Source organism: Bradyrhizobium sp. UFLA05-89 (assembly GCF_059803475.1).
Map to the genome: position 1 here is coordinate 1 of NZ_JBANBA010000029.1, position 56,742 is coordinate 56,742.

Sequence of the window (56,742 nt, forward strand, 5' to 3'; positions counted from 1 at the left end):
AGTGTACGGAGGCGAACAGATCGGTGACCCTGCGTTGGTCTATGATCATTCGCTTGGCCTGCAGCCAAGCACCTCCAACGGCCCCGGCCTCACGCAACCCCTAAGCCCCCCGGCCGGGGCCGTCTTTGACTAAGGTCAAAGCCCCGTATGCGGCGCGTCTGCCTTCAAGAGTCGCACATAGGCCCCGCTCTCGTGCAGCTCGAGCCAACCCCGCTCGACCGCCATCTTAATGCCGGCGCCGAAGGCTGCTGCCCTTAAGCGTGTAGAGGAACGGCGCGTTTATCTTCTCGATATGGACGCGGCCGACTTGCACGGGCTCGATGCCGGCAGCGAGTTCGACGAGCTTTCGGGCAGCGGCTTCCGGATCGGCGAAGGGACGTTCGGCGGTGAGCTTCATGCGGCGGTCGGTCGGTGTACGGCGAGGGTGTGGGAATCGATGGTGTGGCTGGTGACTACCTCGCCACAGAAGCACCGAGCAATCCCTTCCGGCCGTTGTGAAGGCAAGGGGAGCGCCAGAGCATGCATCCGGTCCTTCCAGGCGATCCAGTCGCGCTGACGGCGCCAGGCCTCATAACCGGCCTCTGTGCGCGCGCTGCGCGAAGTGATGGACCGGAATCCCGTTGCAGGTGAGCGTGAGCCAGCCGGGCGGATCTATGGCCGGCGCGGCAACGACTGGCAAATATTCGATTGCGGTAACTGAAAAACAGGAAGAGACTTTCACGGTCGGACCCAACAAGCCCCCCACGGCTATCACCGAAGGAGGAGGGAATGACCGCTCATAAAAATTACGGATGGAAGCCGGCCACTGCCGCCCAACGTGAGGCGCACAGGGTCTTCAAGGAAACCGACGCCAAAGTAGCGATGTCCGAGTATGAACGCATCCAAGCGGCGTTTCATGCAAACCGCGAGAGGTTAAAGTCTGAACGACTTGCTCGCGAGGCCGAAGCGGCGGCTCGGAGGCACCAAAACCTGATCACGGCCCACTCTCCGAATGTGCATGGCGGTCTGCGGCACCGCTAATACGGGCATTCAAATTATCAATCTCTTGAGAGACTTGAACGCGCGATAGCTACGGCGCGCGCCCATTCCGGCCGGTCGTGCTCTTTCTTCGGCAGCGCGGCGATGTACTCGCCGGCATCGCGCAGCGCGGGGCCTGTAAGGCGCGCAAGGCAACGCCGTCCGCACGGAGGAGAGTTTTTATTAACGGCGCAGGCATCGGCAGATTATCAGGGAGGCTGCCGCCGGGCTTAGAGCGGGAGTTGAGCTGATGGGAGATCCGGGCCTATTGTACTGCGTTGCTGGGGACCGTGGCCCGATGGAGGGTGGTTCAGATGAAGATGCTTTTCACATCTCTGGTCGGCGTTTCGCTCTTCGGATTCGCGGTGACCGCTCAGGCGGACACGATTTACCCGAGGAAGCGATGTCGTGTGTACGATGACACCTCATTCATTCAAATTCCCGGCCAGTGCGGAACCATTCTGCCATACTACCCCCGCAAACTATTTGTCCATTCCTGGTGGAGGCAGCCTCGTGTTTGAGCGCTGGTATTGAGCACGACAACCCGGAAGGACCGCGAATACCGGCGATGATCAGCTAATGAGGAAGTTGAAAGCTGCATCACCTGGTCGAGCATTCTAGGATCTCTTCGACTTCAACCCGATCTTGGATGAGCCGCTATTGTTTTGGTGCCTCGGAAGGTGCTTCTGGCGCCGGGGGCTCGGCGGCCGGTGTGGTGCCTCTGAGTTCTGACGGAGCCGCACAATCGCCGGCCCAAATCTTGGTGCCCTTTACCGTGCCAACTAATTTGCAACCCATCGGTGCTCGCGGCTTTACCTGGGCTGCCGGTCTTTTGGCCACTCTCGGTGGAGCAGTCTGAGCTAACGCGCTAGTCGCAAAGAGCAGCAACGCGATGAGTCCGATTAGCGGCTTCATGGTCTTCCCCAATCAGTTCCTGTTCGCCTTCAGCCCGAGCGTGACCAGCCCATCGCGCCTATGTCCACACAGATCGCATAAACAATCACAAATGTATCGCGCACGCGACATGATTGAGTTGGCCCACAGGCTTGCACCGCGGTCTGTTTCGAGGGGGGCGGAGGCATGGGACCGCATCTCATTGCTATGGGAGTTTCATTCGACGTGGGCATGGCAACTCGCGATTGCGCAGTCGATCTTTGGCAGGGGAATCGAATGATCGCGAAATATTCAGCCCGACAGTGAGGCAGAGGAGGCATCAACGGTAACCCATCGCAGACGACACCGGCTTGTTCCAGTTGAAGTCCGGCCGGACATCAGCACCGCTCCTGCCGCAGGCAGAACAGGTGAACCTCGGCTCGATGTCGGACAGGTGCACCTCGTTCGGCCAGCGATCGGCATTCATGGCCACGTTGTGGCTGCAACGATAGTCCGAGCAATAACCAGGAGGTCCTCGTACACCCATATCGCGCATGTCGCCGAAAGTGATCTTGACTGGGCGGTGACCAGACGGTGTGCCGGCTCAATCACTGTGTGCGGCCCCTGCGTCGCCATCTAAAACGTGATTGCGAACAGCACAAAGGCCGAGATCCCGTTCGTCGACCTCGAATGCTGCGTTTCCGCTCTTATCTGAACGTCACGACGTTGTGGCGATCTGGTCAAGCGCCATCAGCTCGGCAGGATGTGTCGGGATACCACCTGTTATTGAGTTTCGCCCGCAGCGCGTCGCTGGCGTCACGCATGAACAAGACGAAATCAGCCTGCATGACGTCTTCGAAACTGATGCCGGCGATTTTAGCCCGCTCCTTTAGCAGGTCAGCATGCAGAGACGTCCGATTGAGTGAAAGTCGCCGCTTTCGAACTTCCAAGCTAGTGAGGGAGCAACAAAACATCGAAATGCCTTGTACAGGCTGATGTGAGTGCTCTTGGATTGCACCTACATAGACTCCGCCGGTGATCAAGTGATCTAATGACGCGAACCTCTCATACTTGAGAAGGACCGCAGCCGTATAAATGAAGAGTTCGTGGATAATGAATTTGAAGTTGTCGAACCAATCCTTCGAATAAGAGTTCAAGTTCTTGGGAGGGTAGCTGTAGGGCAGTACGGACTCGAAGAACCTCTTGATCAACGTGATTGCGTCCTCGGTCGGATTGTTCCTCGCAAGCGCAGTGAGGACGCGGACAAACTCGTCACGATAGGGGAGGAAAGACTCGATCGATGCGATTATTGCGTCATCGAACGGGTCAGATTTCGTGTCTACTCGCAGCGCCTCGAAGTTCTCAGCCAGCACTTCGAGATAGCCACGTAACGACGCGTCGCTCTGCGGCGAGCCTCGTTGAAGGAGATCTATTGTACGTGCGGCTCTTGACCTCGTCGGCAACGACACCGAGGTTTCTTCGATATATACTGGTGGTTTGCCAACTTGAGGCTTAGGAAAAAGAGGCTTGCCAAAAATCCAGCGAACCAATTGCTCGAAGTTCTCCGGATAGATCTCCTCGTTACTTAGATCGATGAAGATGCGCGAACCATAGTAGGTAGGTAGATAGGCTTTTCCTTCCGCGTCAACCTCGGAGATCACGGCCACAAATTTGTCCTGATCAGCCTTGGCGTAGATCTTGGGTGAGATGATTTGCGTCTCGGTGCCGACGCCACCACGCCGGTCGTCGGCGCGTTCCGCATAGAGACGATCCGAAACGATAACGACCTTCTGCACCTCCGGATCGGGGACCATCCTTTCCATGAAGGCGATCGAGTCGTGCCCCTCTTTGAGATCCCACTTGTCCAAAATGGCATCGACGCCGCTTTCACGTAGCTGCGTGGCTAGATCAACCACCCACTGCTGATGTTCGGGCGAAGTCCAGCTATATGAAACGAACACTTTGGGGGCTGACATAAGGGGGCTCCACGAATCAACGCCTGATCGTGGCATGATCGGAACGCACGCAGCATTCTACTGCGGGCATTTTCCGCCTTATTCACGCGACCAGTCGGGCGGAAGCTTCGACTAAATCTGGACCGCAAGCCGGCTAAGGCTTTTCACGGGCCGTGGGTCCAGTGGTCGGGAAGCCCTCGACAGCTGGCGCGGCGCTGGCCGCATGTCTTGAGCAACGTTGTCGATCCCGGTTGGGTGTGCTCAAGGATCGGCGGCCCCGGGGCGCCGGTAGATCTCGCGACGAGACAACGAACCCAGACTTGCCGGGTCGTAAGCGACGAACCGGCCGCCTTGGTCAGCGGTCGTTATTGGCATCATCTTCAGCAGGAGCAGCCGGCCGATGAGCTCCGGCATCGAGGCGGGGATATTCTCCCGTAGCGAACTCAGCCGTTGGCATTCGTGATCGGCAGTATCCGATCCGTGCGTTCCATGGCCGGCAACTTTGTCAGCCATGGTCGGTAGATTCGTTGTGCGGGCCGACATTCCATTATTTCATTTAGGGACTTGAAGGTGTCCGCGAGCTGCTTGCTTCCCATGTGCTTCCCAGCGCCTTCTTATCGGGAAGCTCCTCACTGTAAGTTACTATAGTTTAATGAGAATTTACGCACATCAGCCGGCGTCAGCGCGTGTCCGGCTATCACATGGCGGTCGTCGCCGGCGTCGTGTTCTTTGCGGTACGCGCGCTGCTGGCGCTGATCCCGGGATTTGCAGTGGGCTATCCGATCAAAAAATGGTCCGCTGCGGCAGCACTGGTGGCTGCCGCGTTCTACCTGCTGCTGTCCGGCGCGGAGGTCGCAACACAAAGATCGTTCTTCATGACGGCGGTGGTGCTGATCGCGGTGATGGTCGATCGTCGCGCCATCACTTTCCGCACGCTCGCGGTGGCCGCGATGATCGTGCTCGCTGTCGCGCCGGAGGCGTTGGTGCATCCGAGCTTCCAGATGTCGTTCGCGGCGACGCTTGGTCTCGTCGGGCTGGTGCAGATCGGCATGCCGAACCTGTTGGCCTCGCCCGATCACTCCGTCACTGCGCGCATCGCGCTGTGGGGCGGCCGCGAGCTCGTCATGCTGCTGATGGCCTCGCTGATCGCGGGGCTCGCGACGACGCCCTATGCCGCCTTCCATTTTCATCGCGTCACGCCCTACGGCGTGCTCGCCAATCTCGCGGCGATGCCGGTGGTCTCGGCGCTGGTGATGCCGGCCGGACTTTTGGGGCTGATCGCAGCGCCGTTCGGGCTTGATGGCGTATTCTGGTGGCTGATGGGGATCGGCATCGACTGGATGGTCGTTGTGACGCGCTGGGTCGCGGCGTTGCCTGGCGCCGTCGGCCGCATCACCGCCTTCGGGACCGGCCCGTTGACTGCCGCCAGCATTGGTCTCGTTCTGATGGGCCTGTTGCGCACGCCGCTGCGCTGGGTGGGCGCCGTCGTGCTGACGCTCGCAATCGGTTGGGCGCTGCACGTGCGCCAGCCCGACATCCTGATCGCAGGCGACGGCCACAGCATCGCGGTGCGCGGCAAGGGCGGCCAACTGCACCTGATCCGAACCGGCAAGGACAATTTTCTTCTCAAGGAGTGGCTTGCATCTGATGCTGATCCGCGCGGCGCGACTGATGCGTCGCTCGCCGATGGCGTCTCATGCGACGAAGGCGGTTGCGTGACGCCGCTCGCCGATGGTCGCCTGGTCGCGCTCTCGTTGCGTATCGACGCGCTGGCGGACGATTGCAGCCGCGCCGCGCTGGTGGTGACGGCGAAGCCTGCAGCAGCCGGTTGCGCGGCGATGGTCGTGGATCGCGAGCGTCTGAAGACGCAGGGCGCACTCGCGCTATCGCGCGATGGCGACGGTTTCACGCTGCAAACGGTGAAAGCAAGGAGCGCAAACCGCCCCTGGTCGCCGGCCGGGGCCGGCGATAGCGATTTCGAGCTCAGCCTCGCACCGCGGCCGGCTACTCCACGCAGCAAGGATGCTACGCCATCGGAGGCCGACCTGCAGGCCGAGGATTGAAAGACGCGTCAGCCGATCGGCAGGCGTGTCGTGGGCGTCGTGGTCGTGTGCTGCTCGACGGCGGGCTGCTCTGTCTTCTCGCCGAGCGGCTGCGTCACCGGCAATTGCAGAACCGTGGCACGCTGTCCCTCGACGAGCTGCGTTACCAGCACGTAGTTGCCGTCGGGGAATTCGATCGCATCATGATGACGATCGGGAATGTGCGGATCGACCTTACCGAACTTGCCGACGCGGGAATTGACGGTGCGCGTCCAGATCCAGCGATTGTCGTAGCGGACGTTGTCGGCGAAGGCGAGCTCGGTGCCTGGCAGGAGGCAGACGGCAACCGAGAGATCACGCTCCGACGCAAATCCACGCGTCGAGGTGCCGCGGAAGGTTGTCGTGACGATCGTCTCGCCGACTTGAGCGGGGCGGGTCGCAACGGCATGTAGGCTGTAGTCACACATCGGAGTGCTCCTCATGCGAGATAGCAGGTCCGCGCCCCCCCGGAGGCGCAGGCCTCTACCAGAGTTGGAAGCCTACGAGTGTATCGCGTTTGTGGGCAAATCTGCGGCCCGTCTGCGCATCGCCCGATCACATTATCTTTCCCGGCAAACGAGGAACAAAGCCTCTCGCCGAGACTCTATCTTGGTTCACATCATTCACTCACGCGAGCTTCCATCAGCGCCGGCAGCGGAGTACCCTGAAGAGGGCCAGCTCGCCTGCGGCGCAGGTGCGATCGCATTGTTGGAATTGCGGAATGGCGCGCTGGTTGCCGCCGCGTGCTCTGCCTTTCGGGCGGCGTGGCCTTTCGGGCGGCGTGGTGTTGCGCTGCATCGCTCGCAGGTGCCGATCCCGCGATCAAGGCTGCCGAGATCACGCCTAAAATCACCTGCCGCATGGGTTTTGTCCTCTGCAGCCCGCACAGCGCATTCGCGCCTGCCATGCTTGAGGATTAGCTCTGTGCAGGTGTAGGGATAATCACAGTGGAAGCGACAACGCTATTTTGCTGGAGCGGACGATCCGTCCGCCCGTATCGCCGTGCGATGGCTGGCAATCTGCCGGGCAATCGGTACTTTCTGCTGGGCAATCAGTACTTCCGATACAGCCCGATCAGCTTGCCCTGAATCTTCACCCGGTTCGGCGGCAGGATGCGCACCTCATAGGCGGTGTTGGCGGGCTCCAGCGCGATCGACGCGCCGCGCCGGCGGAAACGCTTGAGCGTCGCTTCCTCGTCGTCGATCAGCGCCACCACGATGTCGCCGGTGTCAGCGGTCTCGTTGCGCTGGATCAGCGCCATGTCGCCATCCAGGATGCCGGCATCGACCATCGAATCGCCGCGCACTTCGAGCGCATAGTGCTCGCCCGAGCCGAGCATGTCCGGAGGCACGCTGATGGTGTGGCTGCGGGTCTGCAACGCCTCGATCGGCGTGCCGGCCGCGATCCGTCCCATCACGGGCACGGCGACCGGACGCTCGCCGTCGTCGACAGACGCGCTGGCGCTCCGCACCTTGCCGAGATTGCCTTCGATGACGCTCGGCGTGAAGCCGCGGCGGCCGGCGCCTGCGGCTTGAAGCTCGGGCAGCTTGATGACCTCGATGGCGCGCGCGCGGTTAGGCAGGCGACGGATGAAGCCGCGCTCTTCCAGCGCGGTGATCAGGCGGTGAATGCCGGACTTCGAGCGCAGATCGAGCGCGTCCTTCATCTCATCGAAGGAGGGCGGCACACCGCTTTCCTTGAGGCGCTCACTGATGAACCGCAGAAGCTCGTATTGTTTGCGCGTTAACATCTCGACCAAATCCCCCGGTTGATGTCGTTCGATTCCGAGACGCCAGATTCAGCAGAAGCCGCTAGATGCTCGAAACAAATCATGAACGGACACTATATGTTCGATATGTGTTCCGCAACCACTTAATTTTGTGTGAACGCGGCGAAGTTCGCATCACGCGCGAATCAGATTGCACTCACAAGGGCAGCCGCAACACCTCGCAAGGCGTGCCTGCTTCGGCCTTTGGCGCGAACGGCGCGCGCACGAGAAGTGCTTGTGCGGTAGCAAGATTCGCAAGCAGCGAGGAGTCCTGGTGGTTGACGGGAACGGCCACCAGCGTGCCGTCCTCGCGCTCCTCGAGCCGTGCGCGCAAATAGTCCTCGCGGACGTCGTTGGGCCCGACGTCGCGCCCGAGCACGGCGCGCTCGCGGCGGTGATGAACGCGCGAGCGGCCAGCAAGCGCGCGAATCAACGGCACCATGAACAGGAAGCCGCAGACATAGGACGAGACCGGATTGCCGGGCAGGCCGATCACCCGCATCGCGCCGAGATGGCCGTGCATCATCGGCTTGCCCGGCCGCATCGCGATCTTCCAGAACGCCATCTCGAAGCCTTCGGCCTGGAGCGCTGGCCTGACCAGATCGTGGTCGCCGACCGACGCACCGCCGGTCGTGATGAGGATGTCGGCGCCGCTCTCGCGGGCCCGGCGGATCCCGGCGGTGGTCGCCGCAACCGTATCGGCGGCAATGCCGAGATCGACCGTTTCGGCGCCCTCGGCCCGCGCCAGCGCGTGCAGGGCGTAGCCGTTGGAGAAGACGATCTGGCCCGCGCCGGGCGTTGCGCCCGGCATCACCAACTCGTCGCCGGTCGCGAGAATCGCGACCCTCGGCCGGCGACGCACGGCAAGCTCCGGATGGTTCATGCCGGCGGCCAGTGAGAGGTCGCGTTCGGTGAGTCTGGCTCCCTGTCGCAGGAGCACGTCGCCCTCGAAGAAATCGACGCCAGCAGGACGGATGTGCCGTCCAGCGATCGCGGCCTCCTTGATCGTGACGCGCCTGCCGTTTGCGACCGTGTCCTCCTGGATTACCACCGCGTCCGCGCCATCGGGCACCACGCCGCCAGTGAAGATCCGCACGGCCTGGCCCGCGCCAACCGCTCCCGCAAATGGCCGGCCGGCCGCGACCTCGCCGATCACGGTGAGCTCTGCGTCCACCGTCGCCGCGTCGGCGGCGCGCACCGCATAGCCATCCATCGCCGACATCGCCTGCGGCGGCTGCGTACGCCGCGCGGCGACATCGCGCGCCAGCACGCGATGGTAGGCCGCATCCAGCGCAACCATCTCCTCGGCCACCGGCTCTACGCCGGCAAGCACTGCGGCAAGCGCGTCGGACACCGGCATCAGGGCCACGGGCAAACTCCTGCTGAGCAAATCGAAGGACAGGTCGCGTTGCGTTCTAGCCGAGTGCAGGCTTCGAGGCAAAAGGGGGCGATCACGAAGGCGGAGATGAATTGTCCCTCCAGCACCGGAACGGCAGGGATGCCCTTTAGGACAATATCGCGCCTTTCCGCTTCCAGCTCAGAATTGCCGCGCGCCATCGCACGCAGGTGCGTCAGGAGACATCCGGGAGAACCCTGATGGCAGAGACTTCAAAGCTATCGGTTGAGAAAGCTCTCGAGAAGCTGCGCGGCGATGAGCCGCCGAAATCGAAGAGCGCAAAGCTGGACGAGGAGATCGAGGCGCTCAAGGAGAAGACGAGCCGCATGCGCGCGCAACGGCAGCGTCTCGATCGGCCTCAACCCAAGCGCAGTTGAATGCGCCTAGCGTGGACGCCGCGCGATCGTCTCGATGACGAGAAGGACCGGGATGACGGTGGCCAAGCATGCCACGGCGACAACCAGGCTCACGGCTAGCATCAGGTGGCTCCCGTTTCATTGTCCGGATCGACGTCGGGCGCCTTCAGGCTGTGATCCATCTCGGGCAGGGGGTCGCCCTGCGATTTGAGATCCGCCGCCTTGCTGACCAGCTTCGCGGACAGCTGCGAATTCGACGTTGACTTGGCGAACTTGAGAAGGATCGAGGCTTGCTTGTTGAAGTAAGACTTGCCCAACACGATCACACATCCGTTGTAGAAAATCCCAACGGACATACGACTCCCGACGCGTTGATCCGTTCCGGGAACTCTGTCTAAAAATGCACAGAGTGAGTTGGTTCCACAATTTGCTAAAAAAGTTCCCGGTGATGGCCGGAACCGAACGCTGAGCGACCGCAGCAATGGGGCGCTTAGAATCCCAGCGCCTTCAGCGCCTCGCCGACGTCGTGAGGCGACGTGACGTGAACCGCGGTCAGCCCTCGTGCCCGCGCGCCTTCGATGTTTTCGGCGAGATCGTCGAAGAACACGATTCGCCTCGCCGGCACGCCGATCGCGGCGACGACATGGTCGAAAGCTTCCGCATCGGGTTTGCGCAGGCCGATGCTGGAGGACAGGTACATCTCGCGGAAATGGCCGAGCACGTCGGCATACTCCTTCGAGAAATAGTCCACATGCGGCCGGTTGGTGTTGGAGAAGGCGTAGAGCGGCACGTGTTGTGCCGCGCGCGGCAACAGGTTGGCGATGTCGGGCATCTCGCCCGCGAAGATCGCATTCCACCCCTCCAGGAATTGCGCGTCGGAGATTTCGATCCCGAGCGAGCGGCGCAGCGAGTCGAAATAGACCTCGTCGCTGATCTTGCCCATCTCGTGCAGCCGATAGGCCTCATCGCGGACATAGCGCGTCACGATCGATTGCGGTTCGCAGCCGGCATGTCCCGCCCAGCAGGCGATCGCCTTGGAGAAATCGATGTCGAGCACGACGCGACCGAGGTCGAACAGGAGCGCATCCGCGCTGCCGGGAGAGAGGAGGGAGGTCATTGCATCCTTTCAGTAACGATAAGGCTCGATATCCAGCAGCGGAAACGCGCTGAACACGCTTGGTACGTTGGTGGCGGTCGCCGGATGCAGGCAGGATGCGTTCACCTCGGCAAACGAGGTGGCCCCCAGCAGCCCGAGACACCGCAACACTTCGTCTTCGAGTAGCTCCAACATCCGTGTGATGCCGGATTCGCCGGCCGCGGCCAACGCCCAGCACTGCAGGCGCCCGATGCCGACGAGGTCCGCGCCCATGGCGAGCGCCTTGACGATGTCGGTGCCGCGGCAGAATCCGCCGTCGACCATGATCTTCGCGCGTCCCTTCACGGCATCGACGATCTCCGGCAATACGTGCATGGCGCCGCGGCCATGATCAAGCTGGCGGCCGCCATGGTTGGAGACGTAGATCCACTCGACGCCGTGATCGAGCGCGATGTGCGCGTCCTCGGCAGTCGCGATACCCTTGATGATGAGCGGGATCTTGAACTTGTCCTTGATCAGCTTCACGGTCCGCCACTCCAGGCCCTTCTGGTAGTCGCCGCCGGTGGCGCGCAGCCGGCTCTCGCGAACATAGCGCTTGGCGATGTCGCGTTCGCGACGGCTGTAATGGGCGGTGTCGACCGTCAGGCAGAACGCGGCGTAGGTGCTTTTCACCGCGCGGGCGACGACATCCTCGACGAAGGCGTCATCGCCGCGGACATAGAGCTGGTAGAAGCGCAGCGCATCGGGAGCTGCTTCTGCGGTCTTCTCGAGGCCCGGATCCGACACCGAGCTCAGCATATGCGCTGCACCGAAGGCGCCGGCCCCGCGTGCAACGGAGGCTGCGCCGTGCGGATCGAAGATTTCGAGCGCGCCGACCGGCGCCAGTACGACCGGCAGGCGCATCTTGCGGCCGAACTGCTCGACGGAACCATCGACATTGCGCATGTCGCGCAGCACGCGCGGGCGGAAGGCGATCTCGTCCAGCGCCATGCGGTTGCGGCGCATCGTGGTCTCCGTCTCGGCGGCGCCGACGATATAGTCCCAGGCGTTCTGGTTGAGGTTGGAGCGCGCCTTGCGAATGAATTCGTGCAGGTTCTGGAACGGCTCGTCGCTGGCACCCAGTTCGACGTTTCGTTGGGGCCGGATACGGGGCGCGTCGTTCATTGTTATCCTCCCGAGAATTTGAAGCCTTATTCCATCGCCTAACCGGTTCGGCGCGCCAAAACCATCCCAAAATCGCATAGCTTGAGCGCGTTGGCCGGACGGGTCGATTCCGCCCCCGGCGCGAACCGGCCGAGGAACGTTGCCAAAAGTTTAGGCTGGGACGAAGGGTTTTTTGCCGGATGCAAGCCAACGTGGCGGACCGGCCTTGAAGAAACCAGAATGGTATTGTGAGACACCGGCTGGATCGCCATTTGCATGGCGGCTCCCAACCGCCAGCGAAAAGGCCAATCGATCCATGCGGAAAACCCTGCTGTTCCCCCTCGGCGCGCTGACCGGCGCGTGTTTGACTCTGCTGGCAACCTCTCCGCAAGGCGGGCAATGGGTGGCGAGAGCGGCGGCGGGCGCGGACGATGCCTATTCGCAACTGAACCTGTTCGGCGAAGTTTTCGAGCGGGTCAAGGCGAGCTACGTCGAGAAGCCCGACAATTCCAAGCTGATCGAAGGTGCCATCAACGGCATGGTCACCTCGCTCGATCCGCATTCGCGCTACATGAACGACAAGGCCTGGACCGAGATGCAGGAGACCACCTCCGGCGAGTTCGGCGGGCTCGGCATCGAGGTCACGATGGAGGAGGGCCTGGTCAAGGTCGTGGCGCCCATCGACGACACGCCGGCCTCCAAGGCCGGCCTCCTGTCCGGCGATCTCATCAGCAAGATCGATGGCGAGGCGGTGATGGGCATGACGCTCGAGCAGGCCGTCAACAAGATGAAGGGCCCGGTCGACACCAAGACCAAGCTCACCATCGTGCGCAAGGGCGCCGACGCGCCGCTCGACGTCGCGATCACGCGTGAGATCATCCATGTGCGCCCGGTCCGGTTCCACACCGAGGGCGGCGATATCGGCTATATCCGCCTCACCTCGTTCAACGAGCAGACCACCGACGGACTGCGCAAGGCGATTACGTCGATCTCCAAGGAGATTCCGCAGGAGAAGCTTGCAGGCTACGTCGTCGATCTCCGCAACAATCCGGGCGGGTTGCTCGACCAGGCGGTCTCGGTGTCGAGCGCCTTCCTCGCCCGCGGCGAGGTGGTGTCGACCCGCGGCCGGAACCCGGAAGAGACGCAGCGCTTCACCGCGCATGGCGGCGACCTCACCAAGGGCAAGCCGCTGGTGGTGCTGATCAATGGCGGCTCGGCTTCCGCGTCCGAGATCGTGGCCGGCGCGCTGCATGACCACAAACGCGCCACGCTGATCGGCACGCGATCGTTCGGCAAGGGCTCGGTGCAGACGATCATCCCGCTCGGCTCCGGCAGCGGCGCGTTGGCGCTGACCACCGCGCGCTACTACACGCCGTCGGGCCGCTCGATCCAGGCGCAGGGCATCGCGCCCGACATCGAGATCCTTCAGGACGTCCCGGCGGAGCTGAAGGGGCGTGTCGACACGATGGCCGAATCCCAAATGCGCGGCCATCTCTCCGCAGCCGACGGCAGCGAGCAGACCGGCTCGCAATCCTACGTGCCGCCGGAAGAGAGGGACGACAAGGCCTTGCATGCCGCCTTCGACTTCCTGCACGGCGTGACCGTGAATGCCGCGGCCGCGAAGCCGACACAAAAGACGGCGGTGCCGAACTGAGGCCTTAGGCCGAGATGCGGTAGGGTGGGCAAAGGAGCGTCAGCGACGTGCCCACCGCTTCTGTATCCGCGGCGAGGCACGAGGTGGGCACGCTTCCGCCTTCGCTCTTCGAGCTACGGCGGACAAGTCGCTTTGCCCACCCTACGAATTACGATGCGAAGGCCTGGCGCCTAGCCCGCTTCGCGGCGGCGGCTTTCGTGGCCGGGCCTCTGGGCAAGCCGGCTGCGGTGGAGCGTAAACAGCTCCTGCACCTTGTCGACTGGCTTCGCGGCGCTGAACAGATAGCCCTGCATTTCACTGCAACCGAGCGAGCGGAGCAGGCGCTGCTGCTCCTCCGTCTCCACACCTTCCGCGGTCGTCGTCATGCGCCGCGCGGCGGCGAGATTGACCACGGCCTGCACGATGCTGGAGGAGCCGTCGGGGCCGGCGATGTCCTCGACGAAGCAGCGATCGATCTTGATCTTGTCGAACGGGAAGCGGTGCAGGTAGCTCAGTGACGAGTAGCCCGTGCCGAAATCGTCGAGCGCGATGCGTACGCCGATGGCGCGGAGCTGATGCAGGATGGCGAGCGCGGTGTCGTCGTCGCGGATCAGCACGGCCTCGGTGATCTCGAGCTCGAGCCGGCTCGCCGGCAGGTTGGAGGCGGCCAGCGCTGCCATGATCTTCAGCGCCAGCGTGCCGCTCTTGAACTGCACCGGCGAGACGTTGACCGCAAGGCGGATGTCCTCCGGCCAGGTCGCAGCATCCCGGCACGCCGTCGTGAGCACCCACTCGCCGATCTCGTTGATGAGGCCGGTGTCCTCCGCGATCGGGATGAACTCGGCGGGCGAGACCATGCCGCGCTCGGGATGGCGCCAGCGCACCAGGGCCTCGCAGCCCGTGATGGTCTCGTCCTTCAGGCTGAGGCAGGGCTGGTAGAACACCTCGAGCCCGCCATGGGCAATCGCATGCCTGAGATCCGTCTCGAGCTGTCGCCGCTCGCGGACTTTGGCATCCATCTCCGGCTCGAAGAAGCGATAGGTGCGGCGGCCGGCCGCCTTGGCAGCGTACATCGCCAGATCCGCATTCTTCAGGATCTGATCGAGCTCGGTGCCATGGTCAGGCGCCAGCGCAATGCCGATCGAAGCGTCGGTGGTGATATGGTGGCCCATGCAGTCGAACGGCTCGCGGATGGCGGCGAACACCCGCGCCACGAGATCGGTGACGTGATCAGGCGAGGTCACGGCGCTCTGCACGATCGCGAATTCGTCGCCGCCGAGACGGGCGACGAATTCGGTCTCGCCGGCGCAGCGGTTCAGATGCGCGGCGATCGATTTCAGCAACTCGTCGCCGACGAGATGGCCGAGCGCGTCATTGACGCCCTTGAATTCGTCGATGTCGATGTAATGCACGGCGATCAGCTCGCCGTCGGCCATAGCACCCAGGACGTCCCGCAGATGCTCGTGGAACATGGCGCGGTTGGGCAGGTCGGTCAGCGCGTCATAATGCGCAAGATGCGTGATGCGCTCCTCGGTGCGGCGGCGCTCGGTGATGTCCTCATGCGTCGCAACCCACCCGCCGTCGGCGAGAGGCTCGTTGACGATCTGGATCGAGCGGCCGTCGGATGTGTCGATGACCATGGAATTGCGGATGTGGATGTCGCGCAGTACGCGCGCGACATAGCGGTCGACGTCGCCGGCGAACGAGCCGGTCGCCTTGCGGTGCGCGATGATGTCGTGGAAGCTGCAACCGGGCTTCACGACGTCGGCCGAGAGGCCGTACATCTCGAGATAGCGCTGGTTGCAGACGATCAGCCGTCGCGAGTCGTCGAATAGCAGGAGCCCCTGCGTCATATTGTTGACGGCGCGGTCGAGCCGCTGCTTCTCCAGCGTCAGCCGTTCCCGTGAAAGACGGTGCTGTGCCGACAGTTTGCGAACCACGGCAATCAGCAAGCCGGAGATGGCGAGCGCCGATGCAAAGGCGATCGAGACCAGGAGTCCGATCTGCTCGCGCCAGTCCGCGAGCGCCGCCGTTCTCGTGTTGGTCGCGACCATCACGATCGGGAAATGGGGCAGGGCGTGCGACGAGATCAGGCGGTCGTCACCGTCGACCGTGCTTGTGAAGCGGCCGGTGAAGTGGTCGAGGTCGAACATCTTCCGCTGCGCTTCGGAACCGATCTTGAAGTTCTGGCCCATGGCTTCGTCGACATGGGGGTAGCGGGCGAGCAGCGTGCCGTCGCGGTGAAGCATCGAGATCGTCGCGCCTTCGCCGAGTGCGACGGAGGCGAAGAATTTCTCGAAGCCGGCAGGCTCGATGCCGCGCCCGACCACGCCCAGGAACTCGCCGTTCGGGCCAGGGACCTTGCGGAGGATCAGGATCGTCCACATGCCGGAGACCAGGCTATGGACGGGTTGGACCAGCATGTCCGGCGAGCGCGGATCGGATTTGAGAGTTCGGAAATAGGCGCGGTCGGCGACATTGACCTTCGGCGGAGGCCAGACGAGCGAGGAGTTGATCAGCTCGCCGTCGGCGTCGAAGATATTGACGCCGCCGACATAGGACAGCGCCTCCATCTTGGAGCGGAGCGTCCGATGGATGTCCTGCGTGGACAGGCGCCTGCGGTAGTCTTCGACGCTCGCAATCCCGCTGGCGCGCATATTCGTGATCAGGTCTTTCTGGATGACCTCGAAATCCTGGAGCTGCTGGTCGAAATGATGAGCGAGGAGCAGCGCCGTGTTATCCAGCTCGCGCGCACTGTTGCGCAGCGCCCGTTCGCGGAAGTTCTGGGCCATCAGCGTCGCGCCGATCACGATCGCCGCAATCAGCAGCATGCCGCCGACCACCAGCCAGCGGATCGGTCCGCTACGGATCAATGCCGTTTGATCAAGGAGGCGACTGCCGAAACCCGTCATGATCTGAAACGCTGCCGTGCACACGCCAGGATCAGTTCTTGAGCCCGGAAACACCCGTTGGTTTACGGGAACGATGTGGAGGCGACGTTAGGAAGCGCGGTTAACGGAGGGTAAATCGGCGCGAGAGTCCCGGAGCGCAGCGCCGTGAGCAAAGCCAGCAGATATTGCCGATGCCGTGCATATGAGCGGTCAATTCTTGCCGGCCGCGCTCGCGTCAACCGAAACTTAACCATCTAACATGCTGGCGGCGCTCGCGCGCGCTCTGGCACGCTGCTTGCGAGTGGTTTCGTCATCCCATGGAGAGGACAGGATAACAGAATCATGAAGTCGAAGTTGCAGAAGTTCATTGCCGACGAATCCGGCGCCACCGCGATCGAATACGGCCTGATCGCCGCCGGCATCGCGCTTGCCATCATCACCGTCGTCAACGGCCTCGGCAGCAAGCTCAACAGCAAGTTCGGATCGATCAGCGCTTCGCTGCGCTGATCGTCCGCGTTGCGCTCCGCAACAGGGGCGCCGCCACGATCAGCGCCGCGACGACGTTCGCGGCGGCGCTGATCAGGATCGACAGCGTGTAGCTGTGGGTGGCGTCGTAGGCGAAGCCCGCGGCGCTCGGCCCGATCAGCGTGCCGAACGCGACGCTGGTGTAGAGAATGCCGATGATCCCGCTGACGTTGCGCCCGCCGAAATGGTCCATCACGACGGCGGGGAGCACTGCGACCCAACCGCCGTAGAACACACCATACACGAAGGCGAAGCCGGCGAGCGCGAAGGCGCTCGCCGAGACCGCCCAGATCGCCATGGCGAGCGCCATGCCGAGCAGGACCATGATCAGCGACCGGTCACGGCCGATCCGGTCGGCGAGCCCGCCGAGCAGGAAGCGCCCGGCGGTGCTGCCGACGCCGATCGTGCCAAGCAGCAGCACGGCGGACGAGGTCGCAACGCCGTGATCGCGTGCGTAGGGCACGAGATGGACGAAGGGGACGAAAGCGCCGAACGAGCAGACCAGACACGACAGGTACAGGCCGGCGAACCGCGCGGAGCGCACGGCCTCCAGCACCGAGGCGCCTCCGGTTCCGATCGTGCGTGCTGCCTCAGGTGGGGCGCCGTCCGGGCCGAGGCCACGGTCGTGTGGATCGTTCTCGAGCAGCAATGAAATCCCGCCACCCAGCACGATGGCGACAGCAGCGAGCACCAGATAGGCCCCGCGCCAGCCGAATGTCGCGATCAGCAGCGACGCGATCGGCGGCATCGCCAGCGTGCCGAGCCCGATGCCGCTGACTGCCAGTCCGGAAGCAAATCCGCGGCGTTTGACGAACCAGCGCTGTACCGCGCCGATCGCGGGGACGTAGGCGCAGCCGACGCCGAGGCCTATTCCGAGACCGTAGGCGAGATAGACCTCGGTGAGCGATCGCGCCGCGCTTGCGGCCGCGAGGCCTGCGGCGACCACAATCATGCCCGTCACGGCCAGGGAACGCGCGCCAAAGCGGTCGGCGAGCGGACCGCTGACGACCCCGAGGGCGAAATACAGAAAGCCCGCAATCGAGAACACCAGCGAAACCGAGCCGCGCGAGGCGCCGAAGTCTCGTTGGAGCGGTTCCAGGAACGCGCTGAACGTGTAGGCGGAGCCGAAACCGACGAACGTCACCGCGAAGGCCGCGGCGACGACGAGCCAGCCGTAGAAAATGCGGGGGCGGGTGAATGTCGTCGTGTCTGCCATCTCGGCCTCCATGGTGTGATGCGACAATTGACACCGGTAAACGATTTATACAGGTGTTTGTTGCCGTCAACCGGTAAAAATGATTTACTGGTGTCCATGTCGAAGCAGTCCCGGAAATTCAAGGTTCCCGACGAGTTGGCCGCCCTCTACGACTTCGCCAATTCGCTCGACGTCCGCCACTTCGTGCATTTCGGCGTGCAGCATCCGCAGAGCGATGCGCTCTCGGGCCCGAAGGAGCTCGCGGCGTGGTTGGCGGAGCACGGCATGGGCGAGGGCGGCGCGAAGATCACGCCTGTGATGTTCCAGGCCGCGCTGCGGCTGCGTGGGGCGCTACGCGCCTATTTGCAATGCGAGCCGGCCGAGCGGCGCAGGAATAAGGATGTCCTTGCCGCGCTCGATGGCGCGCTCGAGCCATTTCCGTTGCGGGTCGAGGCGCGTGCGGGCCGCGGCGCAACGCTCGCAGCGGTGCGTCAGGATGCCCTTGCGGGCCTGTCGGCCATCGCCATCGAGCTTCACGACGGCACGCTTGCAGGGACGCTGGACCGGCTGAAGATGTGCGCGTCGGAGGAATGTCGCCGCGTGTTCTACGACCGGTCGAAACCGTCCACGCGGCGCTGGTGCATGTCGACGCTATGCGGCAACCGGATGAAGACGCGCGCCTATCGCGAGCGCCAGCGCGAGGCCCGGTAGTGCGGGCGAGATAGCGTGTGGCTCGTCGTTCGGGGTTCACCTCTCCCCAGCGGGGAGAGGTCGGATTGCGAAGCAATCCGGGTGAGGGGCCGCAGCATTCAGTGAGGCCGTAACCCCTCACCCGGATCGCATCTTTCGATGCGATCCGACCTCTCCCTACGGGAGAGGTGGACCTGCTACCGATTCAACCAAAACTCATTTCCGCTTTGGTACAGGCCGCGTGCTCAGACCCGGTAGTGGCCGGACTTGCCGCCCTTCTTCTCGACGAGATGGATGCCCTCGATGCGCACGCCGCGCTCCACTGCCTTGATCATATCGTAGATCGTGAGACAGGCGACCGAGACGGCGGTCAGCGCCTCCATCTCGACGCCGGTCGGACCTGTGACCTTGACGGCGGCGCGGACGAGGCAACCGGGCAGCTTGTCATCGGGCTCGATGTCGACGGTGACCTTCGAGAGCGCGAGGGGATGGCAGAGCGGGATCAGCTCCGAGGTGCGCTTGGCCGCCATGATGCCGGCGATGCGCGCGGTGCCGAGCACGTCGCCCTTCTTGGCGTTGCCGGAGCGGATCAGATTGAGCGTCGCCCTGGTCATGACGACGCGCCCCTCCGCGACGGCGATCCGCTCGGTCGCGGGCTTCTCCGACACGTCCACCATCCGCGCCTCGCCGGAGGCGCCGATATGGGTGAGGGCGGGAGTTGCCTTGGCTTTGATCCTGGACGGTGAACGCGCCATCTCAGCGCGTGCCCGGGGCGTGCGTGGCCTCGCGCGACAGGAGCGCGCGGGTGGCAGCCGTCACGTCGGCTTGCCGCATCAGGCTTTCGCCGACGAGGAAGGTCGACATCCCCACGCGCTCGAGGCGGGCAAGGTCCGCGGGTGTGAAGATGCCGCTTTCGCCGACCATCAGCCGTTCCCGCGGGATCAGCGGAGCCAGCGTCTCGCTGGTCGCAAGCGTGGTTTCGAAGGTCCGCAAGTTGCGATTGTTGACCCCGATCATCGGTGAGCGCAGTTTCAGCGCGCGGTCGAGCTCGCTCGCGTCGTGGATCTCGATCAGGACGTCCATGCCGAGGCACAGCGCGGCGTCCTCGATATCCTTTGCCACCGTATCGTCGAGCGCCGCCATGATGATCAGGATGCAATCGGCGCCATGGGCGCGGGCCTCGACCACCTGATAGGTGTCGAACAGAAAATCCTTGCGCAGCACCGGCAGCGACGTCGCGGCGCGCGCCGCGACCATGAAGTCGATATGACCCTGGAAGGAGGGCGTATCCGTCAGTACTGAGAGGCAAGCAGCGCCGCCGGCCTCGTAGGCCTTGGCGAGCAGGGGCGGATCGAAATCGGGACGGATCAGCCCCTTGGAGGGGGACGCCTTCTTGACCTCGGCGATCAGCGCATAGTCGCCATTGGCGAGCCTGTTACGGATCGCGCGCAGAAAACCGCGCGGTGCAGGTGCGATCTTGGCCTTGGCTTCCAGGGCGGCCAGCGGCTGTGCGCGCTTGGCTGCCGCGATCTCCTCGCGCTTATACGCCTCGATCTTGGTCAGGATGTCCGACATGCGAGGCTCAGCTATTGGAGACCGCGATCAGGTGTTTTAGCCGCGCCGCCGCCGCGCCGCTGTCGATCGACTTGGCGCCGAGCGCAACACCTTCCTTGATGTCCTTGGCGCGGCCGGCCACCACCAGCGCGGCAGCCGCGTTGACCAGAGCGACATCGCGATAGGCGCTGGGCTTGCCGTCGAGCACGCTTTGCAGCGCGACCGCGTTGGCGTCGGCGTCGCCGCCCTTCAAGCCAACGGCTTCGCAGCGCGGAAGGCCCGCGTCCTCCGGGGTGATCTCAAAGGTCTTGATCTCGCCCTTGTGCAGCGAGCTGACGAAGGTCGGGCCGGTGAGGGTGATCTCGTCGAGCCCGTCAGAGCCGTGCACCACCCAGACCGAGTCGGAGCCGAGATTCTTCAGCACCTGCACCAGCGGCTGCACCCATTGCCGGGAGAACACGCCGACCATCTGCCGCTTCACGCCGGCCGGATTGGACAGCGGGCCGAGCAGGTTGAAGATGGTGCGGGTGGCGAGCTCGACGCGGGTCGGGCCGACGTTCTTCATCGCGGGATGGTGCGCGGGCGCGAACATGAAGCCGATGCCGCACTCCCGCACGCAGCGGCCGACGTCCTCGGGCTTGAGATCGATCTTCACGCCGAGCGAGGCCAGCACGTCGGCTGCGCCCGAGCGCGACGACAGCGCGCGGTTGCCATGCTTTGCGACCGGCACACCGGCGCCCGAGACGATGAATGACGCGCAGGTCGAGACATTGACCGAGCCCGAGCCGTCGCCGCCGGTGCCGACGATGTCGACGGCATCCGCGGGAGCGTCCACGCGCAGCATCTTGGAGCGCATCGCCGAGACTGCGCCGGTGATCTCGTCCACGGTTTCGCCGCGCACACGCAGCGCCATCAGAAGCCCGCCCATCTGCGAGGGCGTGGCCTCGCCGGACATCATGGCATCGAAGGCTGAGGCGGCTTCGTCACGCGACAGGCTGGCGCCGGTCGCCACTTTTCCAATGATCGATTTCAGGTCGTCCATCGCGTGCTTTCAACTGATTACTGGTTCGCGCCCGTCACCTGCGCGAAGGCGGCCTGATTAATGGTGGTTCCGATGTCGGTTTCAAGCTTGTTGACGTAGGATGCCACTTGCTCGTCGGTGAGCGAACGGTCGAGGCTCTCCTTCAACTTGGCAATACCCTCGGATGCGAGATCGACCGGCGGATCGACGATGTCGGTCACGCGGAAGATGATGACCTCGCCGCCTGCACCTGGGGTCTGGCCGACGCCATCCTTGGCGGTGCGGAATGCGGCCGCGACCAGGCTCGACGGCACACCGGTGGGCGTGTCCTCGCGCTTGACGCCCGAGGCGGTCTCGACCTTGGCGTTGATGGCTGCGGCTTCGTCCGCGAGCTTGGCTCCCTGTTCGACCTTCTGCACGATCTCGGTGGCCTTGGCCCGCAGCTTGGCCGTGATCTGGTCTTGACGCCAGCGCGCCTCGACCTGGTCGCGGACCTCGTCGAGGCTGCGCTCGCGCGACGGCGTGATGCCGAGCACGTCGTACCAGACGTAGCCGCCGCGGAAGGAGATCGGATCGTTGTCGACGCCGACATCGCTGTTGAAGGCTTGCGACACCACGTCGAGCCCTTGCGGGATGTTGGCGGCCGGCTGGCCGCTGGGCGTCCGGCCGGAGCGGTCGACAGCCTCGATGGTCACCGCAGCAAGCCCGAGCTTCTGCGCCGCCTCGATGACGCTGGAGCCGCCGCCGCGCTCGTCTTCCATCTTGTCGCGCAATTCCCCGACCTTGGCGCGGGCGCGCTCGGCCGCGATTTCCCGTTTGATGTCGCCGGCGAGGTTGGCGTAGTTGGCCTCAGCGCCCGGTTCGATCTTGTCGACCTTGACCAGCGCCACGCCAAAACGGCCCTGCACTGGCTGGCTGATCTCACCCGCGGGCAGCGCAAAGGCGGCGTCAGCCACGGCCGGATCGAGGATCGCGGATTTGGTGACGAGGCCGAGATCGGCGTCCGCCGCGCTGAGCCCGCGCTCCTTGGCGAGATCCTCGAACGACGTTCCGCCCGCGAGCCGGGTGCGCGCGGCTTGCGCCTCCTCGACCGTCGGGAACACGAGCTGGTGCACTTGGCGCTTCTCCGGCGTGCCGAGCCGGTCCTTGCGCTGCTCGAACACCTTCTTGGCGTCGTCGTCGGAGACGTCGGTCCACTTGCCGATTTCCTCCGGCGAGATCACGACGAAGGAGATCTTGCGGTATTCGGGCGCGCGGAACTGGACCTTGTGATCCTCGAAATAGGCGGCGAGCGCCTCGGGCGAGGGCGGGTCGATCGTGCCGGCTTGCGCCGCGTCGAGCTTGACGAATTCGATGGAGCGCTGCTCGTTCTGATAGCGGCTCAGCGCATCGATCATGGTCTTGGGCGGCTCGAGGCCCGCGCCAATCGTGCCGGTGATCTGTCGGCGCAGCGACACCTTGCGCTGCTCGGCGGTGTAGCGCTGCTCGGTGTAGCCGAAATTGCGGATCATGGCCTGGAAGCGTTGCGCATCGAAATTGCCGGCGGCGCCCTTGAAGTTCGGGTCGTTCATGATCATGCGGCGGATCTCGTCGTCCGACACGCCGAGCCCGAGCCGGCGGGCCTCTTCATCGAGGGCGGCTTCCGCGATCGCCTGCTGGAGCACCTGGCGGTCAAGGCCGAAGGCGCGCGCCTGCTCAGGCGTCAGCGGGCGGCCGAATTGACGGCCGATCTGCTGCATGCGGTCGGTATAGATCTGCCGGAATTCGTTCAGCGAAATCTCGGTGTGGCCGACCTTGGCCACCGTCGACTGCCCAAAGCCGCGGAAAATGTCGGCGATGCCCCAAATGCCGAAACTGATGATCAATACACCCATCACCACGGCCATAATCGTCTTGCCGAGCCAGTTTGATGAGGCCTTGCGCATTCCTCGAAGCATCGCGTCCAACTTGTTTGGCAGGAGGGAACCGGGCGCGCCTTAAAGCAGATTCCGCAAAAGCGCATCACCGAATTGATATGGCATCATAAAGTGGCGGCTTTCCCCCCGCAACCTGCCGCTCCCTTAAGCTGTGTTAACAGGGCGGGTCTCTGGAACTGGGACGCCCGGTCTGCTAGCGCATGCCAGACCTCATTTCGCTGGAATATGCACATGACAGACGCCATCCGACCGCTGATTGCCGGAAACTGGAAGATGAACGGCCTCAAGGCCTCCGCTGCCGAATTCGACGCCATGCTCACCGGCGCGGCAGAGGTCGCCGCCAAGGCGGATCTCCTGGTGTGTCCGCCGGCGACGCTGATTGCGGCCTTTGCCGCCAAGGCGGTCGGCAAGAAGGTCGCCGTCGGTGCGCAGGATTGCCACCCTAAGGCCTCCGGTGCCCATACGGGCGATATCGCGGCGGAAATGCTGATGGATGCGGGCGCTTCCGCCATCATCGTCGGTCATTCCGAGCGCCGCGCCGACCACGGCGAGAGCGATGAATTGGTGCGGCAGAAGGCCGAGGCGGCCTGGCGGGCAGGGGTAATCGCGATCGTCTGCGTCGGCGAGACGCAGGGCCAACGTGATGCCGGACAGACCCTGGATGTCCTGCGCGGCCAGCTCAACCTGTCGCTGCCGGACGGCTCAAAAGCGGACAATCTGGTCGTGGCCTATGAGCCGGTCTGGGCGATCGGCACGGGCCTGACCCCCACGGCCAAGGATGTCGAGCAGATTCATGGCTTTATCCGGGAACTGCTGATCTCCCGGTTCAGGGACGAGGGGGAGAAGATGCGCATCCTCTATGGCGGCTCGGTCAAGCCGTCGAACGCGGCCGAGCTGATGGCGGTCAAAAACGTCAACGGCGCGCTGGTCGGCGGTGCCAGCCTCAAGGCGGCCGATTTCCTAGCGATTGCCCAAGGCTGCCCTTAGCTAACAAGGGCTGCCCTCAGCTAAGCGGCAAAGCGCAAGGCGGCTCAACGCGGAGTCCGGACCGATGGGGGGTGGCAATGCCGGTCCTGATCGTGTAACACCGCGCAACTTCAGGAAAACCCCGCAAAGCGCGATGGCTGCCGGCACCGGCGCTACCCGCTTGTGACGGAAGGGTACCATGCAGACCGTTGTGATCGTTATCCATCTCATGATCGTCGCCGTGATGATCGGCGCCGTGCTGCTGCAGAAGTCGGAAGGCGGCGGCCTCGGCATGGGTGGAGGCGCAGGCTTCATGTCGAGCCGCGGCACCGCGAATCTCTTATCGCGCACGACCGCGATCCTGGCCGCCGGTTTTTTCCTGACCAGCCTCTTCCTGTCCTGGTATGCGGGGTACGACCGTAAGCCGTCTTCGATTATTGGCCAGCCGGCGTCGCAGTCTCAGCCCGCCGGTGGTGCGGCTCCGGTGGCGCCGCCGACCTCGGGCGGCGTCCTGGATACGCTGAAGAAGGCGGACGAGCAGCAGCAGAATCAGGCGCCCACCGGTCCGCAGGCGCCACGTTCGCAATAAAGCAGAGGGGCCATGCAGGACGACGCCTAGCGTCCTGCATCAACAATCCCCATCAAGGCTCTGGCAACACACTCAGTTCTGGCTCACCCACAGGCCCGCAAATTGTTAGGGGCGGGACGCGAATCGCTTTGGCGAATCGAGTTCGGGGGATTAAAGGTTAAGTCCCATGGCGCGGTACATATTCATCACCGGCGGCGTGGTTTCTTCGCTCGGCAAGGGTTTGGCTTCAGCGGCACTGGGTGCTCTGTTGCAAGCCCGGGGCTACAAGGTCCGCCTCCGCAAGCTCGACCCCTATCTCAATCTCGATCCCGGAACGATGTCGCCGTATCAGCACGGCGAAGTGTTCGTGACCGATGACGGCGCGGAGACCGATCTCGACCTCGGTCACTATGAGCGCTTCACAGGGCGGCCGGCGACCAAGGCCGACAACATCACCACGGGCCGCATCTATCAGGACATCATCTCCAAGGAGCGCCGCGGCGATTATCTCGGCGCGACGATCCAGGTCGTGCCGCACGTCACGAACGCCATCAAGGAGTTCGTGCTGTCAGGCAATGACGACTACGATTTCGTGCTGGTCGAGATCGGCGGCACCGTCGGCGACATCGAAGGTTTGCCGTTCTTCGAAGCGATCCGCCAGCTTGGGAACGAGCTGCCGCGCGATCACGCCGTCTACATCCATCTCACGCTGCTCCCGTACATACCGAGCGCAGGCGAGCTCAAGACGAAACCGACGCAGCATTCGGTGAAGGAGCTGCGCTCGATCGGCATCCAGCCGGATATCCTGCTCTGTCGCACCGATCGCGAGATTCCGAAGGAAGAACGCCGCAAGCTCGGGCTGTTCTGCAACGTGCGCGAAAGCGCCGTGATCGAGGCGCGCGACGTCGACAACATCTACGCCGTGCCCGAGGCCTATCACGCCGCGGGCCTCGACGACGAAGTGCTCGCCGCCTTCGGCATCGGCTCGCGTATTCCACCGGAGCTGCGAAGCTGGCAGCAGATCAACGAGCGTGTCCGCAATCCCGAGGGCAACGTCACTATCGCCATCGTCGGCAAATACACCGGCATGAAGGATGCGTATAAATCGCTGATCGAGGCACTGTCGCACGGCGGCATCGCCAACAAGGTGAAGGTCAATCTCGATTGGATCGAGAGCGAGATCTTCGAGAAGGAAGATCCCGCGCCCTTCCTCGAGCACGTCAACGGAATCCTCGTGCCCGGCGGCTTCGGCCAGCGCGGCGCCGAAGGCAAGATCAAGGCGGCGCAGTTCGCGCGCGAGCGCGACGTGCCCTATTTCGGCATCTGCTTCGGCATGCAGATGGCGGTGATCGAAGCTGCGCGAAATCTCGTCGGCATCGAGGAGGCCAACTCCACCGAGTTCGGTCCGACCAAGGAGCCGCTCGTCGGTCTGATGACCGAATGGCTGCGCGGCAATGAGCTCGAGAAGCGCTCGCAGGCCGGAGACCTCGGCGGCACGATGCGGCTTGGTGCCTATCCCGCAGCGCTCACGCGCGGCAGCCGCGTCTCGCAGATCTATGGCGGTGCGACCGAGATTTCCGAGCGCCATCGCCACCGCTACGAGGTCAACACCGCCTACAAGGACCACCTCGAGCAGCACGGTTTGAAGTTCTCAGGCCTGTCGCCCGACGGCGTGCTGCCGGAGATCGTCGAATACGAGGATCACCCCTGGTTCATCGGCGTGCAGTTCCACCCCGAGCTGAAGTCACGGCCCTTCGAGCCGCATCCGTTGTTCGCCTCCTTCATTCAGGCGGCGGCGAAGCAGAGCCGGCTGGTGTAAGCACCTCCAGCCTTTGACGCGCGCGCAAATTGTTGCGACAACTCCCTGCCGCAAGAACAACAATGCAGGGAGTGAGCTCCAATGATCTACGAAATGCGCCAGTATCGTTGCGTGCCGGGCCGGCTGCCGGCGCTGCTCAAGCGCTTCGACACAATCACGCTGAAAATCTGGGAGAAGCACGGCATCAAGCAGGCCGGGTTCTTCACCACGCTGATCGGCGAATCCAACCAGGAGCTGACCTATTTCCTGGCCTGGCACTCGCTTGCAGATCGCGAGACGAAATGGACCGCATTCATGACCGATCCGGAGTGGCTCGAAGCGCGCGCCAAGACGGAAGCAGACGGCCAGATCGTCGCCAATATCGTCAGCCAGATCCTGGCGCCGACCGCTTTTTCCGCGGTGAAGTGACGGTCGGCCTCGCCGCGCCGCCTTCGCAACCCTGATATTCGAGGGGGCGGGCCGAATAGGGTTGATCCGCCTCTTATCGCCGCTATGGTCGCGCCGAAACAGGGATATTTGGCCTTGAGCGCAGACAAGTCGGCAGCAGCGGTGGTTGATCTGGGGGCGGTGAGGTTCGGTAATGATCTGCCGATCGCGATCATTGCCGGCCCGTGCCAACTCGAGAGCAGGGCGCATGCGCTGGAGGTCGCCTCCGCTCTGAAGGAGATCGCAACCCGTTTGAAAATCGGCCTCGTCTACAAGACCTCCTTCGACAAGGCCAACCGCACGAGCGCGTCGGCTGCGCGCGGGCTGGGCCTCGCGCGGTCGCTGCCGATCTTCGCGGAGATCCGTTCCTCGCTGGGCCTGCCGGTTCTCACCGACGTGCATGAGGCGGCGCAGTGCGCCGATGTCGCGCAGGCCGTCGACATCCTGCAAATCCCGGCCTTCCTGTGCCGACAGACTGATCTCCTGCTGGCCGCCGCGGCCACCGGCAAGGTCGTCAACGTCAAGAAGGGACAGTTTCTGGCACCCTGGGACATGGCCAATGTCGTGACCAAGATCACGAGCGCCAATAATCCCAACGTGCTCGTCACCGAGCGCGGCGCCTCCTTCGGCTACAATACGCTGGTCTCCGATATGCGCGCGCTGCCGATCCTGGCGCGCACCACCGGTGCGCCCGTGATCTTCGATGCCACGCATTCGGTGCAGCAGCCGGGCGGGAAGGGCACATCCTCCGGCGGTGAGCGCGAGTTCGTGCCGGTGCTGGCCCGCGCGGCGGTCGCCGTCGGCGTCGCCGGCGTGTTCATCGAGACGCACCCCGATCCCGACCGTGCGCCGTCGGACGGACCCAACATGGTGCCGCTGCGCGAGTTCGAAGGACTCATCCGCACGCTGATGGCGTTCGACGCGCTCGCAAAGAATCCGCGCTGATGCCGCAAGGGCAGGCGCGGCCGCACGATCACGGCTTGCCGCCCGCGCTCTACGTCATCTCGGGGGCGAGCTTTGCTGCGGCGCTTTCGGCCCGGGCGCTCGATCCGGTGCTGCCGCATATCGCCGAGGATTTTCAGGTCAGCATCGCGACCGCCGCGGGCTTCTCCGCGGTCTTCGCCTTTACTTTCGCGATCATCCAGCCATTGATCGGCGCCGCCGCCGATCTCTTCGGCAAGACGCGGCTGATGATCGGCTGCCTTACGGTGCTGGGTGTTGCCAGTATTCTCGGCGCGCTCTCGACCTCGTTCTCGCTGCTGTTTGCCACCCGCATCCTGGCCGGCATCGGTTCCGGCGGCGTGTTTCCGATTGCGCTCAGCCTGACCAGCGAACTCGTCGGACCTGAAAAGCGGCAGATCGCGATCGGCCGAACGCTTGCCGGTGCCATGACCGGCAATCTCCTGGGCGCCTCTGCCTCCGGCCTGATCGGCGACTTCCTCGGCTGGCGCGGTGTGCTCGCCGTGTTAGGGCTGCTGGTCATCGTGGCTTCGGTCGCGGTCGCGGCCGGCTTCCGCGGCGCCAAGATCAAGCATCCACCGAAGACCAGCCTCTCAGCGCTGAAGACCGGCTATCGCACCATCTTCACCAATCCGAACGCGCCGGTGTGCTACTCGGCCGTGTTCATCGAAGGTTGCTGCGTGCTCGGCCTGTTTCCATACATCGCCTCGTTCCTGTTCGACCTCGGCGAGACCTCGCTGTCCGTTGCCGGCATCGTCATCGCGGGCTTTGCGGTCGGCGGGTTGTTCTACACCATGACGGTGTCGCGCCTTCTGCCGCGGCTTGGCGTCAAGGGCATGATGATCGCGGGCACCGTGCTGGTGGCCTCGCAGCTCGTCGCCGTCGCGTTCGGTCCGCGCTGGGAAATCCAGACGCTCAACCTCGTGGTGATGGGCTGGGGCTTCTACATGGCCCATGGCTGCCTTCAGGTGTTTGCCAGCGAGCTTTCGGTCGAAGCGCGTGCCACCGCACTGTCGCTGCACTCGTTCTTCTTCTTCATGGGCCAGACCGTTGGCCCGCTCGCCTATGGCTTCGGGCTTGCGCATGGCGGCAAGGGGACGACGCTGTTTGCGAGCGCCGGGATCATGGTGGTGCTGGGCCTGGTCTGCGCCCGGCTGCTCAAGCAGCGCGCGCCGGCGGATGCGCGCGTTTGATCGGGCGCATTGCGGCGCTAACATAGCACTCCCCTGAGGGAGCAGCATGGTTGCCAGCTATAGCTTGATAGAGTTTCTGCGCGAGCAGCTCGCGCCACTCGGACGCATCACGGTGCGGCGCATGTTCGGCAAGACAGGCGTCTTCTGCGATGGCGTCATGCTGGGGATGGTAAGAGACGATACGCTTTACTTCCGCGTCGATGATGGCAACCGCAATGCTCTGAAGGAGGCGGAAGCGTTTCCACCGCTGAATTACGAGAAGAAGGGCGGCACCATCGATCTCGCTTTCTGGCGGGCGCCGGAGCGGCTATTCGACGATCCCGACGAACTCGTTACGTGGGCGCGATCTGCGCTGGAGGCGGCGCGTCGGGTCGCTTTGAAGCGAGAGCACGCGGCGCCCAAGGGGACATCAAAACCGAAGCCGCGGAAAACGCGGCCGACCAACCGCTAACCCCGCCCGCGATACGGCGCAACGCCTTGCTCGGGCACCCACAGGCCCTTTGGCACGCGGCCGGTCTGCCAGAACACGTCGATCGGGATGCCGCCGCGGGGATACCAGTAGCCGCCGATCCGGATCCATTTCGGCTTGATCTCGGATGCGATGCGCTTGCCGATCATCACGGTGCAGTCCTCGTGGAAGGCGCCGTGATTGCGGAAGCTCGCGACATAAAGTTTGAGTGACTTCGACTCCAGCAGCCACTGGCCCGGTGCGTAGTCGATCACGAGATGCGCGAAATCCGGCTGTCCCGTGACCGGGCAGATCGAGGTGAATTCCGGCACGGTGAAGCGTACCAGATAGTCGGTGCTTTTTTGCGGATTGGGCACGCGGTCGAGCTGGGCTTCTTCGGGTGTGTGCGGCCATTCGACCGCGCGGCCGAGCTGGAGAGGTTTTTTCGCCATCGTCTATCGTCCTTTTCGGACGTCGAGATGGACGCAATTGTCGTCGCCGTCAACCAGTGGCAACCGTCTGGATCATGACGATCCGGTCGTTGCCGGACTCGCAACCCCACAGCTCACCCGGCCGCCCATCGAGCTGGCGAACGTTGGCGTTTGGCTTGTCGCTGGCGAAGACGTTGAACTTCTCGGTCGCGGGATCGAAGCGGACGATCGCATTGGCCGAGAAATCGGAGAGCCAGACCTTGTCCTTGTCATCGACGAAAACCGCATAGGCGCGGGGATGCTCGCCCGGCAGCTTCCAGGTCTTCCACGAACCGTCGGCGGGATCGTGCATGGATACGTGCCCGCTGTTCCACTCGCTGGCCCAGATCCGGCTCTTCGAATCCGACCAGACGCGCCGCGAACCGGCATTCGGCGTCGGCGGCTGCACGACGCTGGCGTTGCCGGTCGCAAGATCGATCTTCGCGATGTAGCTGCCGGCAAGCGAGGCGTACCAGACGTCGCCCCTGGGCGTCACGGTGATGCCATAAGGCCCGACGCCCTTCGGCGCCTTGAACACCGTCATCTCGCCGGATTTCGGCACGAGCCGGCCGTAATAGCCGGACTGGCCGGTGAACCAATAGGTGCCGGCCTTGTCGAACACGCCGGTGTTGAGATTGGCGTAAGCGAACTTTTCGGGCAGGCGGAACAGCGTGACCTTGAGATCGTCCGGGTCGACCCGAGCGATCGCGTTCTGGCCGCCCTCGGTGATCCACGGCGCGCCATCCGGGCCGATGGTCACGCCATGCGGGGCTGCACCCTGGCCGAGGTTCACGGTTTTGAACGATCCGTCCCTGGGATCGAGCTTGCCGAGCATGCCCTTGCCTTGCGCGGTGAACCAGATCGTGCCGTCGGGGGCGGGCGTGAGGTCGTGCAGGCCGATGCCGGGGCTGATCGGGAAATATTTCGTGCGGAACGGGCCCTCTTGCGCAAAAGCTGGGCGGATTGCGAGGACGGCGGCGCCGGAGACGAGAAACTGGCGGCGATTCATGGCGTTACCCCGACTGTTTCAGATGGAGGTTGGACGCGCAGATCAAGTGGCGTCAAGCTTAGTCCGCTGCTCTTCAAGCGTCAGTCGAAGGCGAGCGCCCAAGCGTTCACATTTGCTTGCGCTCCGTGTAATACGCCCCCGCGAACTGACAGCTCTAACGAACGGAAGCGCATCATGACCGCCATTGTCGACATCATCGGCCGCGAAATTCTCGATAGCCGCGGCAATCCGACCGTCGAGGTCGACGTCGTATTGGAAGACGGCTCGCTCGGCCGCGCCGCGGTGCCCTCGGGCGCCTCGACCGGCGCCCATGAGGCGGTGGAGCTGCGCGATGGCGACAAGGCTCGCTACCTCGGCAAGGGCGTCTCGAAGGCCGTCGGCGCCGTCAACGGCGAGATCTATGAGGCGCTCAGCGGCATGGATGTCGAGCACCAGGTCCAGATCGACCAGGTCATGATCGATCTCGACGGCACGCCGAACAAGAGCCGTCTCGGCGCCAATGCCATCCTCGGAGTCTCGCTGGCCAGCGCGAAGGCGGCCGCGCAATCGCTCGACATGCCGCTCTATCGTTACGTCGGCGGCACTTCCGCTCGGGTCCTGCCGGTCCCGATGATGAACATCATCAATGGCGGCGTGCATGCCGACAACCCGATCGACTTCCAGGAGTTCATGATCCTGCCGGTCGGCGCCACGAGCTTCGCCGAAGGTCTGCGCTACGGCGCGGAAGTATTCCACACGCTGAAGTCCGAACTGAAGAAGGCCGGCCACAACACCAATGTCGGCGACGAAGGCGGCTTCGCGCCGAACCTGCCGTCGGCGGACGCTGCGCTCGAATTCGTCATGAACGCGATCGGCAAGGCCGGCTTCAAGGCGGGCTCCGACGTCGTGCTCGGGCTCGACTGCGCCTCGACCGAGTTCTTCAAGAACGGCAAATACGTCTATGAAGGCGAGGGCAAGACCCGCTCGATCTCCGAGCAGGCCAAGTATCTCGCCGACCTCGTGTCGCGCTATCCGATCGTCACCATCGAGGACGGCATGTCGGAGGACGACATGGACGGCTGGAAGGAGCTGACCGATCTCATCGGCAAGAAGTGCCAGCTCGTCGGCGACGATCTCTTCGTCACCAACGTCAAGCGCCTGTCCGAGGGCATCAAGGCGGGCCGCGCCAACTCTATCCTGATCAAGGTCAACCAGATCGGCACGCTGACCGAGACGCTCGCTGCCGTCGAGATGGCGCACAAGGCTGGCTACACCTCCGTCATGTCGCACCGCTCCGGCGAGACCGAGGATTCCACCATCGCCGATCTCGCGGTCGCCACCAATTGCGGCCAGATCAAAACAGGCTCCCTTGCGCGTTCGGATCGCACCGCCAAATACAACCAGCTTCTGCGCATCGAGCAGCAGCTCGGCAAGCAGGCCGTCTATCCCGGCAAGGCGGCGCTGAAGGCGCTGGCGTAGTCAACGAACTGAAAAAGGGGAGGTCGACATGAGCGACGGCAGAAACGGACTTCAGTTGCGTTCGCTGATCAAGAAAAGCGGCGAGCTCGAGATCTCGCTCGTCGACGTGCCGACCCCCGAGCCTGCCGAGGACGAGGTCGTCGTCCGCGTCGAGGCGACCCCGATCAACCCGTCGGATCTCGGCCTCCTCGTCGGCGCAGCCGACATGAGCACCGCGAAGGCGTCGGGCACGAAGGAAGCCCCGGTCATCACCGCCAAGGTGCCTGACGCCGCGATGCGGGCTATGGGGGCGCGGCTCGACCAATCGTTGCCGGTTGGCAATGAGGGCGCCGGTGTCGTCATCAGGACCGGCTCGTCTGACGCCGCGAAGGCGCTGATGGGCAAGACGGTCTCGATGATCGGCGGCGCGATGTACGCGCAGTACCGCACCTTGAAGGCGAGGGACTGCCAGCCGCTGCCTGAGGGCACGACGGCGGCGGAGGGCGCGTCCTGGTTCGTCAACCCGCTCACCGCGCTCAGCATGACCGAGACGATGCGGCGCGAGGGCCACAAGGCGCTGGTGCACACGGCGGCCGCCTCCAATCTCGGGCAGATGCTGAACAAGATCTGCATCAAGGACGGCATCCCGCTGGTCAACATCGTGCGCAGCAAGGAGCAGGCCGACATCCTGCACAAGATCGGCGCCAAGCACGTCGTCGATTCCACCGCGCCGAGCTTCCTCGAGGATCTCACCAATGCGCTGGTCGAGACCGGCGCCACCATCGCCTTCGATGCCATCAGCGGCGGCAGGCTCGCCGGCAACATCCTGAGGTGCATGGAAGTTGCGATCAACAAGACAGCCAAGGAGTACAGCCGCTACGGTTCCAGCGTGCACAAGCAGGTCTATGTTTACGGCATGCTCGACACGCGGCCGATCGAGCTGCCGCCCGGCTTCGGCATGGCCTGGGGCGTCGGCGGCTGGCTGCTGACCCCGTTCCTCCAGAAGATCGGGCCAGCCGAGATCGGACGGCTGCGCCAGCGTGTCGCGAGCGAATTGAAGACGACGTTCGCCAGCCACTACACCAAGGTCGTGTCGCTTCCAGAGGCGCTCGATCCGGCCAACATTGCGGTGTACGCCAAACGGGCGACCGGCGAAAAATTCCTCATCAACCCAAATAAATTTGCGTGAACGCCGACGCGAGCGTGACCAAAGAAGGTCTTGCCTTCTGAGCAAGGCGGGAGAACATTCCCGCCGCAATTGAAAGCGGAAAAAACCGCAACGCTCAGAAGGGGACATTCCCATGACCGAACTCAACCGCCGTCACCTGCTTGCCGGCGCCGCCGCCATTGGCGCGGCGAGCTTGTCGCGCCTGGGAACCACGCCAGCCAATGCGGCAGTGCCGCAAAGCGGAGCCCAGGCGCCGGGCTTCTATCGCTACAAGGTCGGTTCCTACGAATGCACCTCGATCAATGACGGGGCGCGCACCTTCCCGATGCCCGACAAGTTCGTCACCAACGTTCCGAAGGAGGAGGCGCTCGCCGCCGCCGACGCCGCCTACATGCCGAAGGGCATGGTCACGATCCCGTTCAACCCGCAGCTCATCAACACCGGCAGCAAGCTGGTGCTGATCGACACCGGTAACGGTGTTGCGAATTTCGAGGCGAGCAAGGGTGCGGTCGGCCGGACTCTTCAGAACCTTGCGGCCGCAGGCGTCGACCCGAAGAGCATCGATGTCGTGCTGTTCTCTCACCTTCATCCCGACCACACCAACGGCGTTCGGCTCGCGGACGGAGCTGTGGCCTTCCCGAATGCAGAGTTGATGGTGCCGGCCAAGGAATGGGACTTCTGGACGAGCGACGAGAACGCCGCCAAGGCCCAGTCCAACGAAATGATGAAGAACTACTTCGCCAACGTGAAGAAGACCTTTGCCGGTCTTGAATCCAAGGTGACGAAGTATGATTGGGGCAAGGAGGTTGCGCCCGGCATCACCTCGATCGGAACGCCCGGCCATACGCCCGGGCACACCTCATTCGCCGTCGCGTCGGGCAATGCCAAGGTTCTGATCCAGTCCGACGTCACCAACATTCCCGAGCTGTTCCTGCGCAATCCGGATTGGCACGTTGCCTTCGACACCGATGGTGCTCTCGCGCAGCAGACACGCCACAAGTTCTACGACATGGCGGTAGCGGAGAAGGCGACGGTGGTCGGCTTCCACTTCACCTTCCCGTCGGTCGGCCACGTCGAGAAGGACGGCGCCAAATATCGCCTGGTCCCGTCGGCCTGGAATCCGACGATCTGATCGGTTCAGTTCTTCGCGTCGGTTGGTCGGGCCGCCGTTTGGCGGCCCGATTGTTTTGGGACGACCGATCGCTTTTGCGAAACCCAGCGTTTCCAAACCGAAACGGTTCATGCACTTGCATCATCTCGCCGAGACGGATTAAGTGCGCGGGCTCGTTTCCCGCTTAGAGGTTCAAGGACAACCATGGCCTACAACATCGTCACGATCGCCGGCAGCCTGCGCAAGGAGAGCTTTTCGCTCAAGATCGCCAACGCGCTCGCAAAGCTCGCGCCGGCATCCCTCACGCTCGAGGTCATCACGCCGGCGGGTATCTCGTTCTTCAACCAGGACCTCGAGAGCGCGCCGCCTGCCGACTGGCTGGCTTTCCGCGAAAAGCTCCAGAAGTCGAACGGCGTTCTGTTCGTGACTCCTGAATACAACCGCGCAATCCCGGGCGTCCTGAAGAACGCCATTGACGTTGCCTCGCGGCCCTATGGCAAGAGCTCGCTCAACGGCAAGCCGGTCGGCATCATCTCCAACTCGCCGGGCCCGCAGGGCGGAGTCAGTGCTGCGAAAACGTTGCAGAATATCCTGCCGGGCATCGCGGGCCCGATCCTGCAGCAGCCCGAGACCTATCTGAACGCCGTCGGCGATGCCTTCGACCCCGCCGGCAACCTGATCAAGGACTCGCTGAAGACCGTACTCCAGCAGTACATCGACGCCTTCGCCGCGCACGTCGCCAAGCACCAGGGCTGATCGACTAGGCCCCACACTCCGAGCGCGTGTCCAACTCTCCGTCATGGCCGGGCTTGTCCCGGCCATCCACGGCCTTGTTGGATCGACGAAGACGTGGATGCCCGGCACAAGGCCGGGCATGACGCCCGGTGAGATTCTGCCCAATTTGACCGATCGCACTCCGGGTGGACAACAGACACCATCGGGTGGGCTGGGCAGGGGATTAGCACTCCCTTAACCAACCTGTCCCATGTTGCCGGACATGGTCACCCGTGCGCGCCTGAAGTCGATCCTGACCGGCCTTGCCCTCTACACCATGGCGGCCGCGATCGTCGGCTATTTCGGCATCAACGCCTACACCGGCAAATACGGTCTCAACGCCCGCCAAGAGCTCGACCAGGAGATCATCGCGTTGACGGGCGAACTTGCTCGGCTGAAGCGCGAGCGCGCCGAGGGCGAGCAGCGGGTGTCGCTGTTGCGCTCGGAAAAGATCGACCCCGACATGCTGGACGAGCGCGCGCGATTCCAGCTCCAGTTCGTCAATCCGCACGACCTCGTGCGGATGAACAATTCGAACTAGTTCGTCCGCACATTCTCGAGATCGAAGCTTCTGCTGATCCTCAGCAGGGCCGGCCGCCTATGTCGAAGGTCGTAATTGTGGGGCGCGCTCTCGCCTTGACGACTGCAGTGCCGGAGGTTCATGCCTTCTTGCACGCTGCACTTGAGGATTGACGCAGATCAATCGGACTGCGCCGGCAGAATCTACACTGCCATCCGGAGGAAACAGTGATGAATGGGCAAATGCACCCGCATCACGCGGCTCGCGTCGAGGCCGCCATCGCGTCAGGCCAGGCGGCACGCTCCGCGCTCGTGGCCTCGTGGTGCCGTTCCTCGCGATTGCATCATCTCGATCCCTCGGGCCGCAGGCCGCCGATCCGCCTCACCGAGGCCGAGCTATACCATGCGCGCGGTCGCGTCGCGCCGCTGCTGTCGGCCGCTCAAGGTGCGATGGACCGGCTCTATCAGGCGGTCGGCGCTGCCGGCTGCTGCGTGCTGCTTGCCGACCGCGAGGGCACCCCGGTCGATCGCCGTGGCACGCCGGCCGACGATTCCACGTTCCAATCCTGGGGCCTGTGGACCGGCGCGCTCTGGAGCGAGGAGCACGAGGGCACCAACGGCATCGGCACCTGCCTCGTCGAGCAGCGGCCTCTGACCATCGACCGCGACCAACATTTCTTCACGCGCAACACGCTTCTGAGCTGCACCGCTGTCCCGATCTACGATCATGACGGGATGCTGGCCGGCGTGCTCGACGTCTCCTCCTGCCGTGCCGACCGCACCGACGCCTTCGCCAACCTGATCGCACTTGCCGTGGGCGAGGCGGCAAAACGCATCGAGGCCGACTTATTCCGTAAAGCCTTTGCCCATGCCCGCATCGTGCTGACGCCGTCAGCCGACGGCCATTGCGGCGGTCTCGTCGCGGTCGATGCGGATGATCTCGTGATAGGTGCGACAAGGTCCGCCCGGGTCGGACTTGGGATCGCGCCCGGCCGCCCGTTGCAGCCGGTGCCCGCAGCCGATCTTCTCGGTGGCGATGCAGCGCGCGACCACCTCGCCGGTGGCCAGCGCGCAGTATTGCAGCGGGCGCTGTTGCGCGCGGGCGGCAACGTTTCCGCGGCCGCCAAGGCTCTCGGCGTCAGTCGCGCCACGCTGCACCGAAAGCTCAGGCGCTTCGAACTGAAGCACTGAGCTGCGATTTCGTCCCCGCATTCATAGCTAAATTCCTCATAGTGAGGAGCCTGCGAAGCAGGCGTCTCGAACCATGCAGGCCCGATTGTCGCCCGCGGCCATCCTTCGAGACGCGCGCTAAGACGCGCCCCTCAGGATGAGGTCGGTATGTGTGGCTGCATCCTGTGCGACTGCATCTCCTGTCGCAGAACTGCGACAGGTCGCCTCCGTCATCGCTTCGCCCCGGGCTGACAGAAGACGCCTCCCGCTTCATCGTCTGCGCAAGTCGTGAGCACACGACGATCGTGCAAACAGCAACATCGGGAGTGAACATGAACAAGGTTGAATTCGTCAACGTCGCACAAGTGCCTTTCGCCGCGAAGTACGACAATTTCATCGGCGGCAAATTCGTCGCCCCACAATCCGGCAAGTATTTTGACAACGCCTCGCCCGTGAACGGGCAGGTCGTCTGCAAGATCGCGCGCTCCGATCACCAGGACGTCGAAGCAGCGCTCGATGCGGCGCATGCTGCCAAGGCTGCCTGGGGCAGCACGAGCGTTGCCGAGCGCGCCGCGATCTTGAACCGGATCGCCGATCGCATGGAAGAGAACCTCGAGCGGCTCGCAATCGCCGAGACCTGGGACAACGGCAAGCCGATCCGCGAAACCCGCGCCGCCGACCTGCCGCTCGCGATCGATCACTTCCGCTATTTCGCTGGCGTCGTTCGTGCCCAGGAAGGCTCGATCGGCGAGATCGATCACGACACCATCGCCTATCATTTCCACGAGCCGCTCGGCGTCGTCGGTCAGATCATCCCCTGGAACTTCCCGTTGCTGATGGCGTGCTGGAAGCTCGCGCCTGCGCTTGCCGCCGGCAATTGCGTGGTGCTGAAACCGGCCGAGCAGACGCCAGCCTCGATCATGGTCTGGGCCGAGATCGTAGGCGACCTGTTGCCGCCCGGCGTGCTCAACATCGTCAACGGCTTTGGCCTCGAGGCCGGCAAGCCGCTCGCGTCCAGCCCACGCATCGCCAAGATCGCCTTCACAGGCGAGACCACGACGGGCCGGCTGATCATGCAATATGCCGCCCAGAACCTCATTCCCGTTACGCTCGAGCTCGGCGGCAAATCGCCGAACATCTTCTTCAAGGACGTCACCGCGGAAGACGACGATTTCTTCGACAAGGCGATCGAAGGCTTCGTGATGTTCGCGCTGAACCAGGGCGAGGTCTGCACCTGTCCAAGCCGTGCGCTGGTTCATGAGGACATCTACGACCGCTTCATGGAGCGGGCGCTGAAGCGCGTCGCCGCCATCAAGCAGGGCGATCCTCGTGCCGCGGACACCATGATCGGTGCCCAGGCCTCGGGCGAGCAGTTGGAGAAAATTCTTTCCTATATCGACATCGGCAAGAAGGAAGGGGCGAAGGTCCTGGCTGGCGGTGGCCGCGCCAGCCTCGGCGGCGATCTTTCGGGCGGCTATTACGTCCAGCCGACGGTGTTCCAGGGCCACAACAAGATGCGGATCTTCCAGGAGGAGATCTTCGGCCCCGTCGTGTCGGTCACGACCTTCAAGACGGATGACGAGGCGCTCGCGATCGCCAACGATACGCTCTATGGCTTGGGGGCCGGTGTCTGGAGCCGCGATGCCAATCGCTGCTACCGCTTCGGCCGCGCCATCCAGGCAGGCCGGGTCTGGACCAACTGCTACCACGCCTATCCCGCACATGCGGCGTTCGGCGGCTACAAGCAATCAGGTGTCGGCCGCGAGACCCACAAGATGATGCTCGATCACTATCAGCAGACCAAGAACCTCCTGGTCAGCTACAGCCCGAAGAAGCTCGGCTTCTTCTGATCGAGACGGGGCGGCGCCACGCGGCGCCGCTTCCGTCATCCGCCTGTCAGAGAACTGAGACAAGACGAAGGGCCGAGCTATTCAGCTCGGCCCTTTCGGCATTCGAAGCGATGCTAGGCAAAAGACGGAGGCTTGGCCATGAAGAACGTTCGTTCAACGCGGAAGATGCATGTTGGCGCGATGTTGCTCGGTGCGGCCGCTTTGGCGTTCCTCCCGCCCTCGATGGCCTTCGCGCAGGCCGGCTCGGCGCCAGCCGGCGCCAAGCCCGTTCCGACGCTCGACGGCAAGCCGCCACTGATCCTCGGGCATCGCGGCCTGCCGGGGCTGGTGCCTGAAGAGACCGAGGCATCGTATGACCTTGCAGCAGCCCTCGGAACCGACGCGCTCGAGGAGGACCTGCACCTGACCAAGGATTGTATCCTGGTCGCACGTCACAATCCCTGGCTGAACGACAATACCAACGTTGCCGAGGTGGCGAAGACCAATCCGGCGGTTGCGGCCCGCAAGCGCACGATCCCCGGCGTGCGCGTCAAGGCCCCATCTTCCCCCAGCACGCCTGCTGACTACCTCACGGATCTCACCGATCCGGCCGACCCCAAATCGGTGCTGAAATCGCTGATCGTGGATGGCGAAGACCATGCCAATGACTGGTCGATCACCGACTTCACGATGGCCGAGCTGAAGGACTGGATTGCCGGCACCACCTATGATGCGGCCAACGAAAGGCCGAAGGTCTTCAACGGCAAGTTCCCGATCATCAGCTTCCAGGACATCATCGACATCGCCAAGGCCAAGAGCAAGGAGACGGGGCGTACCATCACCGTCTATCCGGAAACCAAGAATCCGACCTGGAACAATGCGCAGGCAATCGCCAATGGCTGTGGTGCGCCCGGCAGCCATCCGCTCGAGGATGCCCTGATCAAGATCATCAAGGACAACGGTCTCAACTCGAAGGACGCCCCCATCTTCGTCCAGAGCTTCGAGCCCGGTAGCCTGAAATATATGCGCAGCCATGGCCTGGAGACGCGGCAGGTCCAGCTCATCGATGGCAACGGTGTCGACTTCAAAGCCGGCAAGGTCCTCAACAACAACATCACCAATTCGCGTCCGTTCGACTGGACGGTGTCGGGTGACGCGCGCTTGTACGATGCGATGGTGACCCCTGAGGGCCTTGCGGAGATCAAGACCTATGCCGACGGCATTGGTCCGTGGAAGCCATATATCGTGCCGCTCAAGATTTCGCCGTGGAAGGACAGCAACGCCGATGGCTCGCCCTACAAGGGATCGACGCCGGAGGCTTCGACGCAGGAAGCGACCAGCCTCGTTGCCGACGCGCACAAGCTCGGCCTGTTCGTGCACGTCTTCACTTTCCGAAACGAGAAGAAGTATCTGGCTGGCGACTATCACGGCGACGCAAGCCTCGAATATCTCAAGTTCTTTCGTCTCGGCGTGGATGGGGTCTTTACCGATTTCACGCATACCGGAGTTGACGCCCGCGCGGCCTATCTGCGTGAGCTCGGCTGGTGAGGCAGAGCCCGGGGGGAGCAATTGTTGCCCGATCGGCGCCAAAGATTTTGCAATATTTCGGTCACGTTGCAGTGCGGCATAATGAATATCGCGCGATGTCGCCGCGGTGCTTTCGCGCGCGATTGAGTTAGGTTAGAGAGGGCTTAGTTTTCTCTGACCCGGAATTCCTATGGCCGCACCCAAGAAAGCCGCCGCAAGCGCAGCGCAGGACAAGACCAACGGCGGCTCGCCCCCGGAATTCACCAGAGAGCAGGAGCTCAAGGCGCTCCGCGACATGCTCCTGATCCGGCGATTCGAGGAGAAGGCCGGCCAGCTCTATGGCATGGGTGCGATCGGCGGCTTCTGCCACCTCTATATCGGCCAGGAGGCCGTGGTGGTCGGCATGCAGATGGCGCTGAAGGACGGCGACCAGGTCATCACCGGCTATCGCGACCACGGCCATATGCTCGCCACCGGCATGGAGGCCAAGGGCGTCATGGCCGAGCTCACCGGACGCCGCGGCGGCTATTCCAAGGGCAAGGGCGGCTCCATGCACATGTTCAGCGTGGAGAAGAAGTTTTACGGCGGCCACGGCATCGTCGGCGCCCAGGTCTCGCTCGGTGCGGGGCTCGCTTTCGCCAACCACTATCGCGGCAACGACAACGTCGCCATTACCTATTTCGGCGATGGAGCGGCGAACCAGGGCCAGGTTTATGAGAGCTTCAACATGGCGGAGCTCTGGAAGCTGCCGGTGATCTTCGTCATCGAGAACAACCGCTACGCCATGGGCACGGCGGTGTCGCGCGCCTCGGCGCAGCAGGATTTCTCCAAGCGCGGCCTGTCCTTCAACATCCCCGGTCATCAGGTCGACGGCATGGATGTCCGTGCGGTGAAGGCTGCGGCTGACGAGGCGGTCGCATGGTGCCGCGCCGGCAAGGGCCCGGTGATCCTGGAGATGCAAACCTACCGCTACCGCGGCCACTCGATGTCGGACCCTGCAAAATACCGTACGCGCGAGGAGGTCGAGAAGGTCCGTCACGACCAGGACCCGATCGAGCAGGTGCGCAACCGCCTCCTGGCCGCCAAGGTGAGCGAGCAGGACCTCAAGGCGATCGACGCCGAGGTCCGCGACATCGTCAATGCCTCCGCCGACTTTGCCCAGCATGATCCCGAGCCGGATGTGTCCGAGCTCTGGACCGACGTTTACCGCTAATAGCGCGCAAGCTTTCTTTTGGAGTCGATATGCCAATTCAAGTGCTGATGCCCGCGCTGTCGCCCACGATGGAAAAGGGCAACCTCGCCAAATGGCTGAAAAAAGAGGGCGAGACGATCAAGTCGGGCGACGTGATTGCCGAGATCGAGACCGACAAGGCGACCATGGAGGTCGAGGCGACCGATGAGGGTACGCTCGGCAAGATCCTGATCCCCGAAGGCACGGCGGATGTCGCCGTGAATACGCCGATCGCGACGATTCTTGCCGATGGCGAGAGCGCCGCTGATCTGGCGAAGGCGCCCGCGCCTGCCAAGGCCGCCGAGTCCGCGCCGCCCGCCGCGGCTAAGGCCGAGGCGCCTGCGCCGAAATCAGCGGCGCCTTCCGCGCCGCAAGCTGTTGCCGAGCCCGATCCCGAGGTGCCCGCCGGCACTGAGATGGTGAAGCAGACCGTCCGCGAAGCCTTGCGCGATGCCATGGCCGAGGAGATGCGGCGTGACGGCGACGTCTTCGTGATGGGCGAAGAGGTTGCGGAATATCAGGGCGCCTACAAGATCACGCAGGGCCTCTTGCAGGAATTCGGCGCCAAGCGCGTCATCGACACACCGATCACCGAGCATGGCTTTGCCGGCATCGGCGTCGGCGCCGCGATGGCCGGGTTGAAGCCGATCGTCGAGTTCATGACCTTCAACTTCGCCATGCAGGCGATGGACCAGATCATCAACTCCGCCGCCAAGACGCTCTATATGTCCGGCGGCCAGATGGGTTGCTCGATCGTGTTCCGCGGTCCCAACGGTGCCGCCGCGCGCGTCGCCGCCCAGCATAGCCAGGATTACTCCTCCTGGTACTCGCACATTCCGGGCCTCAAGGTGATCGCGCCGTATTCGGCCGCGGATGCCAAGGGCCTGCTCAAGGCCGCGATCCGCGATCCCAATCCGGTGATCTTCCTCGAGAACGAAGTTCTCTATGGCCACACCGGCGAAGTGCCGAAGCTCGACGACTACGTGATCCCGATCGGCAAGGCGCGCATCGTGCGCTCCGGCAGCCACGTCACGATCATCTCGTGGTCGAACGGTATGACCTATGCGCTGAAAGCGGCGGATGAACTCGCCAAGGACGGCATCGAGGCCGAGGTGATCGACCTGCGCACGCTGCGACCGATGGACACCGAGACCTTCATCAACTCCGTGAAGAAGACCGGCCGTGCCGTCACGGTGGAGGAGGGCTGGGCCCAGAGCGGCGTCGGCGCCGAGATCGCAGCGCGCATCATGGAGCACGCCTTCGACTACCTGGACGCGCCGGTGACACGCGTTTCGGGTAAGGACGTGCCGATGCCCTACGCAGCGAACCTGGAGAAGCTCGCGCTGCCCTCGGCAGCCGAAGTGGTCGAGGCCGCCAAAGCCGTCTGCTACAGGTAGACCATGGCAGGGCCCAAGGAACAGCCACTTCCGCCTGACGTGATTGGACGCGAGGACGCGATCGAGATTTTGCGCGTGTTCGTGCTCGACGGCGGGCTGTCGATGGCGTTCCAGCGTGCCTTCGAGGAGCCTGACATGTGGGGCCTCTTGCTCGTCGATCTCGCTCGTCATGCCGCGCGCGCCTACGCGCGCGAGAGCGAGATGAGCGAGGAGGATGCGCTCGGCCGGATCCTCGACATGTTCGAGGCCGAGATCGAGCGTCCGACCGATCTCGGCACCACGACGCCGCGCGGTCAGAAGGGGCACTGAGCGTGGCGATCGAATCCCATCACTGCGATGTCATGCTGGAGGCGATCGGCGAGGCCGAGGCCTTCCCTGGCTCCAAAAATATTCTCGACAAGCTCGGCATCCCCTGGATCGATCTTGCCGACGACCGCTCCATCGCCATGATGAAAACGTGGCGTTCCAATCCCGCCAATGAGCGCCTGTGGCAGGGCGACATCGGTAACTAATCCTGGTCTGTTCGTCTTCCGGTGGGTCGGGAGACGACGTTTTGAGAAGTTCTTCGTGAGGTCAGCATGCCCATCAACATCCTGATGCCCGCTCTCTCGCCAACGATGGAGAAGGGCAACCTCGCCAAGTGGCTGAAGAAAGAGGGCGACAAGGTCAAATCCGGCGACGTCATCGCCGAGATCGAGACCGACAAGGCCACCATGGAGGTCGAGGCGATCGATGAAGGCACGATCGCCAAGATCCTGGTGCCCGAGGGTACGCAAGACGTACCGGTCAACGATGTCATCGCCGTGCTTGCCGGCGAGGGCGAGGACGTGAAGGCCGCGGGCGCTGCCAAGCCCGCCGCGTCGGCTGCGCCGCCGAAAGCCGCGGAAGCACCGGCTGCCGCCCCAGCCCCCGCACCGGCTCCGTCGACGGCGGCACCGCCTCCCGCTGCTGCTCCTGCGGCACCGGCTGCGCAAACCAACGGCCAAGGCGGCCGCGTGTTCTCCTCGCCGCTGGCGCGCCGTCTTGCCAAGGATGCGGGGATCCAGATCGCGATGGTCACCGGCACCGGCCCGCACGGACGTGTCGTCGCGCGCGACGTCGAGCAGGCCAAGTCCGGCAAGGGCCTGAAGGCGCCGGCAGCGGCGCCGTCCGCTGGACCGTCAATCGCGCCGACCATGTCGGACAAGCAGATCCTGGCGCTGTTCGAGCCGGGCTCCTACGACATCGTCCCGCATGACGGCATGCGCCGCACCATCGCGCAGCGCCTGACCGCGTCGATCCAGAACGTCCCACACTTCTATCTCACGATCGACTGCGATATCGGCAAGCTTCTGGTCGCGCGCGAGGAGATCAACGCGGCAGCTCCAAAGGACAAGGAGAAGAAGCCGCTCTACAAGATCTCGGTCAACGATTTCGTCATCAAGGCGATGGCGGTCGCGCTGCAGAAGATCCCGAACTGCAATGTGAGCTGGACCGAATCCGGCATGGTCAAGCACCACCATTCCGACGTCGGTGTCGCGGTGGCAATGCCCGGCGGCCTGATCACGCCGATCATCCGCAAGGCAGAGACCAAGACGCTGTCCACCATCTCCAACGAGATGAAGGATTTTGCGACCCGCGCGCGCTCGCGCAAGCTGAAGCCTGAGGAGTACCAGGGCGGCACCACCGCGGTATCGAACCTCGGCATGTTCGGCATCAAGGACTTCACCGCGGTGATCAACCCACCGCATGCGACGATCCTTGCGGTCGGCACCAGCGAGGAGCGGCCTGTGGTGCGGAGCGGCAAGATCGAGATCGCACAGATGATGAGCGTGACGCTGTCCTGCGACCACCGCGCCATCGATGGCGCGCTCGGCGCCGAGCTGATCGGCGCGTTCAAGCAGCTCATCGAAAATCCCGTCATGATGATGGTGTGAGCCGCGACCGGTGAATACGTAGGGTGGGCAAAGGCGCAACGCGCCGTGCCCACCTTTTCATAGCGTTGGAAGGCGGTGGGCACGCGTCGCTTTGCCCACCCTACGAAGTCCAGTTGAATGGGAGCCGCAATGGCCGACACATCCTTCGACGTCATCATCATCGGCTCCGGCCCCGGCGGCTACGTCACCGCGATCCGCGCCGCGCAGCTCGGCCTCAAGACCGCGATCGTCGAAAAGTCCTATCTCGGTGGCATCTGCCTGAACTGGGGCTGCATCCCGACCAAGGCGCTGCTGCGCTCGGCCGAGATCTACCACTACATGCAGCACGCCAAGGATTACGGCCTGTCGGCGGAAAAGATCTCGTTCGATCCGAAGGCGGTGGTGCAGCGCTCGCGCGGCGTCTCGAAGCGGCTGAACGACGGCGTCGGATTCCTGATGAAGAAGAACAAGGTCAGCGTCATCTGGGGCGCCGCCTCGATCGACGCGCCCGGCAAGGTTACGGTGAAGAAGTCCGACGTCGAAGGGCCGAAGGGTTCGCTGGGCGAGGGGACTTATCAGGCCAAGCACATCATCATCGCGACCGGCGCGCGGCCGCGCGTGCTGCCGGGGCTCGAGCCCGACAAGAAGCTGGTCTGGACCTATTTCGAGGCCATGATCCCGGAGCGTATCCCGAAGTCGCTGCTGGTGGTCGGCTCGGGCGCCATCGGCATCGAGTTCGCGTCCTTCTTCCACACCATGGGGTCCGACGTCACCGTAGTCGAGGTGCTGCCGCAGATTCTGCCTGTCGAGGACGCGGAGATCGCGGGCCTTGCACGCAAGCGCTTCGAGAAGATAGGCATCAAGATCATGTCCTCGACCAAGGTGACGAAGCTCGACAAAAAGGCCGACAGCGTCGTCGCCACCATCGACGACGGCAAGGGCAACCCTGTCACGACCGAGTTCGAGCGCGTGATCTCCGCCGTCGGCGTCGTCGGCAACATCGAGAATCTCGGCCTCGAAAAGCTCGGCGTCAAAACTGATCGCGGCTGCATCGTCATCGACGGCTACGGCAAGACCAACGTTCCTGGCATCTACGCCATCGGTGACGTTGCCGGTCCGCCCATGTTGGCTCACAAGGCCGAGCATGAGGGAGTGATCTGCGTCGAGGCTATCAAGGGCCTGCATCCGCACGCCATGGACAAGAACATGATCCCGGGCTGCACCTATTGCCATCCGCAGGTCGCCTCCGTCGGCCTCACCGAAGCCAAGGCCAAGGAGAGCGGACGCGAAATCCGTGTCGGCCGCTTCCCCTTCGTCGGCAACGGTAAGGCGATCGCGCTCGGCGAGGACCAGGGCCTCGTCAAGGTGATCTTCGACAAGAAGACCGGGCAGCTCCTCGGCGCCCACATGATCGGCGCGGAGGTCACCGAACTGATCCAGGGCTACGTCGTCGCGATGAACCTCGAGACGACCGAGGAAGAGCTGATGCATACGGTCTTCCCGCATCCGACGCTGTCGGAAATGATGAAGGAAGCCGTGCTGGATGCCTACGGGCGGGTGCTGAATATCTGACCGCTGTCGTCATTGCGAGCGTGGCGAAGCAATCCAGAGTTCATCCGCGGAAACGGTCTGGATTGCGTCGCTTCGCTCGAAATGACGGGCGCGGAGAGGCCATTGGCATAAGAAGAAAGAAATAAGCCATGAAAGACAACGACAACCTCACCATCGAACGCCCGACCTTCGTCACGCATCTCGAATGCGCGATGGAGGGCGATCACTATCCGGCCGACCAGGTTCACAATCTGTCGAAAGCCGGCAAGCCATTGCTGGTGCGCTACGACCTCACTGCGGTGAAGAACGCGCTGACCAAGGAGGCGCTGAGCCAGCGCCCCGCCGACATGTGGCGCTACCGCGAACTGTTGCCGGTACGAAAGTGCAAGGACATCGTCTCGCTCGGCGAAGTGACCACGCCGCTGATCCGGCTGCCAAAACTGTCGCAAAAGCTCGGCGGCGGCGAGATCATCGTGAAAGATGAAGGCCGCCTTCCGACCGGCTCGTTCAAGGCGCGCGGCCTCGTCATGGCGGTGTCGATGGGCAAGGCGCTCGGCATCAAGCACATGGCGATGCCGACCAACGGCAATGCGGGCGCGGCACTTGCTGCTTATGCGACCTCCTGCGGCATCAAGACCACGATCTTCTGCCCCGCCGATACGCCGGAGGTGAACGTCAGCGAGATCGAATTGCAGGGCGCCACCGTCTATCGCGTCAACGGCTATATCGACGATTGCGGCAAGATCGTCGGCGAGGGCAAGGCGAAGGTCGGCTGGTTCGATACCTCGACGCTAAAGGAGCCGTACCGGATCGAGGGCAAGAAGACGATGGGGCTGGAACTCGCCGAGCAAATGGGCTGGGACGTGCCCGACGTGATCTTCTATCCAACCGGCGGTGGCACCGGCCTGATCGGCATGTGGAAGGCGTTTGATGAGCTCGAGAAGATCGGCTTCATCGGATCGAAGCGCCCGCGCATGGTTGCGGTGCAGGCGTCCGGCTGCGCGCCCATGGTGCGGGCCTATGAGAAGGGCACCGAGCACGCAGCGCGCTGGGAGGATGCCCACACGATCGCCTCGGGAATTCGCGTGCCGCAGGCGATCGGCGATTTCCTGATCCTGCGCGCCGTGCGCGAGAGCAAGGGCTTTGCCATCGCGGTCGATGACGACAAGATCTCGTCGGCGCTGAGCGAGGTCGCGCGTGAGGAGGGGCTGCTGTTGTGTCCCGAGGGTGCCGCGACCTACGCCGCCTACAAGCAGAGCCTCGCAGACGGCCGCGTCGCCAAGAACGATCGCGTTATGCTGTTCAACTGTGCGACCGGCCTGAAATATCCGCTGCCGCCGGTCACCCGCACGCTCGACCGGCACAAGCCGATCGACTTCTCGCAGTTCTAGCGCGGGCTCGTAGTTCTCCCTCTCCCCGCAAGCGGGAAGAGGTGAAAAGAGACGCTGTAGGAAGACGCAGATGCGAAAGATGATCTGGGCCGCTCTGTTCGCAATCCTTAGCGCGACCGGCGCCACGCGCGCCGACACCTATCCCTCACGTCCGATCACCATCATCGTGCCGTTCGCGGCCGGGGGGCCGTCGGATGCGATGGCGCGCGTGCTCGCCGAGCGCATGCGGGCGAGCCTCGGCCAGGCGGTGGTGGTCGAGAACGTCACCGGGGCCGGAGGCTCGATCGGGGTGGGGCGCGCCGTGCATTCGGCTCCTGACGGCTACACCATCTCCTTCGGCCATCTTGGTACGCACGTGGCCAATGGCGCTGTCTACAAGCTTCCTTATGATCTCGTCGCCGATCTCGAGCCGGTGGTGCTGCTGCCTAGCAATCCCATGATCGTCGTCAGCAAGAACGCCGTGCCGGCAACATCGCTGAAGGAACTGCTCGCCTGGCTGAAGTCTCGCCCGGAGCCCGCGACCGCAGGCACGGCCGGTGCGGGCTCCGGCAGCCACATCGCCGGCGTCTATTTCGAGAGCGTTTCCGGCATCAAGCTGCAATATGTACCCTATCGCGGCACGGGGCCGGCGCTGAACGACCTCGTCGCCGGCCAGATCGACATCATCGTCGACCAGACCTCCAACTCCATCAACCAGGTTCGCGCCGGCACCATCCGTGCCTACGCGATCAGCGACAACAAGCGCCTGGCGTCCGCGCCCGAAATCCCCACCGCCGATGAGGCCGGATTGAAGGGCTTTCAGATGACGCTGTGGTCAGGCCTTTGGGTGCCCAAGGGCACGCCGCAGGAGATCATATCCAGGCTCAACGCCGCGGTGGTGGAGGCGCTCGGCGATGCCGCCGTGAAGAAGCAGATGGAAAATCTCGGCCTCGAAATGCCGCCTCAGGACCAGCTCACCCCCGAAGCGCTCGGCGTGCGGCAGAAGGCCGAGATCGCCAAGTGGTGGCCGATCATCAAGGCGGCCGACATCAAGGTGGATTGAGGCGGGCTTGAGCGTGCTGCCTGACGTTCCGACCTCATCCTGAGGAGGGCGCAGAGCGCCCGTCTCGAAGGATGGCCGCTGGCGACAGCGGGGGCCTTCATGGTTCGAGACGGCCGCTTCGCGGCCTCCTCACCATGAGGATAGAGATCACGCCGTGGCGTCGGCCCGTCCTCCGAGCGCCATCTCCAGGCATTGCATCAGCTCCGAGGCGACGAACGGCTTACCAAGGAAGCAGAGTGCGCCGGCCCTCAGCGCACGTGCGCGCACGCTTTCATCCGGAAAGGCCGTAATGAATATGAACGGCGTGGCCGAGCCCCGGGTACGCATCTGCGTCAACAGGTCGATGCCGGACATGACCGGCATCTGCACGTCCGCAATCACGCAACTGGCGCCGTTCAGATCGGTCGAGCCCAGGAACTCTTCGGCCGAGGCGAATGTGTGGACAACGTATCCGCGCGACGCCAGAAGATTGTCGATCGCGGCCCGCACATAGGGATCATCGTCGAGCACCGAAATCACTGAAGGCGCTGACAAGATGTCCGCTCCCGAGCTGCCTGCCGCCGCGCGCCGGCCGGGAGTCAAGGTGGGCCCATCAAGCGAGATTTGGAACTCATACTTAGGTTTGTTCGTCCCGCTTGGCATTCTGAATCCCGAGCGCCTCGTTCATTTTCACCAGCTCGGCCAGCGACTTGGCACCCATCTTCCGCATGATCTGGCCGCGATAGATCTTGACGGTGATTTCGGCCAATCCGAGTTCGGCGGCCACGTGCTTGTTCATCAAGCCAGACGCGACCAGGGACAGCACGTCCCGTTCCCGCGGGGTGAGCGACTCGAAGCGGGACCTGACGTTCGACACCGTTTTCTCAATCTCGCGGCGCTTGCGGTCGCGCTCGATCGCGGCCTGGACCGCGTCCAGCATGTCCTGGTCGCGCACCGGCTTTGTCAGAAAGTCGACCGCGCCACTCTTCATGGCCCGGACGGTCATGGGTATATCGCCATGGCCGGTGATGAAGATGATGGGTGTGTGGATGTTTGCCTTAGCGAGATCGGCCTGCAGGTCGAGGCCGCTCAGTCCCGGCAGGCGGATATCCAGCACCAGACAGCTGGGGACCTCCGGCGGTTTGCTTTGCAGGATCTCCTGCGCCGAGCCGAATGCAGCAGCCCTGAGGCCGACCGATTCAAAGAGATTGATGAGCGCCCGGCGCACCGACGGGTCATCGTCGACGACCAGGACGATCGGCTCATTGTTATCGGCCTGCGGCAAGGAGGGCGCGGGGCGATCGGTCACGAAGCTTCCTCCCGATGCAAGGGCAGGGTGATCTGAAACGTCGCGCCGCACCCCTCATTGGGCGAGACCGACAGTCGTCCGCCGTGTGCCTCGACGATGGAGCGGCAGATCGAGAGGCCCATGCCCAGGCCGCTGGATTTGGTGGTGAAGAACGGTGTGAACATCCGATCAATCGCATCGGCAGAGATGCCGACGCCACGGTCCGTAACGCTTACCAGCACTGATCCATTTTTATCCGGACCGGAGCGGATCAACAGCTCACGCGGGTGGTCCTTGACGCCTTCCATCGCTTCGATCCCATTCATGATCAGGTTGATCAGCACCTGTTGTAACTGGATTCGGTCGCCGAAAATGTTGGGTAGTGCTGATCTCAACTCCATTCGCACCGATACGGCGTGGCTGGCCATCTCGCGCTGAACGAGCGCGACCGCCTCGCGAACGACCCCGTTGACGTCGAGCGGAACCATCTCGATGTCGGTTCTCTTGGCAAGTGCTCGGACGTGACGGATCACCTCGCTGGCGCGGTTGCCATCCTCGATGATCCATTCCACCGAGCGGCGCGCCCCTTTCAGATCGGGGGGACTACGCTGCAGCCAGCCGATGCACGCGTCGGCATTGGCCATCACGGCGGCGAGGGGCTGATTGAGTTCGTGAGCAATCGAGGCGGTCAGCTCGCCGAGCGTCGTGACGCGCGTCACATGGGCAAGCTCGGTCTGCGCCTTGCGGAGCGCCTGTTCAGCCTGGTCGGCGCGGATGGCCGCGGTCACATCGGTGCAGACGCCACGATAGCCGAGGAAATTGCCGTTGGCGTCGAAAAACGGCTTGCCGCTGGTGCGAACATAGGTCGGCTGTCCGTTCCGGTCTTTGCTCCGGTACACGAGGTCGCGAAACGGAGCGTGTGCGTCAAGTGCCGCCCGATGCTGTTGCCACTTCTCCGGTTGGAGCGCGGCATCGGGAGCAATGTCCCAACGTCTGAGCCCGACCGCCCAGAAAGGGGCCATGCCGGCCGTTTCGAGATGTTCGGAGACGCGGGTGACGCGATGGTCGGGCCCTGTCTCCCAGAACCAGTCGGACGCGGTTTCGGCATAGTCGCGGAAGCGCTGCTCGCTTTCGCGGAGTCGCCGTTCTGCCTCCTTGGCCGGGGTGACATCGCTCACCGAGCCAACGAACTCGACGCTACCACCGGCGTCTCGCAGGGCGCGGGCCACCGCGCGAACATATTTCACGGCGCCGTCGGGCATCACGAGCCGGTATTCGTGGTCGTAATCGCAACCCTCGCGCATCGCGCGCCCTGTGGTTCGTCGCACCGCGAGCCTGTCGTCCGGATGGATACGCTGGAGCATGAAGGGGATCGTGGGCTTCTCAGCCTCGTCGCATTGGAAGATGCGATATGTCTCCTTCGACCAGGTGATCTCGCTGGTCGCGGCCTTCCAGCCGAAGCTGCCGGTGTGGCTCAATTCCTGCGCCTGCGAGAGGTAAGCCTCGCTCTGTCGCAGCGCATTCTCCGCTTCCTTGCGCTCGGTGATGTTCTCGCAGGCGACCAGCACGATCTGCTTGCCACCAGCCTGCGGCATGGCCTTGGCGTTCTCGCGTACCCACAGGACCGAGCCGTCCTTGCGCACCTTCCGAATTTCCCAGGTATGTGACTGACCGACGGTCCCAAGGCACAGCGCAACGCATTGGCGGACGAAGCCGCGGTCTTCCTCGAAGAACACACCCAGCACCGATTGGCCGATCAGCTCCGCTACCGTATAGCCCAGTTGCGCAGCGCCGAACGTGTTCACGTTCACCACGGTTCCGGCAGGATCGACCATGAAATACATGACCGGGTTGTGCTCGAAGACCTGCTGCCATTGCGTCATAGCCTCGTGCAGATCGGCATTGCTGGATTTGACGATCGGCCTGAAGCGGCCGGTCCGCCGTTCGCTGAGGGCCCGCTGGATCAATCCCGACCCGATCAGGCACGCGAAAAGGAACGGAGCGATCACCAGGCGATCCTGCGGATCGGAGATGCGGAAATCAAAGAGGGGCGGGGCGGAGAAAAAGTCGAGCGCGGCAACGGCGAGGAGAGTGAGGAGAGCGGAGGCAAGGAAGCTGTCCATGACTGCGAACAGCAGGATCACCACGAGATAGCAGAACGCGGTCGCGGCGAGCCCGACCTGGAGGAAGAAACAGGCCGCGGTCACCAGCGCCAGCACAACGCAACCGAAGACGAATTGCGCTGCTGACTTCCAGATTTGTGCTATCTGGCCAGGCTTCATCGCAGACAGTCTCGGGTCATCTCTGCGGTGAATGCAAGTAGACCACGTTGCAACAACGTCGGCAATTCCCCCCGACCAAAGTCGGGTCGATGGCAAGGGCACGACGTGTCGCCTTCGGACCTGCGGCTCGCTATGCGGCCCGCCGCGAACGAAGCGCGGTTATGCTGGCCAGCGATTCGCGGAAGCCGTGCAGCCGGCGCATCGTGCGCCGTCTCGTTGCGAAGAGCATTGGCGCAAACCCCGGGCGACTACGGGACAAACCTAGGTATAGCTCGCCCATCCCTAGTCATGTCGGTCATTTACCTCCGTACAATTGAGAATGTTGTGGCTGACGGACTAGCCTCATGACCGATCGGGAAAGGTCGATGGTGCTGCCGCTGGCGGCGATCGCGAAAGAACCGGGTCTCAGGCGCAGGGTTCAAGCGGTCTCACCGACGGACGCAGGACGAAAGGCCAAGCGGCTGCGTTGCTCGGGATGTCGCCATGAGAGTGAAACTCTGCGTTCGCTGCCCGTACGTTCCGCAGGATCTGGCGGACCGCAACGACGCTTACGCCGCGCTTCATCTGTGCGTGCCGCAATAACGAAACGGCGATTCCCGCGATCCATTACGCGTCTGCTGTCCAGAGAAGGGAGCAGGTCGACGAACGAGGGAGAGAACAATGTGCGACAAGTCCGAGCAGTCTGAGTGCGAGCAGTCTGACCGCCGTCTTTCAGACCAGAGCTGTGCCGTCTGCAACAGGCAGTTTGGCTTGATCCGATACTATTCCTGGCGAACCGCGCTTTGTTCCAAGAAGTGCCTCGATCGTTTCCGTGCGCGCAGCGAACGCGACCGCCGTTGGTTGTTTCGAGCTCAAGTGGCGTAAGTTTTAGCCGGAGAGGTTGGCCGTTCAGCAATTCTGATCCATGAGGCTGCGTGTGAACCCATCGTGCAAGCTTCTCTTATCGGGCGTTCTCCTCCTTGGCCTCACTGCGGCGGTCCGGGCGCAGGAGGTAGGGCAAGGTGCGGCCCATCGCCAGCATCCTCCTCAGGATCAGGCTCTGCACGAAAAGTTCTATTCGACCTGGCACATGCCGGATAACCCGGCGCTCAGCTGCTGCAACAACGCAGACTGCTACCCGACCGACATCAGGTACGAAGACGGCAAGCTTTACGCTCGCCGCCGGGAAGACGGCAAATACATCCCGGTCCCTGCCCAGAAGGTAGAGCGGAACAGGGACAACCCGGATGGCCGCAACCATCTTTGCGCGCCGCCTCCCGCGCTTTCTCCGCTGGATACTGTCTACTGCTTCGCATTGGGAGGTGCCACATGAGGTTCGCCTTCGTCTTGGTGAACGATAGGACGCCGTTCCGGCAAACCTGGTGCTTGCAGTGCTGCGAGCGCATCCGCGGCAGCTATCTTCGAGAGATCGGAACACGTCTGCCCTATTGCGACTATGAATGCTACGCGCTGCTTCGTGAGGCCGGGGCGGAGCGGCAGGAGCGCGCGAGGGCGGCCTCATGAAGTTCGTGGTGGTCAATCACGAGCCGCCGTCGCGCGAGGCCGCGTGCAGCACCTGCTCGCAGCCGCTCCAATCGGGCTATATCCGGCATGCGCGAACGCAGCGCCGGTACTGTGACCATGATTGCTACCGCCAAAACGAGCTCGCGACGCTGATGATGGAATGGTCGATGCCCGGTCTCACAGGGACGCGGGCCACCGAAAACATCGCGACCGTCGCCAGTCGCGTCATCGAAGTCCTCGCAGTCCTGGGGGCGGTGTCGTGCTGGAGCTCTACGATACAGATGTGGACTTTCTCGCGAGTATTGACCGACGCATGTTTGGGCGCTCACGACCTGATGGCGATGGAAGGAGGTGATAGCGAGCCACGCAATTGAGCCCGCGTGGGGCCGCAGTCACCAGACCTGAGAGGCGCCTCGTCCAGCCCCGGAGGCGTCGACCAGCGAGGGTGGGTTAGCAGATGGCGTAACCACCACGCCCCCTCCACATCGTGGTGGGTCACGCTTCGCTAGCCCACCCACGGCTCCAAAAGTCAATCAAAGTCGATCCAAGGCAAGGCTCAATCCGAGAGTCAATCCGCGCCGGTGAAGCTCGCAGGCGTTGCCGCTGCAGGTCTTGCGCGGACCTCCTGCGTCACCACGCGCCCGTCGGACTTCGCCGCCACCGCGCCGGCGTTCTCGAACCGGGCACGGTAAACCAGGACGTTCTCCATCACGCGCTGGACATAGTTCCGCGTCTCGGACAGCGGAATGCGCTCGACCCAGTCGACCGGATCGATCTTGGGGTCGCGGGGATCGCCGTGCGCCTGCACCCAGTCCCTGACCCGGCCACGGCCGGCATTGTAGCCGGCGAAGGTCATGATCTGGTTGCCGCGGTATTCCGACAGTAGCGCGCTGAGCTCGGCCGCACCCATTTGGGTGTTGTAGACGGGATCGGAGACCATGCGATCCCAGTCGTAGCTGACGCCGAACCGCTTGGCGGTGTCGCGCCCTGCCTCCGGCGTGACCTGCATCAGCCCGACCGCGTTGGCTGGCGACTTGTCGCGCTGGTCGAACGCGCTCTCGGTGCGCACCACCGAATAGATCACGCTCGTCTCGATTTCGGGTGCGACCTGCTTGTGCGGGGGAATGCCGATGGTCGGGAAGGCGTAGTGGTCGAGCGCGAGCCCGCGAGCGAGCGCCAGCTTGCCGATCTCCAGCATCGCGTGGGCGTCGTTGCGCCGGCCCGTGAGCTCGCCGAGCGCTTCGAGCGCGGCAACGTCGGTGCTCTCTCCGGCAAAATCGGCGACGAAGGAGAACGCAACGTCGCGCTCGCCGACCTCGTAGAGCATGTCGGCCGCGCGCACGCGCTCATCCGAGGGCTGTGCCGTGTCGGAGGCGAGCACGGGCGAGGGCGCGCGCAGATCGATGCGTTCAAGGCCGAGCCTTGCGCGTGCGAGCTGGCCGTAATAGGCGGTCGAATAACGGGCGGCCACCTGGTAGCTCCGAAGCGCGTCGGCGGCTGCTCCCAGGGCTTCCGCCGCGCGGCCGCGCCAATAGTGCCCCCGTGACAGCGCGATCGGGTTGGCGGAGCCGCCGTCGATGGCGGCAAAGTGCGTCAGCGCCGTCTTGGGATCGTCGAGATAGCGCAGCGCAATCCAGCCGCACATGAAGTGATAGTCGATGCGGTAGACTTCCATCGCCGGAACGGCGGCCGCGCGCACCACGTCGTAGGCCGTCCTGAACCTGCCCTGGTCGAGCAGCTTGCGCGCCAGGAGCCGGCGCTCGCGCCACCAGGCATCGGTGTCCTGGAGCGCCATGGTGTCGGGAGAGGCCGCGAGGATGACCTGCGCCGCGTCGTCGATGCGGTCTTTCAGCATGTGCCATTGTGCGCGGCACAGCGTGTAGCCGAGATCGCGGCGCGCATCCGCCGGCACGTCCTCCAGATAGTCCTGGGCCTTGGTCTCCTTGCCGCTGACCGCGGCGCAGGCCTTCACGATGGCAAGCTCGTCGCTGCCGAGACGCTTTGCGGCGCGCCGTGCCGCGCCGTAGTCCCTGGCGCCAAGCCGCTTGTCCATGCGGGCGCGATGGTCATCCGCGGTCAAAAGTTCGCCGAACGTCTCGTAAGCGTCGCTCTCGGTGCGCTCGGACAATTCCTCCGCGCGCCAGGCGTCACGCACGAGCCTTGCGGCTGCGTCGCGATCGCCCTCGGCCAGCAGCACGCGCGCGAGCGCGAACTTGCCTTTGGGGCTCTGCGGCCGGTCGGCGGTGAACTTGTGCACGGTCGCTGCATCGCTCTTCTCCTGCCAGAGCCGCGCCTCGGCGCGGCGACGGAACGAGGCGATGCTCGGCCAGTCCGGATTGGCGGCAGTGAACGCGACGTAACGATTGAAGTCGGCGGTCGTCTCTGAGTGCCGCAGGATGAACCATTCGGCGAGCTTTTTCCCGGCGGGATCGGCGATGCGGTTCCTGGCCGCGGTGGCGTCATCGGTCTTGGCCTTGCGCGCCAGATCGATCGCGTCCTTCAGCGCGGCGAGGTCGCCCGTCAGCGGCGGCCTCGAGGGCTTCTCCGAGGGGTCCTCGTCCTGCTTCTTCGATTTCCGTTTCGCTTCGGCATGCTTGCTGTGGCGATGCTTGCTGGCCGCAGCGCTGCGCTGCTTGCCGGCCTTCGCCTCATGCGTCTTTTTCGGACCGGATTGCTTGT

Annotated in this window: 54 protein-coding genes and 1 pseudogene (1 of these 55 only partly in view); 31 read left to right on the plus strand and 24 right to left on the minus strand. The window is 63.7% G+C overall.

The features are described 5' to 3' along the window. Positions 1-226: 226 nt before the first annotated feature. On the minus strand, positions 227-397 hold the full coding sequence (locus SO139_RS17185; protein WP_449382298.1) for a hypothetical protein: 171 nt from the start codon (positions 395-397) through the stop codon (positions 227-229). A 371-nt stretch (positions 398-768) separates the two neighbouring features. Here SO139_RS17185 and SO139_RS17190 point away from each other — a divergent pair, with 371 nt between their 5' ends. Beyond that, on the plus strand, positions 769-1,020 hold the full coding sequence (locus tag SO139_RS17190) for a hypothetical protein (protein ID WP_449382299.1): 252 nt from the start codon (positions 769-771) through the stop codon (positions 1,018-1,020). 1,210 nt (positions 1,021-2,230) lie between these two features. Here the strand turns inward: SO139_RS17190 and SO139_RS17195 are convergent. The 3 genes from SO139_RS17195 to SO139_RS17205 all read right to left on the minus strand — a co-directional run bounded on the left by SO139_RS17195 (position 2,231) and on the right by SO139_RS17205 (position 4,358). After that, positions 2,231-2,383, minus strand: coding sequence for a hypothetical protein (locus SO139_RS17195; RefSeq protein ID WP_449382300.1), 153 nt, complete (start codon positions 2,381-2,383; stop codon positions 2,231-2,233). Positions 2,384-2,630: 247 nt separating this feature from the next. Continuing rightward, entirely contained in the window at positions 2,631-3,866 is a 1,236-nt protein-coding gene (locus SO139_RS17200) for an SEFIR domain-containing protein (protein WP_449382301.1), read from the minus strand. A gap of 240 nt (positions 3,867-4,106) precedes the next feature. Beyond that, positions 4,107-4,358, minus strand: coding sequence for a hypothetical protein (locus tag SO139_RS17205; RefSeq protein ID WP_498540298.1), 252 nt, complete (start codon positions 4,356-4,358; stop codon positions 4,107-4,109). A gap of 173 nt (positions 4,359-4,531) precedes the next feature. Between SO139_RS17205 and SO139_RS17210 the strand changes: the two are divergent. Next, positions 4,532-5,908: pseudogene (locus SO139_RS17210) on the plus strand (ComEC/Rec2 family competence protein); the annotation flags it as partial. Positions 5,909-5,916: 8 nt separating this feature from the next. Here SO139_RS17210 and SO139_RS17215 read toward each other — a convergent pair. From SO139_RS17215 to SO139_RS17225, 3 genes are all read right to left on the minus strand, one after another. Further along, positions 5,917-6,354: a hypothetical protein gene (locus tag SO139_RS17215; RefSeq protein ID WP_027522621.1), complete on the minus strand. Its 438-nt coding sequence runs from the start codon at positions 6,352-6,354 to the stop codon at positions 5,917-5,919. A 623-nt stretch (positions 6,355-6,977) separates the two neighbouring features. Continuing rightward, entirely contained in the window at positions 6,978-7,676 is a 699-nt protein-coding gene (gene lexA / locus SO139_RS17220) for a transcriptional repressor LexA (RefSeq protein WP_449382303.1), read from the minus strand. Between the two features lie 175 nt (positions 7,677-7,851). Further along, entirely contained in the window at positions 7,852-9,063 is a 1,212-nt protein-coding gene (locus SO139_RS17225; protein WP_449382304.1) for a molybdopterin molybdotransferase MoeA, read from the minus strand. A 227-nt stretch (positions 9,064-9,290) separates the two neighbouring features. Here SO139_RS17225 and SO139_RS17230 point away from each other — a divergent pair, with 227 nt between their 5' ends. After that, the gene (locus tag SO139_RS17230; RefSeq protein WP_449382305.1) at positions 9,291-9,467 is read left to right on the plus strand and encodes a hypothetical protein; all 177 of its coding nucleotides are present in this window, start codon (positions 9,291-9,293) and stop codon (positions 9,465-9,467) included. Between the two features lie 101 nt (positions 9,468-9,568). Here SO139_RS17230 and SO139_RS17235 read toward each other — a convergent pair whose 3' ends face one another. The 4 genes from SO139_RS17235 to SO139_RS17250 all read right to left on the minus strand — a co-directional run bounded on the left by SO139_RS17235 (position 9,569) and on the right by SO139_RS17250 (position 11,963). Beyond that, on the minus strand, positions 9,569-9,802 hold the full coding sequence (locus SO139_RS17235) for a hypothetical protein (protein WP_449382306.1): 234 nt from the start codon (positions 9,800-9,802) through the stop codon (positions 9,569-9,571). A 134-nt stretch (positions 9,803-9,936) separates the two neighbouring features. Continuing rightward, positions 9,937-10,563 carry an HAD-IA family hydrolase gene (locus tag SO139_RS17240; protein ID WP_498540299.1) on the minus strand — a complete coding sequence of 209 codons (627 nt, stop codon included), beginning with the start codon at positions 10,561-10,563 and terminating at the stop codon, positions 9,937-9,939. Between the two features lie 9 nt (positions 10,564-10,572). Continuing rightward, positions 10,573-11,706, minus strand: a complete 1,134-nt coding sequence (locus tag SO139_RS17245) for an alpha-hydroxy acid oxidase (RefSeq protein ID WP_449382308.1) — start codon at positions 11,704-11,706, stop codon at positions 10,573-10,575. Positions 11,707-11,744: 38 nt separating this feature from the next. Next, on the minus strand, positions 11,745-11,963 hold the full coding sequence (locus tag SO139_RS17250) for a hypothetical protein (protein ID WP_449382309.1): 219 nt from the start codon (positions 11,961-11,963) through the stop codon (positions 11,745-11,747). A gap of 38 nt (positions 11,964-12,001) precedes the next feature. Here SO139_RS17250 and SO139_RS17255 point away from each other — a divergent pair, with 38 nt between their 5' ends. After that, on the plus strand, positions 12,002-13,339 hold the full coding sequence (locus tag SO139_RS17255; RefSeq protein WP_449382310.1) for a S41 family peptidase: 1,338 nt from the start codon (positions 12,002-12,004) through the stop codon (positions 13,337-13,339). A gap of 170 nt (positions 13,340-13,509) precedes the next feature. Here SO139_RS17255 and SO139_RS17260 read toward each other — a convergent pair whose 3' ends face one another. Continuing rightward, positions 13,510-16,233 (minus strand): bifunctional diguanylate cyclase/phosphodiesterase, encoded by a 2,724-nt coding sequence (locus tag SO139_RS17260; RefSeq protein ID WP_498540305.1) that lies wholly within the window; start codon positions 16,231-16,233, stop codon positions 13,510-13,512. Positions 16,234-16,551: 318 nt separating this feature from the next. On the opposite strand from SO139_RS17260, the gene SO139_RS17265 reads away from it, so the two are divergent. Then, on the plus strand, positions 16,552-16,716 hold the full coding sequence (locus tag SO139_RS17265) for a Flp family type IVb pilin (protein WP_449382311.1): 165 nt from the start codon (positions 16,552-16,554) through the stop codon (positions 16,714-16,716). On the opposite strand, the gene SO139_RS17270 is transcribed toward SO139_RS17265, so the two are convergent. Beyond that, on the minus strand, positions 16,697-17,950 hold the full coding sequence (locus SO139_RS17270) for an MFS transporter (protein ID WP_449382312.1): 1,254 nt from the start codon (positions 17,948-17,950) through the stop codon (positions 16,697-16,699). The two genes, SO139_RS17265 and SO139_RS17270, sit on opposite strands and share 20 nt — an antisense overlap. 96 nt (positions 17,951-18,046) lie before the next feature. On the opposite strand from SO139_RS17270, the gene SO139_RS17275 reads away from it, so the two are divergent. Continuing rightward, positions 18,047-18,640: a CGNR zinc finger domain-containing protein gene (locus SO139_RS17275; protein ID WP_449382344.1), complete on the plus strand. Its 594-nt coding sequence runs from the start codon at positions 18,047-18,049 to the stop codon at positions 18,638-18,640. 224 nt (positions 18,641-18,864) lie between these two features. Here the strand turns inward: SO139_RS17275 and moaC are convergent, their stop codons facing one another. The 4 genes from moaC to SO139_RS17295 are packed head-to-tail and all read right to left on the minus strand — an operon-like array spanning position 18,865 to position 23,131. Continuing rightward, complete coding sequence (gene moaC, locus SO139_RS17280) at positions 18,865-19,374, minus strand: cyclic pyranopterin monophosphate synthase MoaC (protein WP_449382313.1); 510 nt, start codon at positions 19,372-19,374, stop codon at positions 18,865-18,867. Position 19,375: 1 nt separating this feature from the next. Beyond that, complete coding sequence (gene trpC, locus SO139_RS17285; RefSeq protein WP_449382314.1) at positions 19,376-20,194, minus strand: indole-3-glycerol phosphate synthase TrpC; 819 nt, start codon at positions 20,192-20,194, stop codon at positions 19,376-19,378. Between the two features lie 7 nt (positions 20,195-20,201). Beyond that, the gene (trpD, locus tag SO139_RS17290) at positions 20,202-21,215 is read right to left on the minus strand and encodes an anthranilate phosphoribosyltransferase (protein ID WP_449382315.1); all 1,014 of its coding nucleotides are present in this window, start codon (positions 21,213-21,215) and stop codon (positions 20,202-20,204) included. 17 nt (positions 21,216-21,232) lie between these two features. Next, the gene (locus SO139_RS17295) at positions 21,233-23,131 is read right to left on the minus strand and encodes a peptidylprolyl isomerase (RefSeq protein ID WP_449382316.1); all 1,899 of its coding nucleotides are present in this window, start codon (positions 23,129-23,131) and stop codon (positions 21,233-21,235) included. 210 nt (positions 23,132-23,341) lie between these two features. On the opposite strand from SO139_RS17295, the gene tpiA reads away from it, so the two are divergent. From tpiA to SO139_RS17330, 7 genes are all read left to right on the plus strand, one after another. Next, positions 23,342-24,097 (plus strand): triose-phosphate isomerase, encoded by a 756-nt coding sequence (tpiA, locus tag SO139_RS17300; RefSeq protein WP_449382317.1) that lies wholly within the window; start codon positions 23,342-23,344, stop codon positions 24,095-24,097. 178 nt (positions 24,098-24,275) lie between these two features. Next, positions 24,276-24,665 carry a preprotein translocase subunit SecG gene (gene secG, locus SO139_RS17305; RefSeq protein WP_449382318.1) on the plus strand — a complete coding sequence of 130 codons (390 nt, stop codon included), beginning with the start codon at positions 24,276-24,278 and terminating at the stop codon, positions 24,663-24,665. A 166-nt stretch (positions 24,666-24,831) separates the two neighbouring features. Then, positions 24,832-26,463, plus strand: a complete 1,632-nt coding sequence (gene pyrG / locus SO139_RS17310) for a CTP synthase (RefSeq protein ID WP_449382319.1) — start codon at positions 24,832-24,834, stop codon at positions 26,461-26,463. An 81-nt stretch (positions 26,464-26,544) separates the two neighbouring features. After that, positions 26,545-26,871, plus strand: a complete 327-nt coding sequence (locus SO139_RS17315; RefSeq protein ID WP_449382320.1) for an NIPSNAP family protein — start codon at positions 26,545-26,547, stop codon at positions 26,869-26,871. 114 nt (positions 26,872-26,985) lie between these two features. After that, positions 26,986-27,834, plus strand: coding sequence for a 3-deoxy-8-phosphooctulonate synthase (gene kdsA, locus SO139_RS17320; protein WP_449382321.1), 849 nt, complete (start codon positions 26,986-26,988; stop codon positions 27,832-27,834). After that, positions 27,834-29,042: an MFS transporter gene (locus SO139_RS17325; RefSeq protein ID WP_449382322.1), complete on the plus strand. Its 1,209-nt coding sequence runs from the start codon at positions 27,834-27,836 to the stop codon at positions 29,040-29,042. The genes kdsA and SO139_RS17325 overlap by 1 nt, the downstream gene beginning before the upstream one ends. 46 nt (positions 29,043-29,088) lie before the next feature. Then, on the plus strand, positions 29,089-29,493 hold the full coding sequence (locus SO139_RS17330; RefSeq protein WP_498540300.1) for a TfoX/Sxy family protein: 405 nt from the start codon (positions 29,089-29,091) through the stop codon (positions 29,491-29,493). On the opposite strand, the gene queF is transcribed toward SO139_RS17330, so the two are convergent. Further along, a complete protein-coding gene (gene queF / locus SO139_RS17335) occupies positions 29,490-29,942 on the minus strand; it encodes a preQ(1) synthase (RefSeq protein WP_449382324.1) in 453 nt (150 codons plus the stop codon). The genes SO139_RS17330 and queF overlap by 4 nt on opposite strands. 49 nt (positions 29,943-29,991) lie before the next feature. After that, complete coding sequence (locus SO139_RS17340) at positions 29,992-30,969, minus strand: Vgb family protein (protein ID WP_449382325.1); 978 nt, start codon at positions 30,967-30,969, stop codon at positions 29,992-29,994. 174 nt (positions 30,970-31,143) lie between these two features. Here SO139_RS17340 and eno point away from each other — a divergent pair, with 174 nt between their 5' ends. The 16 genes from eno (at position 31,144) to SO139_RS17420 (ending at position 49,011) form a co-directional block, all read left to right on the plus strand. Continuing rightward, positions 31,144-32,427 (plus strand): phosphopyruvate hydratase, encoded by a 1,284-nt coding sequence (gene eno, locus SO139_RS17345; protein WP_449382326.1) that lies wholly within the window; start codon positions 31,144-31,146, stop codon positions 32,425-32,427. A 28-nt stretch (positions 32,428-32,455) separates the two neighbouring features. Continuing rightward, positions 32,456-33,595: a zinc-binding dehydrogenase gene (locus tag SO139_RS17350; RefSeq protein WP_498540301.1), complete on the plus strand. Its 1,140-nt coding sequence runs from the start codon at positions 32,456-32,458 to the stop codon at positions 33,593-33,595. A 112-nt stretch (positions 33,596-33,707) separates the two neighbouring features. Then, positions 33,708-34,706 (plus strand): MBL fold metallo-hydrolase, encoded by a 999-nt coding sequence (locus SO139_RS17355; RefSeq protein ID WP_449382328.1) that lies wholly within the window; start codon positions 33,708-33,710, stop codon positions 34,704-34,706. Positions 34,707-34,889: 183 nt separating this feature from the next. Next, positions 34,890-35,441, plus strand: coding sequence for an NADPH-dependent FMN reductase (locus tag SO139_RS17360; RefSeq protein ID WP_449382329.1), 552 nt, complete (start codon positions 34,890-34,892; stop codon positions 35,439-35,441). A gap of 241 nt (positions 35,442-35,682) precedes the next feature. Further along, on the plus strand, positions 35,683-36,000 hold the full coding sequence (locus SO139_RS17365) for an FtsB family cell division protein (protein ID WP_449382345.1): 318 nt from the start codon (positions 35,683-35,685) through the stop codon (positions 35,998-36,000). 209 nt (positions 36,001-36,209) lie between these two features. After that, positions 36,210-37,169 (plus strand): helix-turn-helix domain-containing protein, encoded by a 960-nt coding sequence (locus SO139_RS17370; protein WP_449382330.1) that lies wholly within the window; start codon positions 36,210-36,212, stop codon positions 37,167-37,169. A gap of 311 nt (positions 37,170-37,480) precedes the next feature. Beyond that, positions 37,481-38,998: an aldehyde dehydrogenase gene (gene adh / locus SO139_RS17375; protein WP_449382331.1), complete on the plus strand. Its 1,518-nt coding sequence runs from the start codon at positions 37,481-37,483 to the stop codon at positions 38,996-38,998. Between the two features lie 138 nt (positions 38,999-39,136). Next, positions 39,137-40,525, plus strand: a complete 1,389-nt coding sequence (locus SO139_RS17380) for a glycerophosphodiester phosphodiesterase family protein (protein WP_449382332.1) — start codon at positions 39,137-39,139, stop codon at positions 40,523-40,525. A gap of 169 nt (positions 40,526-40,694) precedes the next feature. Beyond that, the gene (gene pdhA, locus SO139_RS17385; protein WP_449382333.1) at positions 40,695-41,717 is read left to right on the plus strand and encodes a pyruvate dehydrogenase (acetyl-transferring) E1 component subunit alpha; all 1,023 of its coding nucleotides are present in this window, start codon (positions 40,695-40,697) and stop codon (positions 41,715-41,717) included. 29 nt (positions 41,718-41,746) lie between these two features. Next, positions 41,747-43,132, plus strand: coding sequence for a pyruvate dehydrogenase complex E1 component subunit beta (locus tag SO139_RS17390; RefSeq protein ID WP_449382334.1), 1,386 nt, complete (start codon positions 41,747-41,749; stop codon positions 43,130-43,132). Between the two features lie 3 nt (positions 43,133-43,135). Then, a complete protein-coding gene (locus SO139_RS17395) occupies positions 43,136-43,441 on the plus strand; it encodes a DUF5076 domain-containing protein (protein ID WP_449382335.1) in 306 nt (101 codons plus the stop codon). Between the two features lie 2 nt (positions 43,442-43,443). Further along, a complete protein-coding gene (locus SO139_RS17400) occupies positions 43,444-43,644 on the plus strand; it encodes a hypothetical protein (RefSeq protein ID WP_449382336.1) in 201 nt (66 codons plus the stop codon). A 66-nt stretch (positions 43,645-43,710) separates the two neighbouring features. After that, positions 43,711-45,048 carry a pyruvate dehydrogenase complex dihydrolipoamide acetyltransferase gene (locus SO139_RS17405; RefSeq protein WP_449382337.1) on the plus strand — a complete coding sequence of 446 codons (1,338 nt, stop codon included), beginning with the start codon at positions 43,711-43,713 and terminating at the stop codon, positions 45,046-45,048. 129 nt (positions 45,049-45,177) lie between these two features. Continuing rightward, entirely contained in the window at positions 45,178-46,599 is a 1,422-nt protein-coding gene (gene lpdA, locus SO139_RS17410) for a dihydrolipoyl dehydrogenase (RefSeq protein ID WP_449382338.1), read from the plus strand. 128 nt (positions 46,600-46,727) lie between these two features. Next, positions 46,728-47,969: a threonine synthase gene (locus SO139_RS17415; RefSeq protein WP_449382339.1), complete on the plus strand. Its 1,242-nt coding sequence runs from the start codon at positions 46,728-46,730 to the stop codon at positions 47,967-47,969. 70 nt (positions 47,970-48,039) lie between these two features. After that, on the plus strand, positions 48,040-49,011 hold the full coding sequence (locus tag SO139_RS17420) for a tripartite tricarboxylate transporter substrate binding protein BugD (RefSeq protein WP_449382340.1): 972 nt from the start codon (positions 48,040-48,042) through the stop codon (positions 49,009-49,011). 147 nt (positions 49,012-49,158) lie between these two features. Here the strand turns inward: SO139_RS17420 and SO139_RS17425 are convergent, their stop codons facing one another. From SO139_RS17425 to SO139_RS17440, 4 genes are all read right to left on the minus strand, one after another. Next, the gene (locus SO139_RS17425; protein WP_449382341.1) at positions 49,159-49,545 is read right to left on the minus strand and encodes a response regulator transcription factor; all 387 of its coding nucleotides are present in this window, start codon (positions 49,543-49,545) and stop codon (positions 49,159-49,161) included. An 82-nt stretch (positions 49,546-49,627) separates the two neighbouring features. Continuing rightward, positions 49,628-50,299, minus strand: coding sequence for a response regulator transcription factor (locus SO139_RS17430; RefSeq protein WP_449382342.1), 672 nt, complete (start codon positions 50,297-50,299; stop codon positions 49,628-49,630). After that, a complete protein-coding gene (locus tag SO139_RS17435) occupies positions 50,296-52,560 on the minus strand; it encodes a PAS domain S-box protein (protein ID WP_449382346.1) in 2,265 nt (754 codons plus the stop codon). Before SO139_RS17435 ends, SO139_RS17430 begins: the two co-directional genes overlap by 4 nt. Positions 52,561-53,500: 940 nt before the next feature. Further along, positions 53,501-53,800: a hypothetical protein gene (locus SO139_RS17440; protein ID WP_449383278.1), complete on the minus strand. Its 300-nt coding sequence runs from the start codon at positions 53,798-53,800 to the stop codon at positions 53,501-53,503. A 68-nt stretch (positions 53,801-53,868) separates the two neighbouring features. Between SO139_RS17440 and SO139_RS17445 the strand changes: the two genes are divergently transcribed. Further along, positions 53,869-54,063: a hypothetical protein gene (locus SO139_RS17445; protein ID WP_449383279.1), complete on the plus strand. Its 195-nt coding sequence runs from the start codon at positions 53,869-53,871 to the stop codon at positions 54,061-54,063. Continuing rightward, on the plus strand, positions 54,060-54,437 hold the full coding sequence (locus tag SO139_RS17450) for a hypothetical protein (protein WP_449383280.1): 378 nt from the start codon (positions 54,060-54,062) through the stop codon (positions 54,435-54,437). The genes SO139_RS17445 and SO139_RS17450 overlap by 4 nt, the downstream gene beginning before the upstream one ends. A 194-nt stretch (positions 54,438-54,631) precedes the next feature. Here SO139_RS17450 and SO139_RS17455 read toward each other — a convergent pair whose 3' ends face one another. Further along, on the minus strand, positions 54,632-56,742 hold the 3' portion of the coding sequence (locus tag SO139_RS17455; RefSeq protein WP_449383281.1) for a lytic transglycosylase domain-containing protein. 88 nt of this gene lie beyond the right edge of the window; only the last 2,111 of its 2,199 coding nucleotides appear in the window; its start codon lies off the right edge, out of view; the stop codon is at positions 54,632-54,634.

Bases quoted from the DNA above. Each gene is read 5' to 3' on its own strand.
- SO139_RS17185 (WP_449382298.1), bottom strand. From the start codon at position 397: ATGAAGCTCACCGCCGAACGTCCCTTCGCCGATCCGGAAGCCGCTGCC.
- SO139_RS17190 (WP_449382299.1), top strand. From the start codon at position 769: ATGACCGCTCATAAAAATTACGGATGGAAGCCGGCCACTGCCGCCCAA.
- SO139_RS17200 (WP_449382301.1), bottom strand. From the start codon at position 3,866: ATGTCAGCCCCCAAAGTGTTCGTTTCATATAGCTGGACTTCGCCCGAA.
- SO139_RS17205 (WP_498540298.1), bottom strand. From the start codon at position 4,358: ATGGCTGACAAAGTTGCCGGCCATGGAACGCACGGATCGGATACTGCC.
- SO139_RS17215 (WP_027522621.1), bottom strand. From the start codon at position 6,354: ATGTGTGACTACAGCCTACATGCCGTTGCGACCCGCCCCGCTCAAGTC.
- lexA (WP_449382303.1), bottom strand. From the start codon at position 7,676: ATGTTAACGCGCAAACAATACGAGCTTCTGCGGTTCATCAGTGAGCGC.
- SO139_RS17230 (WP_449382305.1), top strand. From the start codon at position 9,291: ATGGCAGAGACTTCAAAGCTATCGGTTGAGAAAGCTCTCGAGAAGCTG.
- SO139_RS17235 (WP_449382306.1), bottom strand. From the start codon at position 9,802: ATGTCCGTTGGGATTTTCTACAACGGATGTGTGATCGTGTTGGGCAAG.
- SO139_RS17240 (WP_498540299.1), bottom strand. From the start codon at position 10,563: ATGACCTCCCTCCTCTCTCCCGGCAGCGCGGATGCGCTCCTGTTCGAC.
- SO139_RS17245 (WP_449382308.1), bottom strand. From the start codon at position 11,706: ATGAACGACGCGCCCCGTATCCGGCCCCAACGAAACGTCGAACTGGGT.
- SO139_RS17250 (WP_449382309.1), bottom strand. From the start codon at position 11,963: ATGCAAATGGCGATCCAGCCGGTGTCTCACAATACCATTCTGGTTTCT.
- SO139_RS17255 (WP_449382310.1), top strand. From the start codon at position 12,002: ATGCGGAAAACCCTGCTGTTCCCCCTCGGCGCGCTGACCGGCGCGTGT.
- SO139_RS17265 (WP_449382311.1), top strand. From the start codon at position 16,552: ATGAAGTCGAAGTTGCAGAAGTTCATTGCCGACGAATCCGGCGCCACC.
- SO139_RS17270 (WP_449382312.1), bottom strand. From the start codon at position 17,950: ATGGCAGACACGACGACATTCACCCGCCCCCGCATTTTCTACGGCTGG.
- SO139_RS17275 (WP_449382344.1), top strand. From the start codon at position 18,047: ATGTCGAAGCAGTCCCGGAAATTCAAGGTTCCCGACGAGTTGGCCGCC.
- moaC (WP_449382313.1), bottom strand. From the start codon at position 19,374: ATGGCGCGTTCACCGTCCAGGATCAAAGCCAAGGCAACTCCCGCCCTC.
- trpC (WP_449382314.1), bottom strand. From the start codon at position 20,194: ATGTCGGACATCCTGACCAAGATCGAGGCGTATAAGCGCGAGGAGATC.
- trpD (WP_449382315.1), bottom strand. From the start codon at position 21,215: ATGGACGACCTGAAATCGATCATTGGAAAAGTGGCGACCGGCGCCAGC.
- SO139_RS17295 (WP_449382316.1), bottom strand. From the start codon at position 23,131: ATGCTTCGAGGAATGCGCAAGGCCTCATCAAACTGGCTCGGCAAGACG.
- tpiA (WP_449382317.1), top strand. From the start codon at position 23,342: ATGACAGACGCCATCCGACCGCTGATTGCCGGAAACTGGAAGATGAAC.
- secG (WP_449382318.1), top strand. From the start codon at position 24,276: ATGCAGACCGTTGTGATCGTTATCCATCTCATGATCGTCGCCGTGATG.
- pyrG (WP_449382319.1), top strand. From the start codon at position 24,832: ATGGCGCGGTACATATTCATCACCGGCGGCGTGGTTTCTTCGCTCGGC.
- SO139_RS17315 (WP_449382320.1), top strand. From the start codon at position 26,545: ATGATCTACGAAATGCGCCAGTATCGTTGCGTGCCGGGCCGGCTGCCG.
- SO139_RS17325 (WP_449382322.1), top strand. From the start codon at position 27,834: ATGCCGCAAGGGCAGGCGCGGCCGCACGATCACGGCTTGCCGCCCGCG.
- SO139_RS17330 (WP_498540300.1), top strand. From the start codon at position 29,089: ATGGTTGCCAGCTATAGCTTGATAGAGTTTCTGCGCGAGCAGCTCGCG.
- queF (WP_449382324.1), bottom strand. From the start codon at position 29,942: ATGGCGAAAAAACCTCTCCAGCTCGGCCGCGCGGTCGAATGGCCGCAC.
- SO139_RS17340 (WP_449382325.1), bottom strand. From the start codon at position 30,969: ATGAATCGCCGCCAGTTTCTCGTCTCCGGCGCCGCCGTCCTCGCAATC.
- eno (WP_449382326.1), top strand. From the start codon at position 31,144: ATGACCGCCATTGTCGACATCATCGGCCGCGAAATTCTCGATAGCCGC.
- SO139_RS17350 (WP_498540301.1), top strand. From the start codon at position 32,456: ATGAGCGACGGCAGAAACGGACTTCAGTTGCGTTCGCTGATCAAGAAA.
- SO139_RS17355 (WP_449382328.1), top strand. From the start codon at position 33,708: ATGACCGAACTCAACCGCCGTCACCTGCTTGCCGGCGCCGCCGCCATT.
- SO139_RS17360 (WP_449382329.1), top strand. From the start codon at position 34,890: ATGGCCTACAACATCGTCACGATCGCCGGCAGCCTGCGCAAGGAGAGC.
- SO139_RS17365 (WP_449382345.1), top strand. From the start codon at position 35,683: ATGGTCACCCGTGCGCGCCTGAAGTCGATCCTGACCGGCCTTGCCCTC.
- SO139_RS17370 (WP_449382330.1), top strand. From the start codon at position 36,210: ATGAATGGGCAAATGCACCCGCATCACGCGGCTCGCGTCGAGGCCGCC.
- adh (WP_449382331.1), top strand. From the start codon at position 37,481: ATGAACAAGGTTGAATTCGTCAACGTCGCACAAGTGCCTTTCGCCGCG.
- SO139_RS17380 (WP_449382332.1), top strand. From the start codon at position 39,137: ATGAAGAACGTTCGTTCAACGCGGAAGATGCATGTTGGCGCGATGTTG.
- pdhA (WP_449382333.1), top strand. From the start codon at position 40,695: ATGGCCGCACCCAAGAAAGCCGCCGCAAGCGCAGCGCAGGACAAGACC.
- SO139_RS17390 (WP_449382334.1), top strand. From the start codon at position 41,747: ATGCCAATTCAAGTGCTGATGCCCGCGCTGTCGCCCACGATGGAAAAG.
- SO139_RS17395 (WP_449382335.1), top strand. From the start codon at position 43,136: ATGGCAGGGCCCAAGGAACAGCCACTTCCGCCTGACGTGATTGGACGC.
- SO139_RS17405 (WP_449382337.1), top strand. From the start codon at position 43,711: ATGCCCATCAACATCCTGATGCCCGCTCTCTCGCCAACGATGGAGAAG.
- lpdA (WP_449382338.1), top strand. From the start codon at position 45,178: ATGGCCGACACATCCTTCGACGTCATCATCATCGGCTCCGGCCCCGGC.
- SO139_RS17415 (WP_449382339.1), top strand. From the start codon at position 46,728: ATGAAAGACAACGACAACCTCACCATCGAACGCCCGACCTTCGTCACG.
- SO139_RS17420 (WP_449382340.1), top strand. From the start codon at position 48,040: ATGCGAAAGATGATCTGGGCCGCTCTGTTCGCAATCCTTAGCGCGACC.
- SO139_RS17435 (WP_449382346.1), bottom strand. From the start codon at position 52,560: ATGAAGCCTGGCCAGATAGCACAAATCTGGAAGTCAGCAGCGCAATTC.
- SO139_RS17440 (WP_449383278.1), bottom strand. From the start codon at position 53,800: ATGGTTGCGGCCATCCGGGTTGTCCCTGTTCCGCTCTACCTTCTGGGC.
- SO139_RS17445 (WP_449383279.1), top strand. From the start codon at position 53,869: ATGAGGTTCGCCTTCGTCTTGGTGAACGATAGGACGCCGTTCCGGCAA.
- SO139_RS17450 (WP_449383280.1), top strand. From the start codon at position 54,060: ATGAAGTTCGTGGTGGTCAATCACGAGCCGCCGTCGCGCGAGGCCGCG.